A 57,671-nucleotide genomic window follows, 5' to 3' on the forward strand; every position below is an offset into this window, starting at 1 on the left:
ATCATCCCCAGGGGATCACGGGGCGGGGACGCGCGCTCGTGTTCCTTTGTTCAATGCGCGGACGGGCCGCCGTGTTCCCGTTCATCCCGTGCTGACGATTCCGGCTGGTGGAGCGGCCGGCATGCCCGGACGGCACATGGCGGAGTCGGGGCGTGGGCGTAGCTCTGCGTGGTTGGCCGGATCCTTCCCGTGGGCACGACACGAGGGGCGGGCCCCTCGTACGCGGCGGAGGCGTACGACGGTGCCCGCCCCTCGTCGGGCGGTCGCGGGGCTGTCAGGTCACCCGGCCGCCCGGCTCTTCTCCCCCGAACCGGCGACCGGAACCCACTTGTCGACCAGGCCGGGGTTCTCCTTGAGCCAGGCGCGGACGGCGTCCTGCTCCTTGCCCTTACCGGCCTTCTGGATCTGCGCCTCGAGGCCGGTGAGCTGCTTCTCGGTCATCGAGAAGTTCCTGAGCCAGGTGCCGACCTCGGGGTTGTCGGCGGCGAAGCCCTTGCGGGAGAGGGTGTGCACGCCGTCGCCCTTGCCCCAGGCGCCCTCCGGGTCCTTGAGCTTCTTCAGGTCGTACTCGCTGTACGCCCAGTGCGGCGACCACAGGGTGACGACGATCGGCTCCTTCTTGGCGTAGGCGCGCTTGAGCTCGGCGAGCATCGCCGGGGTGGAGCCGTCGACGACCTTGTAGGTGCCGTCGAGGCCGTACTGCTGGAGGACCTTGTCCTTGAGCAGGCCCATCATCCCGGCGCTGGGTTCGATGCCGGTGATCCTCCCGTCGAACTCGGCGGACTTGTTCTTCAGGTCCGCCAGGGAGTTCACGTCCTTCATGTACGAGGGGACGGTGAGCTCCAGGGAGGTGGGGCCGTACCACCGGCCGAGGTCGTCCAGCTGCTTGCCGTACTTCGTCCAGTACTCGGCGTGGGTGGTGGGCAGCCAGGAGTCGGTCTGGAAGTCGACCTGGCCGGTGGCGAGGCCCGTGTAGAGGGGGCCGGCGGCGTACTGGGTGGTCTTCACCTCGAAGCCGCGCTCCTCCAGCAGTTCCTTCCAGAGGTAGGTGGAGGCGATGCCCTCGTCCCAGGGGATGTAGCCGATGGTGATCTCCTTGCCCTTGCCGACGTCCGTGGCGGAGGCCTCGGCGGTACCGGAGGTGGAGCCGAAGACGCCCATGCCGCCGGCGACGAGGGCGAGGACGACCACGCCGACCACGGCGACGGCCGCGCGGGGGCGGTACGTCCACACGGTCGTCCGGGCCTTGGCGGCGGCGCGGCGGCCGAGCGGGGAGATCCGGGTGCCGAGGGCGCCGGTCATCCGGTCCAGGTAGATGGCGAGGACGACGATGCCGAGGCCCGCCTCGAAGCCGAGGCCGATGTCGAGCTGGCCGATGGCCTCGTTGACGGCGCCGCCGAGGCCACCGGTGCCGACCATGCCGGCGATGACGACCATCGACAGGCCCAGCATGATGACCTGGTTGACGCCGGCCATGATCGTCGGCAGGGCGAGCGGCAGCTGGACCCGCAGGAGGGTGTCGCGGGGTGTCGTGCCGAAGGCTTCGGCGGCTTCGACGAGCTCGGCGTCGACCTGGCGGATGCCGAGCTCGGTCATGCGCACGCCGGGTGCGAGGGCGAAGATCAGGGTCGCCACGACGCCGGCGGGCACGCCCATGCCGAAGAACAGGATCGCCGGGATCAGCAGGACCATCGACGGCATCGTCTGGAGCAGGTCCAGCACGGGCCGGACGGCCGCGCTGACCGCCCTGGAGCGGGCGGCCCAGATGCCCAGCGGAACGGAGATCACCAGGGCGATCACCGTGGCGACGAGCACCAGGGACAAGGTGGACATCGCCTCCTCCCACAGGTCGAGGGAGTCGATGAGGGCGAAGCCGGCGAAGCCGAGGACGCCCGCGACCAGGCCGAGCAGCCACCAGGCGAGCAGCGCGAGGATGCCCGCGAGCAACAGGGGCTCGGGGGCGGTGAGGACGGCGTCGATGCCGTCGTACATGCCTTCGACGACCGTTTTGACGGCGTCGAAGAGCCAGGACATGTGGGTGACGAGCCAGTCGACGCCGGAGTCGACCCAGTCGCCGAGGTGGAGCCTAGGCACGGGCGGTCACCTTCCCCTCGTCGCGGGGGTGATCGCACGGGGTGGGCTCTCCCTGCTGGTCGCCGAGGAAGCCGACGAGGCGCTGCCTCGGGACCACGCCGACGAGGCGCGCGCCGTCCAGGACGGCGACCGGATGCGTCAGGCGGGCGCTGAGCGCGCACAGCGCGGTGAACGGGGTGTCGGGGGTCGCGGTCTCACAGCGGCAGTCGGCCTCGTCGCCACGGACGTGGGGGTCCATGACGGCGGAGGCGGTCAGCACGCGGGAGCGGTCGACGTCCTGGATGAAGGAGGCCACGTAGTCGTTCTCGGGGCGGATCAGGATGTCCTCGGCCGTGCCGGTCTGCACGATGCGGCCGTCGCGCATGACGGCGATGCGGTCGCCCAGGCGCATGGCCTCGTTGAGGTCGTGGGTGATGAAGACGATCGTCTTCTTCAGCGTCTGCTGGAGGGTGAGCAGCTGGTCCTGCATGTCGCGGCGGATCAGCGGGTCCAGCGCGCTGAAGGACTCGTCCATCAGCAGCAGGTCGGCGTCGGTGGCGAGGGCGCGGGCGAGCCCCACGCGCTGCTGCATGCCGCCGGACAGCTCGTCCGGCCAGGACTTCTCCCAGCCGGCCAGGCCGCACAGCCGGAGCGCCTCGGCGGCGCGCCGCTCGCGCTCGGCGCGGGGGACGCCCTGGACGGCGAGGCCGTAGGCGGCGTTGTCGAGGACGCTGCGGTGCGGGAAGAGCGCGAAGTGCTGGAAGACCATGCTGATCTTCTTCGCACGGACCTCGCGCAGCTCGCGGTCGCTGAGCGCGGTCAGGTCCTGGCCGTCGAAGAGGACGCGTCCCGCGGTGGGCTCCAGCAGGCCGTTGAGCATGCGCAGCAGCGTGGACTTGCCGGAGCCGGACAGGCCCATGACGACGAAGATCTGGCCCGGGTCCACACGGAAGGAGGCGTCGATCACGGCGGCGGTGGTGCCGTCGGCGCGCAGCTCCTCACGGCCGGCTCCGCCGCGGAGCCGCTCGACTGCCTCGTCCGGTCGTCTGCCGAACACCTTGTAGAGATGTTCGGCCTCAAGCCTGGAGGACACACATACCTTCTCTGGTCGGGGGCAGGGACGGAGAGGTGCTTGGGCCGGAAGGCCCCTGCGGAGAGGCTCGAGGCCCCTTGTCGATCGCGAACAGTTGAAACTGCAACCGGCACCGCTCCGAGGCGGCGCCTGCCCGGGGCGGAACGGGGCAAACGCACACGTGGGCCAGCTCACAGGCCCTTCACAGATGCTACGGGAGTGAATACGGGCAGTGGGGCGGGGTGCCGGTGCGGCATGATGCGTGGCGTGACCGGACGACTGATGCTCCTCGACACCGCCTCGCTCTACTTCCGCGCCTACTTCGGCGTCCCGGACTCCGTGAAGGCGCCGGACGGCACGCCGGTGAACGCCGTGCGCGGGCTGCTCGACTTCATCGACCGCCTGGTGAAGGACCACCGGCCCGACGAGCTGGTCGCGTGCATGGACGCCGACTGGCGGCCGAAGTGGCGGGTCGAGCTGATCCCCTCCTACAAGGCACACCGCGTCGCCGAGGAGCACGAGGCCGGCCCGGACGAGGAGGAGGTGCCGGACACGCTCGCGCCGCAGGTGCCGGTCATCGAGGCGGTCCTGGACGCGCTGGGCATCGCGCGCGTGGGGGTCGCCGGGTACGAGGCGGACGACGTGATCGGCACGTTCACCGCGCGGGCGAAGAGCCCGGTGGACATCGTCACCGGCGACCGCGACCTGTATCAGCTGGTGGACGACGCGCGCGGGGTGCGGGTGCTGTACCCGCTCAAGGGCGTCGGCACGCTCCAGCTCACGGACGAGGCCTGGCTGCGCGAGAAGTATGGGGTCGACGGCCGCGGGTACGCGGATCTCGCGCTGTTGCGCGGCGACCCGAGCGACGGACTGCCGGGCGTGCCCGGCATCGGGGAGAAGACCGCGGCCAAGCTGCTGGCCGAGTTCGGCGACCTGGCCGGGATCATGGCGGCGGTGGACGACCCGGGGGCGAAGCTCACGCCGACGCAGCGCAAGCGGCTCGACGAGGCGCGGCCGTACGTCAGCGTCGCGCCGACGGTGGTCCGGGTCGCCGACGACGTGCCGCTGCCGGAGGTGGACACCACCCTCCCGCGCGCGCCGCGGGACCCGGCGACACTGGAGGGGCTGGCGGAGCGCTGGGGGCTCGGCGGGTCGCTGCAGCGACTGCTGACCACCCTCGCCACGTAAGCATTGTTCTCGCGCAGGGGAATGGCATCGCCGGTGACGGAGAGCCACCCTCTTAAAGAGGGGTAAAAGAACCTCTCATCATGTGGGCACCACAGGGGGCGAGGGTGCTAACTTAGGTAAACCTAACCAAAGTATCTTGGGAGGCCCGTCATGGCAGAAGGTCCGGCACGCAGGCCGCGGAAGCCCCATTCCGCGCAGGTCGTCCGCACCGAACGGCTCACGCCGCACATGCAGCGCGTGGTGCTCGGCGGTGAGGGGCTGGCCGAGTTCACCATCGGCACGTGCACGGACCACTATGTGAAGCTGCTGTTCGGCGCCGAGGGTGTGACCTACCCGGAGCCCTTCGACCTGGAGCACATCCGGGCCGAGTTCCCGCGAGCTCAGTGGCCCGTGACCCGGACGTACACCGTGCGCCACTGGGACGCCGAACACCACGAGCTCACGCTGGACTTCGTGCTCCACGGCGACGAGGGTCTCGCCGGTCCGTGGGCCGCGCGGGTCCAGCCGGGCGAGACCGTCCACTTCATGGGCCCCGGCGGCGCCTACGCCCCCGACCCCGCCGCCGACTGGCACCTGCTGGCCGGCGACGAGAGCGCCCTGCCCGCGATCGCGGCCGCCCTCGAGTCGCTCCCCGCCGGCGCCGTCGCCCACGCCTTCGTCGAGGTGTCCGGCCCCGAGGAGGAGCAGAAGATCGACTCCGATGTGGAGGTCGTCTGGTTGCACCGCGGCGACCGGCCCGTCGGCGAGAAGCTCGTCGAGGCCGTGCGCGCGCTCGCGTTCCCCGAGGGCCGCCTGCACGCCTTCGTGCACGGCGAGGCCGCGGCCGTGAAGGAACTGCGCCGGCTGCTGCGCGTCGAGCACCAGCTCCCGCGCGAGGACCTGTCGATCTCCGGCTACTGGCGGCTCGGCCACAACGAGGACGGCTGGCAGGCCTCCAAGCGGGAGTGGAACGCGCGCGTCGAGGCGGAGCAGGAGGGGGCGGCGCCCGCCGCCTGAGCCCGTCGGAAGCGGCCCGCACTCGTGGCGCGGGCCGCACCCCGAGGCTGCCCGCACCGACCGCCGGCACGACCGGAAGGTGCGGATCGCCCTCCCCGCAGCCGCCGCGAGCGCCGGCAGACCGCCATCCCTCACCAGGACCGCACCCCGCCGGGGCCGCCGGAGAGCGCAGAGCGGCCCGCGACCATCGCCCGGCTCAGAGGCCCGTTCTCCTCAGCCGGCACCCGCAGGACCGGCGCCCTCTTATTCTCCCTGCCCCTGGACCGCTGGCGCGTCCCCGTCGACGCCCCCGCCTTCCGGTGGCTCGCGGCCCCCGCCGGGCCGCAGACGGCAGCCGCCTGACTCAGTCGCCCCGCACGCGCGCGTGCAGATGCATGTCGTGCCAGCCGTCGGGGTGGAGGAGAGCGCTGCGCTTGGTGCCCTCCAGGGCGAAGCCGGTCTTGGTCGCGACGCGGCAGGAGGCGTCGTTGGCGACGGCGTGCAGCAACTCCAGGCGGTGGAAGCCGATCTCGTCGAGGGCCCAGTGGGCGAGGGCGGTGGTGGCGCGGGCGGCGACGCCCCGGCCGCGGGCAGCCGCCGTCGTCCAGTAGGCGACCTCCGCCACGCCGTCGCCGAGCGCGATCTCACGCAGTGCCACCCGCCCCAGCACCACGTCGCTCTCCGCGTCGGCGACGGCCCACTGGGCGTTGCGCTCCTCGCCCCAGGCCGCCCGCCACTCCTCGATCCAGCCGGCGACCTCCTCCTCGGAGTCGGCGGCCCGGATGTGCCACCGGTGCATCAGCGGATCCTGGAAGGCCGCGTGCACGGCAGGCGCGTCCTCGGTGCGCCACGGGCGCAGGACCAGCCCGTCGCCGGCGGGGAGCACGGGCTGAGGAATGCGGGAGAGGGCGTCGGCGGGCAGGACGGGGCGGGTGAGGAAGGGCATGATCGACATCCTGCCCGTCGGGATCGGCGTGTCCAACGGGTTTTCGCGTCCCCGTACGCTGGAGCCGATGAGACGCCGTACCCCTCCCCCGCCCTCGCCCCTCCCGCAGCGTGACGGGGTCGATCCGGTCCGGGTGCGGCTGCCGGGCCAGGGACACTGGGCGACCGTGCGCGAGCACCTGGTGGAGCGGTTCGGCGCGGCGCGGACCGGGATCGTCGACGGCATGTTCGCGACGGGCGGGATCGTCGGGGCCGACGGACGGGCGGTGGCGCCGAACACGGCGTACGCACCGGGGATGTTCGTGTGGTTCCACCGGGACCTGCCCGCCGAGGAGCCGGTGCCGTTCTCACTGGAGATCGTGTACCGCGACGATCACCTCGTCGTCGCCGACAAGCCGCACTTCCTCGCCACCACCCCGCGCGGCAGCCATGTCACCGAGACCGCGCTGGCGCGGCTGCGGCGTGAGCTGGGCCTTCCCACGCTCAGCGCCGCGCACCGTCTCGACCGGCTCACCGCCGGACTGGTGCTGTTCACGGTGCGCCCCGAGGAACGCGGCGCCTACCAGACCCTGTTCCGCGACCGCCGGGTGCACAAGGTGTACGAGGCCGTCGCCCCGTACGACCCCACGCTCGCCCTGCCGACGACCGTGCGCAGCCGGATCCTGAAGGAGCGCGGGACGCTCGCCGCCCGGGAGGTGCCGGGCGAGCCGAACGCCGTCAGCCACGTCGAGCTGATCGAGCACCGGCCGGACGGGCTCGCCCGCTACCTGCTGACCCCGCGGACCGGGCAGACCCATCAGCTCCGCGTGCACATGAACGCGCTCGGGATCCCGATCCTCGGCGATCCCCTCTACCCCGAGGTGACCGCCCCCGTGCCGGCCGGTGACTTCCGGCGCCCGCTGCAACTGCTGGCGCGGGAGCTGGAGTTCACCGATCCGGTCACCGGGGCGGCCCACCGGTTGCGGAGCGGGCGGACGCTGGGCGCCTGGTCGTCGTACGACGACTGGGACGGCGGTCAGTAGCCGCGCCACCAGGCCAGGAAGCGGCGCCAGGCAGGGGGCCTGCGGGTCGGTTCCGGGGCCGGGGCGGGAGCCGGTGCCGGAGCGGGCGCGGCGTCGGGCATGGCCGTCGGCCTAGGCCCGGAGGCGAGCGGCGCGAAGGTGGTCGATCCGGGCGCGGCCGGCGCGGGAGTCGTCCTCGGCGTGGAGTCGAGGTTGATCGGCATGGCCGGCCGCGACGGCGGGACCAGGCCGTGGCTCGGCTTGGAGACGATCTCCTGCTGGGCCTTCGGCGCGAACCGGACCGGCAGCGCCACCAGGTGCCGGGAGGCGATCGACGTCGTCCAGCGCAGGTCCTCCTCGTCGCAGTCGAGCTCGATGTCCGGCAGCCGCATCAGCAGCGCGTCGACGCCGACGTCGGCGATGGCGCGGCCGATGTCCTGGCCGGGGCACTCGTGCGGACCGCCGCCGAAAGCGAGGTGGGAGCGGTTGCCCTGCATGTTGGCGGACAGGTCGGGGCGCACCCGTGGGTCGACGTTGGCCGGCGCGGGTGCGAAGAGAAGGCCGTCGCCCTTGCGGATGCGCTGACCGCCCAGCTCCGTCTCCTGCTTGGCGAAGTAGCCGAGAATCGCGCTGAACGGCGGCTCGTCCCACAGGGACTGCTCGACCGCCTCCGGCACCGTCATCTGCCCGCCGTTGAGCTGGGCGACGAAACGCGGGTCGGTGAGGACCATGCGCAGCGCGTTGGAGAGCAGGTTGACCGTGGCCTCGTAGGCGGCGAAGAGCACGAGGCGCAGGTGTTCGCGCACCTCGTCGTCGGTCAGTCCCGCCGGGTCGTTGATGAGATGGCTGGCGAAGTCCTCGGTGGGCTGGGCACGGCGGCGGGCGGTGAGCCGGGTCAGCGCCTCCACGACGTAGGAGTGGCTGGCGATCGCGGTCTCGGTGCCCTTGAGCGCGTCGCGGGCGGCCTGGACCAGCCGGTCGTCGTACTCCTCGGGCATACCGAGGATGTGGCACATCACGGCCATCGGGAGGTGCTCGGCGAACTGGCCGACCAGCTCGGCCTCGCCCGACTCGCAGAAGCGGTTGACCAGGCGCTGGCTGGATCGGTAGATGTACCGGCGCAGACTGCGGTCGTCGATGGTCGCCATGGCCGCGGTGACCGCGCCGCGCAGCCGCTTGTGCTCGTCGCCCTCGGCGTGCGAGCAGATCGGCTGCCAGGCGATGTGCGGCATCAGCGGGTGGTCGGGCTTGACCGCGCCCTCCAGCAGCGGGGTCCAGACGCGGCTGTCCCGGGTGAAGTGCGAGGGCGTGCGCACCATGCGCAGGTTCTCGGCGTGTCCGAGGACCACCCACATCGGTACGTCGTCGTGGAGGAGCACGGGCGCCACCGGGCCGTGCTCCTCGCGGAGTTGCTCGTAGAGGGCACCCAGGTCTTCCGCGCCGGGGCCGTAGAGCCGGCGCAGTCCGCCGGGGCCGCGGCCGTGCGCGGGGCAGCCGGGGGGCGGATCGAGGGCGAGGTCGTGCGGGCCGGTCGTCGTGGAGTGTTCAGGCGTCACAGGGGGTCGCTCCGAAACTGTGGGGAATCGCGGGTCGGGGGTGGGCGGGGTCAGGTGCGGCTGCGGCTGAGCGCCAGGGCGTGCAGGAAGCGCATCAGGGTCATCAGCACGTCGCGGCTGGAGGCCCGGCGGCGCACGTCGCACTCGACGATCGGGACCTCGGGCTGCAGATCGAGGGCGGCGCGCAGGTCCTCGACGGGGTAACGGGGACCGTCGGGGAAGGTGTTGACGGCGACCACGAAGGGCACGCCGCGCTCCTCCAGCCGTCCCATGACCTCGAAGCTGACCTCGAGACGGCGGGTGTCGACCAGGACGACGGCGCCCAGCGCGCCCTCGAACAGGCCGTTCCACAGGAACCAGAAGCGTTCCTGGCCGGGTGTGCCGAAGAGATAGAGCACAACCTGGTCGGAGATGCGGATGCGGCCGAAGTCCATCGCCACCGTGGTGGCGGTCTTGGACTCGGAGCCGTAGTTGTCGTCGACCCCGATCCCGGCCTGCGTCATGGTCTCCTCGGTGGTCAGCGGTCTGATCTCGCTGACCGAGCCGACCATGGTCGTCTTGCCGACGCCGAAGCCGCCCACGATGACGATCTTGGCTGCCGCCGTGGTGGTGTGCGGCAGATGATCCTCGGACCGGGGCCCGGGGATCGTGTCAGAGCCTTTGAAGTCCATGCATCACCGCTTCGAGGAGGGACCGGTCGGGGATCTTCTGCCGAACGATCGGGGCGCGCGCCTGCACGAGATCGGCCGCCAGCATCTCGGTGAGCAGCACCGTCATCACGCTGAACGGCAGGCTGAGATAGGCCGAGATCTCGGCCACCGACAGCGGGGCCCGGCACATCCGCAGCACCGCGGTCTGCTCCGGCGTCGCGGACGAGGGTGGTTCGGCGCGCGCCACGATCAATGTCACCAGGTCGAGGGGCGCGCGCTCGCCGTCCGCGCCCGAGATGACGTACAGCCGCTCGACGTCCTTGCCGTCCTCTTGCGGGGGCCCCTCGGGCGGCTCCGGCACAGGTTGACGCCGCTGGCGTTGCGGAGGCGTCATACGCTCTGCCCGTTGCGCCGGGGCGGGGTGGTCAGATGGGCGCCGATGCGCACGACGAGATCGCGCATCATGCCGCTCATCCGGCCGGCCTCGCAGCGCACGTCGGCGAGTACCGCGAGGTAGGCGTTGGGGCCGGCGGACATCATGTAGAAGTAGCCGTCGTTCAGCTCGATGACGACCAGCTTCATCTCGCCGTCGCTGGAGTGGAACTCCTGGGCAACGGCGGTGGCCAGGCTCTGCAGGCCCGCGCAGGCGGCGGCCACCCGGTCCGCGGCGTCGGGGTCACCGGCGTAGCGGGCGATGCGCAGTCCGTCGGCCGACAGCACCACGATCATCTCGATGCCCGGAACTCCGTCGTAGAGCTCCTTGAGCAGCCAGTCGAAGTTGGCGCGCTGCTGGATCACTTGAGGTCCCCCTCGTCGTCGGCCTCGTTCTTGGCCTTGTCTTCGATCAGGTGCAGATATGCGGTGGGGTTGCGGAGGAAGTCGGTGGGGTGGACGTCCGGGGGCATGTCCTTCTTGAGGCCCTCCCAGAAGGCCTCGAAGTGCACTCCGGGCTCCGCCCCCTTCCTCTTGGGCTCGGGCTCCGGCCGGGCCTGTGCGAACGGGTCCGGCCTGCCCTCGCGCTCGGCGGCCTCGGCGGCGGCCTGGGCGGCGTACGCCTCGCGATAGATCTGGCTGATGGGGACGGTCGCCTTGCTGCGGCGCTGGGGCAGGCCCTTGTCGGTCCACTCGGTGATCTCGGGCACCTCGTCGTCCAGCGACACGCCGACAGGGATGCGTGGGTTGGTGGGGCGGCGCTTCTTGGGCGGGCGCTTGGGGCCCTCCCCGATGGTCGCGAGGTCGATCTGGGGTACGGCGGTGGCGCCGATGCCGTGGGCGAAGCCGGGGGCCGGCTCGGAGGTGAGCATCTCGCTCGGCACGACGAGCACGGCACGGACGCCGCCGTACGCGGAGGTGCGCAGCGACACCTGCAGGTTGAACGACTTGCACAGGCGGCCGACGACCGCCAGGCCCAGGCGCGGGGTGCCGCCGACGTCCTGGATGTCGACGCCGCGCTTGGCCAGTTCCAGCATGCGCTCGGCCTTGGCGCGGGCCTCCTCGCTGAGGCTGACGCCGGCGTCCTCGATCTCGATCGCGATGCCGGTCTGCACCTCGACGGCGTTGACGTGGACCTTGCTCTGCGGCGGCGAGTAGCGGGTGGCGTTGTCGAGGAGTTCCGCGGCCGCGTGGATGAGCGGCTCGACGGAGAGGCCGTCGATGTTGACCTTGGCGATGGAGTCCAGCTGGATGCGCCGGTACTCGAGGATGCGGGACATGGCGCCGCGCAGCACGCTGTACAGCGGTACCGGCCGGGGCCAGTTGCGGCCGGGCCGGCCGCCACCGAGCACTCCGATGGAGTCGGCGAGACGGCCGATCAGGGCGTTGCCGTGGTCGATGCGCAGGAGGTCGTCGAAGACCTCGGGGTTACGGCCGTGGTCCTCCTCCATCTCCCGGAGCTCGGCGGCCTGTTGGTGGACGATGGCCTGGACGCGCCGGGCGATGCTGACGAACGAGCGCTGGGCGGAGTCGCGCAGGGCCTCCTCGTGGTCGACGATGTCGAGGATCTTCTTGACCACCTTGCGCTGCCCGTCGCCGAGCTCGTTGAAGGCGGGATCGACCTCCGCGAAGTGGATCATCACCTCGCCGGGGGAACCCCCGGCGCGCAGCCACTCCACCGCCTGGGGCACGAAGTACTCGGCGACCTGGACGTTCTGTTCCTCGTGGACGGAGACCTGCCGCTCCAGGTACGCGACGCGCCGGCCCGTCTCCTCGCGCAGTTCCCGCAGTCGCCTGCCGCGGCGCACCGACTCGGTCCCGGCGGCGATCACCAGGAGGGTGGCGACGGCTCCGCTGACGCCGACGGCGAGTCGGGCCGACGGCGCCACGAGGGCGACGGCGGCTCCGGTCGCCGCGGCCATCATTATCGCCGGCAGCAACAGCAAGCGTGCGTATGCCAGTTCACGGCGGCCGGGTGGGGACTGAACACTCACCATATGGGCACCCTCTGTAGGGACGTGTCGGCAGCTTCGGAATATGTGGGAACAAGCGCACGAATTCACCTCAACTCGGTGCGCCGCGGGCGAGCTTAGTCCGACCGGATCATCGCCGTGTCATATTCGGCAACCGCCTGAAACCGGGCCGGTACCTGGAGTAGCCTCGGCCGTTTTGCACGCTCGGAATTCGTTCACACACCGTGTGTAACGACGTATGAGCATACGAAGGACCTCACCCGTACGGGTGAACCGAGCGGCGTGAAGCTGCCGTCAGGCGCCCGCGACACGCAGGGCCGCGCCGACGGCGGACTCACCCTTGGCGAGCGCGCCGCCCGCGGCCGGCGCGGCGACCAACTGCCGGGAGGCATCCTTGAGTTCGGCAGCGCACGGCCTTTTCGTGGCCGTGCGCTGCACCGCGGCGGGCAGCTTTGTCGACAAGGCGCCCGCGGAAGCCGGCGCGGGCCTGGACCCGGTGCGCCGGCTGTGTTCAGGTGCGGCTGTGCCGCGTGGGCGCGGGCCACCACACAGCCCCGCGCCCGCCGACGATCCGTCAGCCCACCGACGAGTAGGCCACAACCCCCCGCAGCAACTGGTCGACCGCCTTCCGCGCGGCCTTCGCCACAGTCGAGCCCTCCGCGGGAGAAGCCGCCGAGATCTGGCCGAGAACGTCGATGACCTGCTTGCACCACCGAACGAAGTCACCAGCCGGCATCTCCGCCTCACGCAGCACCTCGTCGAGGCCCTTGCCGGAAGCCCACATATAGGCAGCCCAGGCGAACCCGAGATCGGGCTCCCGCTGCCCGACCCCCTCCGTCTGGTTGATCCGGAACTCCTCCTCCAGACCGTCCAGCCGCCCCCAGATCCGCACCATCTCCCCCATCGCGGCCTTCGCCTTGCCGGAGGGCATCTTCGGCGCCATCGCGTCGTCGCCGACACGGGCCTCGTACACCAACGCCGAGGCACACGCCGCCAGTTCGGCCGGAGCCAGGCCCTCCCAGACCCCGGCCCGCAGGCATTCGCTCGCCAGGAGGTCCAGCTCGCCGTACAACCGGGCCAGCCGCCTGCCGTGCTCGGTGACCTCGTCGCCACGCAGGTAGTCCAGCTCGGTCAGCAGCGCGACGATCCGGTCGAAGGTCCGGGCGATGGTGTTGGTGCGGCCCTCGATGCGCCGCTCCAGCTGCGAGGTGTCGCGCATCAGGCGGTGGTAGCGCTCGGCCCAGCGGGCGTGGTCCTCGCGCTCGGCACAGCCGTGGCAGGGGTGCGCGCGGAGCGCGGTGCGCAGCCGGGCGATCTCCCGGTCGTCGGCGGCCTGGGACCGCTTCTTGCGGGCCCGCTCCGGCGGGATGTGCCCGGCCTTGCTGCGTAGCGCGGAGGCGAGGTCACGACGGGACTGCGGTGAGCGCGGGTTGAACGTCTTCGGGATCCGCATCCGCTCCAGCGGCTCCACCGGCACCGGGAAGTCCATCGAGGCCAGCCGCTTGACCTGCCGCTCGGCGGTCAGGACGAGCGGGCGGGGCCCGTCGTGGTGGTCGAAGCCGCGGTGGCCGTTGGCCCGCCCGGCGGGCAGACCGGGGTCCAGGACCAGTGCCAGGCCCGCGTACTTGCCGGTGGGCACATGGATGACGTCCCCCGGCTTGAGCTTCTCCAGCGCCACCGCCGCCTCGGCCCGCCGCTGGGCCGCACCCTGCTTGGCCAGCTCGGTCTCGCGGTCCTTGAGCTCGCGGCGCAGCCGCGCGTACTCCTCGAAGTCGCCGAGGTGGCAGGTCATGGAGGCCTTGTAGCCCTCCAGTCCCTCCTCGTTGCGCTGCACCTGCCGGGAGATCCCGACCACCGACCGGTCGGCCTGGAACTGCGCGAAGGACGTCTCCAGCAGCTCCCGCGACCGGTGCCGCCCGAACTGCTCGACGAGGTTGACCGCCATGTTGTACGAGGGCTTGAAGCTGGAGCGCAGCGGGTATGTGCGCGTGCCCGCGAGGCCGGCCACCTGGTCGGGGTTCATACCGCGCTGCCAGAGCACCACGGCATGGCCCTCGACGTCGATGCCCCGTCGGCCCGCACGCCCCGTCAACTGGGTGTACTCGCCGGGGGTGATGTCGGCGTGCTGCTCGCCGTTCCACTTGACGAGCTTCTCCAACACCACCGAGCGGGCGGGCATGTTGATGCCCAGCGCGAGGGTCTCGGTCGCGAAGACGGCCTTGACCAGGCCACGCACGAACAGCTCTTCGACGACCTCCTTGAAGGTCGGCAGCATGCCGGCGTGGTGGGCCGCTATGCCGCGCTCCAGGCCTTCCAGCCACTCGTAGTACCCGAGGACGTGCAGGTCCTCGGCGGGGATGGAGGCCGTGCGCTCCTCGACCAGGGCGCGGACCTGTGCGCGCGCCTCCTCGTCGTTGAGCCGCAGCCCGGCGTACAGGCACTGCTGGACGGCGGCCTCGCAGGCGGCGCGGCTGAAGATGAACGTGATGGCGGGCAGCAGGCCCTCCGCGTCGAGGCGCTCGATCACCTCGGGCCGACCCGGCGTCCACACCCGCGAACGCTGCCGGCGCTCCCGCTCCCGGTCGGCCTCCCGCATCCGCCCGCGCCTGCGGTCCTGGAGCGACGGCCGGCTGGCCTCCATCCGGGCCAGGCGCGCGAGGTCGGGGTTGACGGCCCTGCGGTGGCCCTCGCCCTCCTCGAACAGGTCGTACATCCGCCGTCCGGCGAGCACGTGCTGGAACAGCGGCACGGGCCGGTGCTCGGAGACGATCACCTCGGTGTCGCCGCGGACGGTGTCGAGCCAGTCGCCGAACTCCTCGGCGTTGGACACGGTCGCGGAGAGCGAGACGAGGGTGACCGACTCGGGGAGGTGGATGATCACTTCCTCCCAGACGGCCCCGCGGAAGCGGTCGGAGAGGTAGTGCACCTCGTCCATCACCACGTACCCGAGGCCGAGGAGGGTCTGCGAGCCGGCGTACAGCATGTTCCGCAGGACCTCGGTGGTCATCACGACCACCGGGGCGTCGGAGTTGACGCTGTTGTCGCCGGTGAGCAGGCCGACCTTCCCGGTGCCGTAGCGACGGCACAGGTCGGAGTACTTCTGGTTCGACAGCGCCTTGATGGGGGTCGTGTAGAAGCACTTCTTGCCCTGCTGGAGGGCGAGGTGGACGGCGAACTCGCCCACGATCGTCTTGCCCGAGCCGGTGGGTGCGGCCACCAGAACGCCCTTGCCCGCCTCGAGCGCCTGACAGGCCTCGATCTGGAAGGGGTCGAGACCGAAGTCGTACATCTCGCGGAAGGACGCGAGCGCGGTGGCCTGCTCGACAGCGCGCCTGCGCGCCGCCGCGTACCGCTCGGCCGGTGAGAGGTCCTCTGTCATCGTGCTTTCGAGCGTACCGGGCCCCACTGACAACAGGACGATCATTATCCGGATCGGGGACCGTGAAACCTGTGATCCGCGCAGTTCAGAGCCGTCAGGCGCCTACGATCCGTACCGCCCCGCGCACACAGCGCGCGGTCAGCGGAAGCGGACCCAGCGGTTCCCCGTCCGTGTACCCGGCGATACCGGGCGCCGCGAGCTCCACGGTGGCCGCCCGGTGCACGGTGACCTTGGGATGCTCCACGTGCGTCCCCCGGTACACCCGCGGGAACACCCGCAGCAGCGCCGCCCGCCCGCAGTCCCCGACCACCGTCACGTCGAACAGGCCGTCGCCGAGGTCGGCGCCGGGGCAGATCCGCATGCCGCCGCCGTACGAGGACCCGTTGCCGACGGCGACCAGGGTCGCCTCGACCTCCCGGACGGCTCCGTCGTCGAGCCTGATCCGGTAGGGGAACGGGCGGAAGGCGGCCAGTTCGGCGAGCATCGCCAGGTCGTACTTGGCGCGTCCAGTGGGCCATCGCATGCGGTTGCCGCGGTCGTTGACGCGGGAGTCGAAGCCGGAGGCGAGGACGGTGCCGAACCAGCGGCCGCCGGCCTGTCCGAGATCGATGTCGCGGATCCGGGCGCCCTTGAGGGCGTCGGCGATCAGGCGGCCCGCGGCGGCGGGGTCACGCAGGGGCAGGCCGAGGGCTCGGGCGAAGTCGTTCCCGGTGCCGGCGGCGACCAGGCCGAGCGGGGTGTCGGTGCCGGCCACGGCCTGGAGCGCGAGGTGGACCAGTCCGTCGCCGCCGACGGCGACCAGGGCGCCGGTGCCCTCCGCGACGGCGGCACGCGCGCGTGCGAGGGCGTCCTCCGCGTCCTCGCCGACGATCGTGCGCACCGAGTAGCCGGCCGCCCGCAACGCCGAAGCGGCCGGCAGCGCCGCGTGGGCGCCCCGGCCGCGGCCCGCGGTGGGGTTGACGAAGAGGGTGATCTCGCTGGTCACGCAGGTGACCCTACGAGCCTCGGGGCGATCTTCAGGTCACGTCGTCATAACCGTTGACCCGCTCCGTGCTCGCCTGCTCGGGCAGCGCGCGACTCGCGGTCACCGTCTCGACCTCGCCGATGTCCTCGGGGGTGAGGTCCAGCTCGGAGGCCTCGTCGTCGGCGGGGCCCAGGGCGTCACGACGGCGCCTGCGGCGGTCGTTCAGCAGGGAGAAGGCGACCGCGCCGAAGTACAGGATCCAGATGGGCCCGGCGAGCGCCAGCATCGAGACGGGGTCGGTGCTGGGCGTGGCGACGGCGGCGAAGACCGTGATGCCGATGATCATGGCGCGCCACCAGCCGAGCATGCGCTGACCGGTGATGACGCCGGTCAGGTTGAGCATGATCAGCAGGAGCGGGAGCTCGAAGGAGAGACCGAAGACCACGACCATGCGCGTGACGAGCTGCAGCAGATCGTCCAGCGGCAGGAAGTTGTTGACGCCGCTCGGAGTGAACTCGATCAGCACCTTCGCGGTGGTCGGCAGCACCATGTAGGCGAAGTAGCCGCCACCGAGGAAGAGCGGCACACCGGTGCCGACGAAGGCGTAGGCGTACTTCCGCTCGTGCTGGTGCAGGCCCGGCGCGACGAAGGCCCAGAGCTGGTAGAGCCAGACCGGGGAGGCGAACACTATGCCGGCCATCAGGGAGACCTGGAGGGCCAGCGTGAAGGGGGCGAGGAGACCGTTGATCGTGATCCGGGCGCACTGATTGGTGTCGTCGGCCGACTTCAGGTCGTTCGCGATTTCCTCGAACGTCTTCCCGCAGCCGACCGAGTCGAGGATCGGCTTGGTCAGGAAGTTGATGATGTCGTTGTAGAAGAAGGCGGCGACGACCGTCACGAGGACGATGGCGAGCAGCGCCTTCGCGAGCCGGTTGCGAAGCTCACGGAGGTGTTCCGCGAGGGGCATCCGCCCCTCGGGATCCTTCTCCTTCTTGCGGGCAGGCTTGAGCAACCCACGTTCCCATCTCGTGCGGCGGGCCGGAGGTCACCGGCCCTGCGTCAGCGCTTGGTCGTGTCCGTCGGCTCGCTGACCGGGCGGGAACTGGTCACATCGCCGGGGGCGGCCTGGATGGTGCGCTGAGCGGGGGGCTGCTCGCCGTTGTTCGGCGGGCCGGCCGGGGTGGCCGAGTTGCTGCCCTCTTCCTTCATCGCCTTGGCCTCGCTCTTGAGGATGCGCGCGGACTTGCCGAGCGAGCGGGCCATGTCCGGAAGCTTCTTCGCGCCGAACAGCAGGATGATGACGACGAGGATGAGAATGATCTCGGGGGCGCCAAGCCTTCCGAACATAAGTCTTTACCTTCTCACCGAGGCGGCTGGGTGGGGTGCTGTCCGACCGGTCGGACATGTGTCCGAACGATCGTGTGGCAGCGATCGTAACGCTCAGGGGTAAACGTGAGGCAATCCCCGTGCGTACTCCCGGTCCGCGATCCGGGCCTCGTTCTCCGGACCGCGACCAGCAGCGTACCTGTCCGAACCACTGAGGCGGGAGGGCGAAGTGGCCCAAAACGCGTTCGGCGCAGGACTCACAGGCCCACCACAGCGGGACTCACAGGGTGTCGACAGCCCGGGCCGCGCTCAGGGCGGCCCGCTCCAGTTCCTCGGCCGCCCTGTTGATACGGCTCGCGGAGTCCGCGACCTGCCGTCCCAGACGCTGCGCCTCCAGGAACACCCGGACGGCGAACACCGCGAGGACGGCGAGACCCAGGAAACCCACGGCTACCGCGAACATCGGCCAGAACATGACGCCGAGCCTAGACCGTCCTACGGCGTGTGGAGCCGCAGGGTCCTGACCCCGCTGCCGGTGAGCAGCTCGACGATCCGATCCCCGGCCGGCTTGCGCACGGCGGCGCCGCAGTCGGGGCAGGTGAAGGAGTAGAAGGTGGTGCGGCTCGACGCCCCGAGCACCAGGCGCAGCGCACTCGCGGCGAGCTCGAACCGGCCCCGGCAGTCCGGGCACCCGGCCTTGAACACCACCGGGGCCACACTCCGCATCCCCGCGAACGCGGAGGCCACCGAGACGCCTCGCCCTCCAGACCCCGCCGACTCGCTCAAAGCCCCTGCTCCCGCCCGTCGAACTGCCTGCCGTACCGCACACCGGACGACCTGTCACCGGGCCCGCCGGCCGCCCCGCCGTCCGGTGTGCCGGCCGGCCCGTCGTAGCCCCCGTCCGAGGCCTGCCGCTCCGCGCGCGGTGCGGTGGCCTCCCGTGCCTCCTCCGCCTCGACGCCGTCGTACGCGGCCAGCGCCTCCCGTGCTGCGCGGCGGGCGCTGTCGGCGAGGTCCGGAGGTGAGACGATGCGGCCGTCTCGGCCCAGGCGCAGGGCCAGGCGGCGCAGGGAGGCCGGATCCGGTGTGCGCAGAGTGATACGCAGACCGCCGTCGGGAAGTTCATCGGCGCTGTCGTGGGGGTAGTACTCGGCGACCCAGCGGCCGCCGGGGCCGACCTCGACGACGACCTCCGGGTCCTCGGCGGCGGGCTGCACCAGCCCCTCCGACAGGTCCCGCAGTTCGACCTCGGGCGGCGCGGCGGGCTCGTCGAGGATGCGGATCTCGGCGACCCGGTCGAGGCGGAAGGTGCGGCGCGCCTCCGAGCGGCGGCACCAGGCCTCCACGTACGTGTGCCCGACGCTGACCAGGCGGATGGGGTCGATCTCGCGCTCGGTGACCTCGTCACGGGCGGGCGAGTAGTAGCGGATCCACAGGCGGCGCCGCTCGGAGATCGCCCGGTCGACGTCGGCGAAGACCCCGCCCTCGGACTCGAAGGTCACCGACAGGCGTGAGCTGGCCCCGGCCGCCTCGCCGGCCGCGGCCTCCACCTTGGCGGTGGCGCGCAGCAGCGCCTGGCGGTCGCCCTCGCGCAGGCCGGGCAGGGTCGCCACGGCCCGCGCGGCGACCAGCAGGGCCGTCGCCTCGTCGGCGGCCAGCCGCAGCGGCTCGGCGGCCTCCGCGCCGAGGGCGGCCGGATTGTGCCACCAGATGCGCTCGCCGTCGGTGTCGATGTCGAGGAGATCGCCGCCCCGGAAGCTGGTGCCGCACATGGGCAGCACGTCGAGGTCGGAGACCAGCTCGTCCTCGGTGATGCCGAAGGCGCGCGCCACGTCCTCGATGCGCGCCCCGGGCCGCTCCCGGAGATACGTCACCAGGGAGAGCATCCGCCGGGTCTGGTCGATCGCGTTCGCCGGCCTGACCGGTTTGCCTGCCACTGTGTTGCTCGCTCCCCCTCAGCCCTTGGCCACCGCACGCAGCCGGTCCACCACGTCGGCCCGCAGCTCGGCGGGCTCCAGGACCACTACGTCCGGCCCGAACTCCACCAGCCAGGCGTCCAGCCCGTGCCCGTACGGAATCTCCAACTCGTCCCAGCCGTCGCCGAGTTCCCGCACCGCCGTCGCCTTCGCCCGCAAGGGGTACCCGGCGCCCGTGCGCAGCCGGATCAGCGCGCTGCGGTCGGCGGTCTCCCCCGCCCAGCTCGCGACGGTCTCGCGGACGGTGACGACATCGGGGACCGGCGCGGTGAAGCGGCCGCCGCGCGAGCGCACCTTGCCGGTGATCCGGGACAGCCGGAACACGCGTTCGGCGCCCCGGTCGCGGTCCCAGCCCGCCAGGTACCAGTGGCCGCGCCAGCACTCCAGCGCCCAGGGCTCGACATGCCGGGGCTCCGGGTGCGCGGCGGTGGCCTTGCGGTAGTCGAAGACGACCGGGCGGCGGTCGCGGCAGGCCAGCATCAGCGGCTCGAACGCGGCCTCGTGCACGGGGATACGGGGCTCCAGGGCGCCGTGGGCCTCGTAGGGGTCGACGTCCTCCGGCAGTCCGGCCGCGCGCAGCTTCTGCAGGGCACCGCTGGCCGCGCCCGCGAGCCGGGCCTGCTGCCACACCTTGGCTGCCAGCCCCAGCGCGGCGGCCTCCTCGGCGTCGAGAGTGATGGGCGGCAGACGGTTGCTGTCGCGGCGGGCGTGGTAGCCGATCTCGCCGTCGAGGCTCTCGACGGTCTCGATGACGAGCCCCAGCTCCCGCAGGTCGTCCTTGTCCCGCTCGAACATCCGGTTGAAGGAGTCGTCGGAGCCGGCCGAGCCGTTGCCCGGCCCGAAGGCCTCGACGTATGCCTCGATGGAATCGCGCAGCTCACGCTTGCTGAGCGGCCGCCGCGTCCCGAGCAGACACAGCGCCAGGTTCATCAGCCGCTCGGCCTTGGCAATGGCCATCGACGCCCTTCGCCTTCCTTATGGTGCTTCTGACGGATGACCGTACCGCTCCACCGTGTCCCGGCAAAAGCCGAGGGCCCATGCCCGCACAGGCATGGGCCCCAGGTGGTCGGGACTGGTCACGGGACGATCAGCCAGGACCTGTCGTACGGCGATCAGACCCCGAGCAGGTCCACCACGAAGATCAGCGTCTCGCCGGGCTTGATCGCCGGGGTCGGGCTCTGGTTGCCGTAGGCGAGGTGGGCCGGGATGGTCAGCTGGCGGCGCCCGCCGACCTTCATGCCCTGCACGCCCTGGTCCCAGCCCTTGATGACACGGCCGGCGCCGAGCGGGAAGCGGAACGGAGTGCCGCGGTTCCAGCTGGCGTCGAACTCCTCACCCGTGCTGAAGGCGACACCGACGTAGTGGACGGTGACGGTCTGGCCCGCCTGCGCCACCGCGCCGTCGCCCTCCCAGATGTCCTTGATCTCGAGGTCCGCCGGGGGCTCGCCGCCCGGGAAGTCGATCTCGGGCTTGTCGATGCTCACGTCTTACGCTCCTGCTTGTCTCGAAAAGGCAACGTGCACAGTCTTACACCTCGGGCGGCGTCACACCGTCGCGAGGATGTCCACCGAGAAGACCATCGTGGAGTCCTTCTCGATGCCGCTGCCGGCCGGCGGCTGGTCGCCGTACCCCAGCTCCGGCGGGACGACGATGACGACGCGGCTGCCGACCTTCTTGCCGGTCAGGCCCTGCGACCAGCCCTTGACGACCTGCTGGAGCGAGAACGCCGTGGGCGCGCTGCGGGTGTAGGTGGAGTCGAACTCCTTGCCGGTGTCCCAGACGACGCCCTTGTACTGCACGACGACGCTGCCGTCGGCCGCGACCTCCTCGCCGTCGCCCTCGATGACGTAGTTCGCCACGAGCTTCTTCGGCGGGTCGGCCTTGGGGATCTCGATGGAGGGCGCCTTGCCGTCGGTGTTGGTGCCGACCTTCGGCAGCGCGGCGTCGTCCTGCGGGACGTCCTTGCCCTCGGCGGAGCTCTTGCCGTTGAACGTGCCCTGTACGTCCACCACGAACACCAGGGTGTCGGTGCCCTTGATGCCGGCCTGCGGCTGGCCCTCCTTGCCGTAACCCCAGGTCGGCGGGACCGAGAGCTCCACGCGGCTGCCGACCTTCTTGCCGGCCAGGGCGTAGCGCCAGCCGTCGATGATGCCGCCCTGGGCAAGCTGGATGAACAGCGGCGTCTTGCGGTCGTAGGAGTTGTCGAAGACCTTGCCGGTGTCCCAGATCTGGCCGAGGTAGTGGGCCCAGATGTAGTCGTTCTCCGCGACGGTCCGGCCGTTGCCCGCGATGACCGTCTTCACCGCGAGCTGGTCGGAGGGGGCGCCGCTGCCCTTGGCGACCGTCGGCTTCTCACCGAACTCGGTACCCGCCGTGATGGCCGGCAGCGGACCGTCGACGATCTTGGGCGCCGGCGCGGCGGAGGGGTCCGAGGCTGAGGGCGACGCGTTGCCGTCGGCCGCGCTCGACGAGTCGGACTTGTCGTCGCCGCATCCGGCGAGCGTGACCAGTCCGGCGGGTACGGCGGCAAGAATGAGTGAGCGTCGGCGCACGGTGGGGGCCTCGTAATCGGTCGATCTTGTGGATGGCGTGCGCGCAACTCTACGACGTGAGACGGGCGCCGTACGGGAAACGTACGGCGCCCGTGTTGCGTTCCGGCGCCTCACCGGAAGCGCATTTCTCACATTCCGGCGATCAGCTTCTCCACCCTGTCGTCCACCGATCGGAACGGGTCCTTGCACAACACGGTGCGCTGCGCCTGGTCGTTGAGCTTGAGGTGGACCCAGTCGACGGTGAAGTCCCGGCGCTGCTCCTGGGCCCGGCGGATGAAGTCGCCGCGCAGCCTCGCCCGAGTTGTCTGCGGGGGAACGGACTTGCCCTCGAAGATCTTCAAGTCGTTGCAGATCCGGGTGGCTTGACCCTTCTTCTCCAGCAGGTAGTACAGGCCACGACGCCGGTGGATGTCGTGGTAGGCGAGGTCTATCTGCGCCACGCGCGGGTGCGACATCGTCATGTTGTGCTTGGCCCGGTACCGCTCGATGAGCTTGTACTTCATCACCCAGTCGATCTCGGTGCCGATGCGGTCGAGGTCCTCGGACTCGATCGCGTCCAGCGTGCGGCCCCACAGCTCCAGGACCTGCTCGACGGTGCCGGTGCGGATCCCGCGGCGCTCGCAGAAGTCCACGGCCTTCTCGTAGTACTCGCGCTGCACCTCCAGCGCGGAGGCCTCGCGGCCGCTGGCCAGGCGCACCTTGCGCCGGCCGGTGATGTCGTGGCTGACCTCGCGGATCGCCCGGATCGGGTTCTCCAGGGTGAGGTCGCGCATGACCGTGCCCGCCTCGATCATGCGGAGCACCAGGTCGGTGGCGCCGACCTTGAGCAGCATGGTCGTCTCGGACATGTTCGAGTCGCCCACGATGACGTGCAGCCGGCGGTAGCGCTCGGCGTCGGCGTGCGGTTCGTCGCGGGTGTTGATGATGGGCCGGGAGCGGGTCGTCGCCGAGGAGACGCCTTCCCAGATGTGTTCGGCCCGCTGGCTGACGCAGTAGACGGCCCCGCGGGGCGTCTGCAGCACCTTGCCCGCGCCGCAGAGCAGCTGCCGGGTCACCAGGAAGGGGATGAGGATGTCCGCGAGCCGGGAGAACTCCCCGTGCCGGGCCACCAGGTAGTTCTCGTGGCAACCGTAGGAGTTGCCCGCCGAGTCGGTGTTGTTCTTGAAGAGGTAGACGTCGCCCGCGATTCCCTCCTCGTGCAGGCGTCGTTCCGCGTCCACCAGGAGTCCTTCGAGAATGCGCTCGCCGGCCTTGTCGTGGGTGACCAGTTCGATCACGTTGTCACATTCGGGTGTCGCGTATTCCGGATGCGATCCCACGTCGAGATAGAGGCGGGCGCCGTTCCGCAGAAAGACATTGCTGCTTCGGCCCCATGACACGACACGGCGGAAGAGGTACCGCGCCACCTCGTCAGGCGACAGGCGGCGCTGTCCCCTGAACGTGCACGTGACGCCGTACTCGTTCTCCAGCCCGAAAATGCGGCGGTCCATGAGTGAACATTACGCCCGATCCCCTGAACTGAAACGAGGTTCGGCAGCACGGTTTGGATCATTTTCCGATGAAGCCGCAACCACCGCACCCGCAGCGGGAGCTGCGAGTACCCGCCCCGTGGACAGCAGAACCAGCAACGACACGGCGCCCGCGGCACCCGGCACGGCGAAACCCCACAGGGCACCACCCGCCTCCACAACCGGCCCCGCCACGCCCGTTCCGAGCGAGTGACCGACCGTGAACGTGGTCACCAGCCAGGAGAACGCCTCCGTGACCGTACCCCGCGGCGCATGCCGGTCGACGATGACGAAGGCACAGGCAATGGCAGGCGCGAGGAACACACCGGCGAGCACCGTGAGTGCCACCATGGCGACAGCTCCCGGCATCAGCATCAACGGCAGATAACACACCGCCAGGAACGCCACCAGCACCCGCAGTCGCCGCTCGGGCACACCCGCCCACTGCCGGGCCCCGTACACCACGCCACCCACCAGCGCACCCAGTCCCAGGGCGGCCATCAGCCACCCGTACACCGTGTCGCCGCCGTGGTCGTCCGCGTACGGCACCGAGGCGACCGTGATCGAGCCGAGAGCGATCCCGACGAACAGAAAGGCGGCAAGCAGCACGAGCAGCCCGGGCGAGCGCAGCGCGCCGAGCCAGTGCGCCTCACGCGGGGCGGAACGCCACGCGCGCGCGGGCGGCGAGACGACCACCGACAGCGCCCCGAGCACTCCGACCACGTTCAGGACGAGCAACGCGGCCTGCGCCGACCACAGCGACACGCACAAGGTCACCAGCAGCGGACCGACCGTGAACATCACCTCCTGCGCCACCGCGTCCATCGCGTACGCCGTGTGCACCTGGTCCTCCCGGCGCAGCACCGACGGCCACAGCGCCCGCAGACCGCCCTCCAGCGGCGGGGTGAACAGCCCGGCGGCCGCCACGGCGGCGTACGCGAGCGGGAGCGGATCGGTACCGGCGAAGGCGAAGACCGCCATCGCGAGGGCCGAGGCGAGCGCGGCGGGAAGCTGGACGCGTGGCTGGCCGCGCAGGTCGACGAGGCGCCCGAGCAGGGGCTGACCGACGGCGTTGGCGACGCCGTAGACGGCTGCCAGGGCGCCCGCGAGGCTGTAGCCGCCGCCCTCGGCGCGCACGAACAGCACGATCGCGATGGCGGCCGTGGCGTTGGGCAGCCGGCCCACGAGCGTGCCCGCCAGCAGCCGCGCCGCGTGCCTCGCCCTGAGGATCTCCAGGTACCCCGCGGCCAATGTCCCGCCTCCGTCGGCTCGCCCGAGGCGGTGCCTCACCCTCGGGTTTTACGTATAACGTCTCTTGTCATACGTACCATGTGCGCTGTTCACCCGTCCAGAGTGCACGCGCCAGACGAAAGAGCAGGCCCACGGTGGCACGAGGTAGTACGCGCCCGACCAGCCGTGACGTCGCCCAGGCCGCGGGGGTCTCGCAGGCCGCGGTCTCCCTGGTGCTCGGCGACAAGTGGCGCGGCCGGGTCTCCGAGGCCACGGCCGAGCGCGTACGGGAGGCCGCCCGGGAACTGGGCTACCGGCCCAACCTCGCCGCCCGCAATCTGCGCCTGGGCCGCACCCGCACGGTTCTGCTCGTCGTCCCGGCGCTGACCACCGAGTTCTTCGCCGGCGTGTACACGGGCGCGGCCCGGGTCGCCGCCGACCACGGCTTCGGCGTGGTGCTCTATCCCTCCCCCGAGGGTGTCGGCCCGGCCCGCGACCCCTTCGCCTCCGCCCAGGCCGCCCTGGACGGCGTGATCGCCTCCTCCATGGCCGCCGACGCCCTCACCGCCATCCACGGCGACCAGCTGCCCCTGGTGATGCTCGACAGCGATCCGCGGGGCAGCCTCGGCGCGGCCACGGTCAACCTGGACATCACCGACGGCGCCCGCCGGATCGCCGACCACCTGCTGGGTCTGGGACACCGGCACTTCCTCCACCTGGCGGCGGACGTGCCGTCCTGGACCTTCGAGGTACGCGCGCGTGAGCTGGCCGCACGGGTCGGCGCGGTGCCGGGGACGTCGGTGCGGACGGCCCGCACCCCGATGTCCATCGAGGGGGCGTTGGCGGCCTCCGAGGCCGCCCTGAGCGCCCCGGGCCCGCGCCCCACCGCCGTGGTGTGTGACGACGACAAACTGGCCGCCGGCGTCTACAAGGCCGCACGGCGGCTGGGCCTGCGCATCCCGGACGACATCTCCGTCACCGGCGTCGACGACATCGCCCTGGCCGCCGCCCTCGACCCCGAGCTGACGACCGTACGGCTGGACGCCGAACTGTTCGGGGAACGGGGCATGCGGGCCCTCCTGGCGGTCCTGGAGGGCCGTACACCCGAGGGCGGGGACATCCCGGTGGAACTGGTCGTCCGAGGCTCCACGGCGGCGCCAGGCGCCGTCTGAGCGCCTCCGGAAACGGGCGGTGCCCCGACCGAGGACCGGCCGGGGCACCCACAGGGCGAGGAGGGGCTCACTCCTCTTCGGAGTCGCTGTCGTCCTTCGAGAGGTCCGCGCCACCGCCCGCCAGCAGCCGGGACAGCTGCGGGCCGACGATCCGCCTGAACTTCCGCGACTGCGGCCGCGTACGGTCCAGCACCGCGACCTCCAGGCGCTCGGCGGGGATCTCCCGCTGCGTGCCGTTCGTGTCGCGGGACAGGGCCTGGACGGCCAGCTTGAGGGCCTCGGCGAGGGTCATGCCGTCCTGGTGGCGCTGGTCCAGGTAGCTGCTGATCTGCTCGGCGTTGCCGCCGACCGCGACCGAGCCGTGCTCGTCGACGATCGACCCGTCGTGCGGCAGCCGGTAGATCTGGTCGCCGTCCGGCGTCTCGCCCACCTCCGCCACGACCAGCTCCACCTCGTACGGCTTCTCCCCCGCCGAGGAGAAGATCGTGCCGAGCGTCTGGGCGTAGACGTTGGCGAGACCGCGGGCGGTCACGTCGTCCCGGTCATAGGTGTAACCGCGCAGGTCGGCGTAGCGCACACCGCCGATCCGCAGGTTCTCGTACTCGTTGTACTTGCCGGCGGCCGCGAAGCCGATCCGGTCGTAGATCTCGCTGAACTTGTGCAGCGCGCGGGACGGGTTCTCGCCGACGAAGACGATGCCGTCGGAGTACTGCAGCACGACCAGACTGCGACCACGGGCGATGCCCTTGCGCGCGTACTCCGCGCGGTCGGCCATCGCCTGCTGGGGTGAGACATAGAACGGCGTCGACACCGGTTATCCGTCCCTTTCTGTGGAAGTCACTCGATCACCTTGCCAACAGGGGCGGCCGGCTACAGCAGCGCGGCCCGCGGGCCGTCCGGCTGCTCCAGACGGCGCTCCAGCACCGAGCGGGCGATGTCGGACGACTCGTCCTCGGTGATCCGGCGGAAGCCGTCCTCGGTGATCACGGTGACGATGGGGTAGATCCGGCGGGCGACATCGGGACCACCGGTCGCCGAGTCGTCGTCTGCCGCGTCGTACAGGGCCTGTACCACGAGCATCGTGGCCTGGTCCTCGGTCAGGTCCTCACGGAAGAGCTTCTTCATGGCGCCCCGCGCGAAGATCGAGCCGGAGCCGGTGGCGGCGTAGTTGTGCTCCTCGGAACGGCCGCCGGTGACGTCGTAGGAGAAGATCCGGCCCTTGCCGCGGTCCACGTCGTACCCGGCGAAGAGCGGCACCACGGCCAGGCCCTGCATGGCCATGCCGAGGTTGGAGCGGATCATCGTGGACAGCCGGTTCGCCTTGCCCTCGAGCGAGAGCTGCGCGCCCTCGACCTTCTCGAAGTGCTCCAGCTCCAGCTGGAACAGCTTGACCATCTCGACGGCCAGACCGGCGGTGCCGGCGATGCCGACGGCCGAGTACTCGTCCGCCGGGAACACCTTCTCGATGTCCCGCTGCGCGATGACGTTGCCCATGGTGGCCCGCCGGTCACCGGCCAGCACCACGCCGCCGGGGAAGGTCACGGCCACGATCGTGGTGCCGTGCGGCGCCTCGATCACACCCTGAGTGGGGGGCAGTTGCCGGTTGCCGGGCAGCAGCTCAGGCTGGTGCGCGGACAGGAAGTCCATGAACGAAGAGGATCCAGGCGTCAGGAAGGCTGCTGGTAGACGCCCGATGCCACGAGAGTTGGCTTCCACGAGATTCCTTCCGGATAGGCCGAATTTCATAGGTGAAGCATCGGTATGGCAGGGACCTTACCCGGCTCGCGGCGGTGATCCACATGTCCGGCCGAAGCCTTCCCGCGGATCACGTTTCACCCCGTCCGGAGTACGAGGACCGGTGAACCCATGACGGATCGCGGGCTCACCGGTCGCTCACACCCCCGCACCCTCGAACCGTCGATTCGAAGGCAAAGACGGTTTTACTGGCCGCCCTTTTGCACGAAGGAGCGGACGAAGTCCTCGGCGTTCTCCTCGAGGACGTCGTCGATCTCGTCCAGCACGGAGTCCACATCGTCACTCAGCTTCTCGTGGCGCTCCTTGAGGTCCTCCGAAGCCTGCGCCTCTGCCGCCTGCTCCTCGACCTCCTCCGTGGAGCGCGTCGCCTTCTGCTGGCCGCCGCCGGTGTCCTTGGTCGCCATAACCCTCACCCCGCTCAGTTCGCCCGACATGGTCGACAGGTCGGCATCCTGCCGATCGGTGATGATCAGACCCTACAAGCCGGGTCCGACATCGGCCCCGCAGTTCCTACAACGTACGGGGCCCACCTCGATGATTCCCGGACGCCGGGGTTTCCACCCTGGCCGCCCGGGTCCGGCCGAGTACCCGCTCAGCCGCCCGACAAGACCCTGACCAGGTCTTCCGCCGTGCGGCAACGATCCAGGAGCTCCTTGACGTGATTTCGCGTTCCGCGAAGCGGCTCCAGGGTTGGAACGCGCTGCAGGCTGTCGCGGCCGGGCAGGTCGAAGATGACCGAGTCCCAGGAGGCCGCCGCGACGTCGTCGGCGTACTGCTCCAGGCAGCGGCCACGGAAGTACGCGCGCGTGTCCTCCGGGGGCTTGGACATGGCCCGCTCGACGTCGCCCTCGTCCAGCAGCCGCTTCATCCGCCCGCGGGCCACGAGACGGTTGTAGAGCCCCTTCTCGGGCCGTACGTCGGCGTACTGGAGGTCGACGAGGTGCAGGCGGGCCGCGTCCCAGTCGAGGCTGTCACGGCGCCGGTAACCCTCCATGAGCTCGCGCTTGGCGATCCAGTCCAGCTCGCCGGCGAGGCTCATCGGGTCGTTCTCCAGGCGCGTGAGGGTGTCCTCCCAGCGTGCCAGGACGTCCTTGGTCTGTTCGTCGGCGTCGGCGCCGAAGCGCTCCTCCACGTACTTGCGCGACAGCTCGTAGTACTCCATCTGCAACTGGACCGCGGTGAGTGTGCGGCCGCTGCGCAGCGTGACCAGACGCTTCAGAGTCGGGTCGTGGGAGACCTGGTGGAGGGTGCGGACGGGCTGGTCGACGGCCAGGTCCACGGCGATGAAGCCGTCCTCGATCATGGACAGGACCAGGGCGGTCGTGCCCAGCTTGAGGTAGGTCGAGATCTCGGAGAGGTTCGCGTCGCCGATGATCACATGGAGGCGGCGGTACTTCTCGGCGTCGGCGTGCGGCTCGTCGCGGGTGTTGATGATCGGGCGCTTGAGGGTGGTCTCCAGACCGACCTCGACCTCGAAGTAGTCCGCGCGCTGACTGAGCTGGAAGCCGTGCTCGTGCCCGTCCTGACCGATGCCGACGCGGCCCGCTCCGGCGAAGACCTGGCGGGAGACGAAGAAGGGCGTGAGGTGGCGCACGATGTCCGAGAAGGCGGTCTCCCGCTTCATCAGGTAGTTCTCGTGCGTGCCGTAGGAGGCGCCCTTGTTGTCGGTGTTGTTCTTGTAGAGGTGGATGGGCTGGGCGCCGGGGAGCGCGGCGGCGCGCTCGGCTGCCTCCGCCATGATCCGCTCGCCGGCCTTGTCCCAGAGGACGGCGTCCCGCGGGTTGGTGACCTCGGGCGCGCTGTACTCCGGGTGAGCGTGGTCGACGTAGAGCCGCGCGCCGTTGGTGAGGATCACGTTGGCGAGGCCGATGTCCTCGTCGGTGAGCTGGCTGGCGTCGGCGGCCTCGCGGGCGAGGTCGAAGCCTCGCGCGTCCCGCAGCGGGTTCTCCTCCTCGAAGTCCCAGCGAGCCCGGCGGGCCCGGTGCATCGCCGCCGCGTACGCGTTGACGATCTGGGACGAGGTGAGCATGGCATTGGCGTTCGGGTGGCCGGGGACGGAGATCCCGTACTCCGTCTCGATGCCCATTACTCGCCGTACGGTCATGCGGCCCTCCTTGCCCGGCGGCGCCCTCGGTCATGGGCGCCACTCCAGTACCGCGGGTGCTCCGGTGCGTGTGCGGTGCCCGTCCCCGCACTGCGCCCGGCGGTACGGAAGAGCCTAGAACGCCTCTGCGCTGGTGGGGAGATCATTTGCGTCATTGCCTGCTCCAGCCGTGGCCCGAAAAACAGTCGGCTGCGGGTACCCGGTGAAGGGCACCCGCAGCCGCCCTGGTTTTACAGGTACTGTCCGGTGTTCGCCACCGTGTCGATGGAGCGTCCGGTGTCCGCGCCCTGCTTTCCGGTGATGAGGGTGCGGATGTAGACGATCCGCTCGCCCTTCTTTCCGGAGATCCTGGCCCAGTCGTCCGGGTTGGTGGTGTTCGGCAGGTCCTCGTTCTCCTTGAACTCGTCCACGCAGGCCTGGAGGAGGTGGGAGACGCGAAGGCCCTTCTGGTTCTTCTCGAGGAAGTCCTTGATCGCCATTTTCTTGGCGCGGCCCACGATGTTCTCGATCATGGCGCCGGAGTTGAAGTCCTTGAAGTAGAGGACTTCCTTGTCGCCATTGGCGTAGGTGACTTCCAGGAAGCGGTTTTCCTCGGATTCAGCGTACATGTGTTCCACAGCCGTCTGGATCATGCTCTGGACGGTGGTGGTCTTGTCGCCGCCGTGCTCGCCGAGGTCGTCCGAGTGGAGCGGGAGACGCTCGGTGAGGTACTTGCCGAAGATGTCCTTGGCCGCCTCGGCGTCCGGACGCTCGATCTTGATCTTCACATCCAGCCGGCCGGGGCGCAGGATGGCCGGGTCGATCATGTCCTCGCGGTTGGAGGCGCCGATCACGACCACGTTCTGCAGGCCCTCCACACCGTCGATCTCGGCGAGCAGCTGCGGGACGATGGTGTTCTCCACGTCCGAGCTGACACCGGAGCCACGGGTGCGGAAGAGGGACTCCATCTCGTCGAAGAAGACGATCACGGGGGTGCCCTCGCTGGCCTTCTCACGAGCACGCTGGAAGACGAGGCGGATCTGCCGCTCGGTCTCACCGACGTACTTGTTCAGCAGCTCGGGGCCCTTGATGTTGAGGAAGAAGCTCTTGCCGGCGGCCTGGCCGGTGACCTCGGCGACCTTCTTGGCCAGCGAGTTGGCGACGGCCTTGGCGATCAGTGTCTTACCGCATCCAGGGGGACCGTAGAGCAGGACGCCCTTGGGCGGCCGCAGTTCGTGCTCCTTGAACAGGTCGGGGTAGAGGTACGGAAGCTCGACCGCGTCGCGGATGGCCTCGATCTGGTTGCCGAGGCCGCCGATCTGCTCGTAGCCGATGTCGGGGACCTCTTCGAGGACGAGTTCCTCGACCTCGCTCTTGGGAACGACCTCGTAGACGTAGCCGGAGCGGGGTTCGAGCAGCAGGGCGTCGCCGGGGCGGATGGTGACGTCCAGCAGCGGCTCGGCGAGCCGTACCACCCGTTCCTCGTCGGTGTGCCCGAGCACCAGGGCGCGCTCGCCGTCCTCGAGGATCTCCTTGAGGGTGACGATGTCCCCGACGCGCTCGAACTCCATGGCCTCGACCACGTTGAGCGCTTCGTTGAGCATCAGTTCCTGGCCGCGCCGGAGCTCCTCGAGCTCGACGCTGGGGCTGACGTTCACCCGGAGCTTGCGGCCCCCGGTGAAGATGTCGGCGGTGCCGTCCTCGTTCGCCTGCAGGAAGACACCGAAGCCGGCCGGGGGCTGTGCGAGCCGGTCGACTTCTTCCTTGAGGGCCACGATCTGGTCTCGGGCCTCGCGGAGCGTGTTGGCGAGTCGCTCGTTCTGGGCGGATACGCCGGCCAGGTTGGTCTGCAGCTCGACGATCCGCTCTTCGAGAATCCTCGTGTGTCGCGGAGAGTCGGCGAGCTTGCGTCGCAGGACGGCGATCTCCTGCTCAAGGTAAGCGATCTGCCCGGCCGGGTCGTCGGACCCTCGTCCCGGGCGGATGCCGCGGTTCATGTCGTCGTCGTGGGCTGCCACGGTCCTCACCTCCTCCAAGGGGAGCTGGACGCTTCCAGACCCTACCTGGGTGGGTGTCGATTGAAACCCCTAGATCACAAAGACTGTCGGGGTGTGTCCGATCTTCACCCTTGCGCTCTCCCTCACGCCAGGGGAATACCCACCGAACATGATTGGAAAGCGGCCGGAGGTAGGGTCGAAGTGTTCAACACCCGCCAGAGCCTGCATCGTTCCCGTGCGGCTCTGCACTAAACGGCAGGAGATATGAGCGTGCAGCAGGAGGCCGGTGTCGGCGGCGAGGCACTGGAGGTCTGGATCGATCAGGACCTCTGTACCGGCGACGGCATCTGTGCCCAGTACGCGCCGGAGGTGTTCGAGCTGGACATCGACGGCCTGGCGTACGTCAAGAGCCCTGACGAGGAACTTCTGCAGGCCAAGGGGGCCACGACACCGGTTCCGTTGGCGCTGCTGACGGATGTCGTGGACTCGGCGCGGGAGTGTCCCGGCGAGTGCATCCATGTGCGAAGGGTTTCGGACAGGGTCGAGGTCCACGGCCCGGACGCCGAGTGAGCAGGCGCGCACGCCCTGTTACTTCTGTCTGATTTCTCACATGCGCCGGTGGATTGGCTCAGACGCTGTGGACGCCGGCCGGTGTCGAGCGGATGAACCTCTTGTCCTTCCATTGCCACTTGGCGCTGTCCTTCACGTCGGGGCAGCAACTGGGCACGTCCGCCGAGGAGTAGCCGAGGTACGTGGCGAGGACGGCGCCGTCCTCGACGGAAATGCCGGTGACCGTGAGGCGGTCCCTGGGCTCGACGAGCGTGGCCACCACACGTGCGGTGGTGGCGCCGGCGCCCTGGGTGAGGACGTAGACAGCGTCGGGCGGGGTGCCCATCGCGGAGTCGCAGTGGACCACGGCGACCGTTTCCGGCCTGCCGTCACCGTCCAGGTCCCCCGAGGCCTTCTTCTGCACGAGGGCCTTGACCGGTCCGCACTCGAGCGGGAAGTCGACGCCGGTGGTCGCGGGAGCCGCGGTGGTCACGGGGGCGGACTTGGTGTCCGGGCCGGTCGGCTGGGCAGCCGTCGCCGGGTTGGGCTGGAGGACCGAGGAGAGCGCGACGACTCCGGCCAGGGCGGTGGCGGTCGCGAGCCAGTGGATCGGTCGGGTGTGGGTGTGTGCCAGTTCCGGGACGGCGGATTGCACTAGGAGCGTCTCCTGTGAGGGCTGTGCCGGTGGGGGTGGCCAGCATCGTGCCACACGTCACAGTGCGGGGGAACGGCGGGGTGCGGGATCTCGGACAGCGGGCCTCGCTGTTCGGGGCGGCCGGGCTCAACAGAACGGCGCCCTGGGCGAGTTCCGGTGGTGTTCCGGGAACTCGCCCACGGCGCCGGTTCGTTGACTGCGGCAGGGACCTGCCGCCTCAGCCGCCCAGGCCTCCGTCGGCGTTGGGACCGGAGTAGTCCTCGCCGTAGGCGCCCTTGGCGGGGCGGCGGCGGCGCATGGGGGGCTCGACGCCGTCGGCGAGGCGGCGGGCGGTGAGCAGGAAGCCGGTGTGGCCGATCATGCGGTGGTCGGGGCGCACGGCCAGGCCCTCGATGTGCCAGTTGCGGATCATCGTCTCCCAGGCGGTCGGCTCGTTGAAGCAGCCGATCTCGCGGATGGACTCGACGGTCCGGGCGAGCTGGGTGGTGGTCGCGACGTAGCAGCACAGGATGCCGCCGGGGACGAGCGCCTTGGAGACGGCCTCCAGGCACTCCCAGGGGGCGAGCATGTCGAGGATGACGCGGTCGACGTCCGTGTCGGACAGGTTGTCCTGGAGGTCGCCGACGGTGAGCTGCCAGGCGGGGTGCGGGCCGCCGAAGTAGCGCTCCACGTTCTGCTGCGCGATCTCGGCGAAGTCCTCGCGGCGCTCGTAGCTGTGCAGCATGCCCTGGTCGCCGATGGCGCGCAGCAGGAAGCTGCTGAGCGAGCCGGAGCCGACGCCCGCCTCCACGACGCGTGCGCCGGGGAAGATGTCGGCGAAGGCGAGGATCTGCCCCGCGTCCTTCGGGTAGACGACGGCTGCCCCGCGGGGCATGGACAGGACGTAGTCGGGGAGCAGGGGGCGCAGCGCGAGGTAGGCGACGTTCCCGGTGGTGCGGACAACGCTGCCCTCGGGAGCGCCGATCAGTTCGTCGTGCGGGAAGGAACCCTTGTGGGTGTGGAAGTTCTTCCCGGCTTCGAGCGTGAACGTGTAGTGGCGGCCCTTGGGGTCGGTCAGCTGAACCTGGTCCCCGACCTTGAAGGGCCCGCGCCTGCGGGCGGCACCGGTCGGTTCGGACATGTGAACAGCCTACCGGCCTTTGCCGGGGCCGCCGACCACGGGGAAGCGGGGAGCAACACCGGAGGCGAGCGGCGCTCAGCTCGGCCTGGCCATCGCCTTCACGAAGGCGCGCTCGACGTCGGCCGCGGACAGGACGCCGTAGATCTCGCCGGTCTCCTCCACGACCAGGTACTCGGTGGCGGGGGTGGCGCGCAGGGCGTCCAGGAGGTCCTCGCCGGCGAGCTCGGCGGAGACGCGCATACCGTCGGTGAGCTCCTGGGCGAGGCCGCTGACGGCGACCCAGGGGCGGCGGTGTTCGGGTACGCCGACGATGGCGGCCTCGCGGACGAGCGAGAGGGGTTCGCCGTGGGCGTCGACGACGACCAGGGCGCGGGCGCCGGCGTCGTTGGCGCGGCGCAGGGCCTCGGAGAGCGGGGTGTCGGACTCGACGGGGACCGCGCGGCGGGTGAGGTTGCGGGCGCGCAGCTCGGGGAGGTGCTCGCGCAGACGGGCCATGCGCAGGCTGTTGCCGGCGCCGGTCCAGATGATCGCGGCGAGGATGGCGGCGAGCAGGGCGTCCATGACGGTGTCCATGCCGACGCTGTCCTCGGCGGCGTCTCCGAGCACCCCGGACTGGGTCAGCAGGGGCAGCCCGACGAGGACGGAGACGGCGAGGGCGCGGCCGACCCAGGCGGCGGCGACGGTGCCGCTCATGGGCCTGCCGGTGATCTTCCAGACGACGGCGCGCAGCATGCGGCCGCCGTCGAGGGGGAGGCCGGGCAGGAGGTTGAAGACCGCCACGATGAGGTTGGAGATCATCAGGCCGGCCAGCAGGACCCCGGGGACCGTGCCGGGCTCGACGGGCTGCAGGGCGAGGTAGAAGAGGCCGGCGAGGACGAGTGAGAGGAGCGGGCCGACGAAGGCCAGCCAGAACTCCCGGCCCGGGGTCTCGGCCTCCTTCTCGATCTCGGAGACGCCGCCGAAGAACTGCAGCTGGATGCGGCGGACCGGGAGCTTGAAGCGGAGGGCGGCGACCGTGTGGGCGAGCTCGTGGATCAGGACGGACGCGTAGAAGGCGACCGCGAAGAAGAGGGAGACGAGGTAGCGGGCGGCGCCGAGTTCGGGCAGCACGCGCTCGAGCTGGCCGCCGAACACCCAGGTGATCAGCGCGGCGACGAGGAACCAGCTGGGGGCCACGTAGACGGGCACACCGAAGGGGCGGCCCATCAGCAGGCCGCCGCGGGGCTCCGGGGGACGCGGCGGGCGGCCCTTGGCGGCGGGGGGAGCTTCGCCCAGGGCGGGGCCGTGAGGCGGCTCGGCGGGGGTGTGGGCTCGGGGGAGCTCGGGGTGGAGGTCGGCGCGGGAGTCCGGTGCGGAGGGGCCGGCCACGGGCGGGCCGGCGGGGGGCCGGCCGCTCGGTGCGGGGGTGGCGGTGCCGGAGGTGTCAGGAGCCTGTCCCGCTCCGTCCGTCGGCTGTTCCGTCACGGACCGGTCTTCTTCCGTCGCGGACCGGTCTTCTTCCGTCGCGGGCGTCTTCTCGGGTTCCCTTGCCGACCTGTCCTCGTCCACCGCGGACGTCTCGGGCTCCGTGGCGGACGTCTCCGGCTCCGTGGCAGACGTCTCGGGCTCCCTCGATGACGTCTCGGGCTCCGTCGTGGACGTCTCCTCGGGTGTGGCCGGCGGGGGCGCAGGTGTTGCGTGGCGCTCGACCGACTCTTCGCTGTCCGGCCGCGGCCGCCCGCTCCCGCCGCTTTCCACCACGGTGTCCCCTCGTATCGAAGCAACTCCCGCTCCTGCCGGGCGGAAGGGTCTCGTGACCGATGGTATGCGTCCGTCGGGACGCGTTCCGCCTCGGCACCCCCTGTGTTTTCCCGGCCGTCGTCGGCGTCCGGGCCGCGGCTGGGTGACTGTCAGTGGCGGGCCGTAAGGTCTGGGGTCATGGAGAGCAGCAGCGAGGGCGTCGCCGAGGCGGGCGACGGTGGTGTCGTGGAGGTCCGGCCGCAGGTGGGGGCGGAGGAGGCGGTGGCGGGCGCCGTCGAGAAGGCCGTCGTCGCCATACCACCGGCCTCGCTGTCGCCCTCCCGGGCCGGCGACTTCATGCAGTGCCCGCTGCTGTACCGGTTCCGGGTGATCGACCGGCTGCCGGAGAAGCCGAGCGCGGCAGCCACCAAGGGGACGCTGGTGCACGCGGTGCTGGAGCGGCTCTTCGACGCCCCGGCGGCCGAGCGGACCGCGCCGCGGGCCAAGTCGCTGATCCCCGGCCAGTGGGACCGGCTGCGCGAGTCCCGGCCGGAGCTCGTGGAGCTGTTCGCCGACGATCCGGAGGGTGAGCGGCTGGCGGGCTGGCTGACCGAGGCGGAGCAGCTGGTCGAGCGGTGGTTCACGCTGGAGGACCCGACGCGGCTGGAGCCGGCCGAGCGGGAGCTGTTCGTCGAGGCCGAGCTGGAGTCGGGGCTGAGGCTGCGCGGGATCATCGACCGGGTGGACGTGGCGCCGACCGGCGAGGTGCGGATCGTCGACTACAAGACGGGCAAGGCGCCGAGGCCGGAGTACGCCGAGGGCGCGCTGTTCCAGATGAAGTTCTACGCCCTCGTCGTCTGGCGGCTGAAGCAGGTGATCCCCCGGCGGCTGCAGCTGGTGTACCTGGGCAGCGGGGACGTGCTGACGTACGACCCGGTCCTCGCCGACCTGGAGCGGGTGGAGCGCAAGCTGCTCGCGTTGTGGGAGGCGATCCGGCTGGCGACGGAGACGGGCGACTGGCGGCCGCGGCCGACGAAGCTGTGCGGCTGGTGCGATCACCAGGCGCACTGCCCGGAGTTCGGCGGTACTCCCCCGCCCTATCCGCTGCCGGTGAGGGCGGCGGAGTCCGGCAGCACCTCGCAGGGCAGAATGGGGCCGGACTAGCGAAGGAGATTTACGTGGCCATCCGCGTCCTACTGGTCGACGACCAACCGCTGCTGCGCACCGGCTTCCGGATGATTCTGGAGGCGGAGCAGGACATCGCGGTGGTCGGCGAGGCCGGAGACGGTCTTCAGGCCCTCGACCAGGTGCGGGCCCTGCAGCCCGACGTGGTTCTGATGGACATCCGCATGCCCCGCATGGACGGCGTCGAGGCGACGCGGCAGATCACCGGGCCCGGGCGGGACGGCCCGGCGAAGGTACTGGTGCTGACGACCTTCGACCTCGACGAGTACGTGGTGGAGGCGCTGCGCGCCGGTGCCAGCGGCTTCCTGCTCAAGGACGCCCCGGCCAACGAGCTGGTGCAGGCGATCCGCGTGGTCGCCGCCGGCGAGGCGATGCTCGCGCCGAGCATCACGCGCCGGCTGCTCGACAAGTACGCCACGCATCTGCCGTCGGGCGACGAGCCGGTGCCGGACACGCTGCACACGCTCACCGACCGTGAGGTGGAGGTGCTGAAGCTGGTGGCGCGGGGGCTGTCGAACGCCGAGATCGCCGCCGACCTGTTCGTCAGCGAGACCACCGTCAAGACGCATGTCGGGCATGTGCTGACCAAGCTGGGGCTGCGCGACCGGGTCCAGGCCGCGGTGTACGCGTACGAGAGCGGGCTGGTGCGCCCCGGCGCGCAGTAGAACGCCCCCCTACGGCACAGAGGGCGCCCCTTCCTGACAAGGGGCGCCCTCCGCGTTCGTACCGGCTCTCAGCCCTTGTTGAGCTCCCAGAAGCGGAAGACCGTGGAGGCGTCGAGGCAGTTCTCCAGGCCGTAGACGTCCTCGTGGACGACGGCGTACTGCTTGGCCTGCCAGACCGGGAGGACGGGCAGCTGCTCGGCGACGATGTCCTGGAGCTGTCCGTAGTCCTTGTCGGTGGTGGAACGGTTGCTCGCGGCGGCGGTGCGCGGGATCAGGGTGTCGGTGATCGTGCCGTTGGCGTAGTTGTTGCCCAGCACGTTGCCCTCGCCGAAGAAGGGCGCGGTGAAGTTGTCGGCGTCCGGGTAGTCCGGCACCCAGCCCTTGACGTACACGCCGTACTTGCCGGCCTCGATGTCCTTCTCGTACTGGTCGTAGGCGACGGACTTGACGTCGGCGTCGAACAGGCCGCTGGCGTTGAGCTGTTCGGCGATGGCCTTCAACTCGGCGTCGGTGGCGGGGCCGTAGCGGGAGGGGGTGGACCACAGGGTGAGCTTCACCTTGCCGGTGATGCCCTCCTCCTTCTGGAGCGCGGCGGCGGCCTTGGCCTTCGAGGGGCGGGCGCCGTAGCGGTCGAAGAAGGCCGTGTTGTGGCCGCCGATGCCGGCCGGGATGATCGAGTACAGCGGGTCGGCGGTGCCCTGGTAGACGTCCTCGATGAGGGCCTCGCGGTCGAGCAGATAGGCGATGGCCTGGCGGACGCCGAGCTTTCCGGCGACGGGGTCGTCCATGTTGAAGACGAGGTGCTGGACCTCGGCGCTGCTGCCCTCGACGGCCTCGACGCCCGAGCTGTCGTTGCTCTGCTCTAGGTCGGATATGTCGGCGGCGGTCAGGCCTCGGTAGGCGATGTCGATCTCATCGGCGAGGAGGGCCTTCTTCAGGCCGCTCTGGTCGCCGTGGAAGAACTTCAGGGTGACGCCGGTGTTCTGGGTCTCGGCGGTGCCCTTGTAGTTCTCGTTGACGGAGAAGACGGCCTCGTCCTCGCCGAAGGAGTCCAGCTTGTAGGGGCCGGAGCCGACGGCCTTGCCGTCCTCGCGCAGGCCGTCGGCGTCGTACTGACGGTGGTTGACGATGGAGCCGGCGCCCGAGGCGATCTTGCTGGGGAAGGTGGCGTCGGCGACCTTCAGCTTGAAGACGACGGTCTTGTCGTCCGGCGTCTCGACCTTGTCGAGCATGGGGAACATGATCGCGGGACCCGCGTCGTCGTTGATCTTCAGCATGCGTTCGAAGGAGAACTTGACGTCCTCCGACGTGAGCGATTCACCGTTGCTGAACTTCAGGCCGTCCTTCAGCGTGCACTCGTAGACCTTGGTCTGCGAGTCGGTGAAGGAGCACTCCTCGGCGGCGTCGGGCTCGGGTTCCGTGCCGCCCTTCGGGAAGCTCAGCAGCGACTGGAAGACGTTGTTGAACAACAGCCAGGAGCCGGGGTCGTAGCCGGACGCGGGGTCCGTGGCCAGGACGTCGTCGGACATCCCCATCACCACCGAGGAGCCGTCTCCCCCGGAGTCCCCGCCCTGCGAGCCGCATCCGGTCAACAGGCCGGAGGCCAGCCCCGCCACGATCGGCAGTACCGGCCACTGGTTGCGCATGTTCACGTAGGTGTGCCTTGTCGTCGTTCTCGTACCCCGGGGCCGCCGTCCCGGCCCCGGGTCATGGGGAGGTTCGTCAGCCGCTCACGCCGCGGGAGAGCTCCCACAGCTGAAGGGTCGCGGCGGAGTTGAGCACGTAGGCCGTGCCCGTGATGTCGTCGCTGGAGGCGACGTACTGCTTGCCCTGCCACAGCGGCAGGATCGGAACGTCCTCGGCGACGATGTCCTGAATCTCCGTCAGGCTCTTGGCCGCGGAGAGGCGGTCGGCCTCGCGGCGGGACTCGGGGATGAGGTCGTTGATGATCTCGCCGTTGGCGTACGGGGACTTGAGGAAGTTGTCCTTGTCGAGGAACGGCGCGACGAAGTTGTCGGCGTCCGCGAAGTCGGGGAACCAACCCATGCCGTAGACCGCGTACTCACCCTTGCGCTCGGCGGGGACGAAACTCTCCCACGGCGTGCCCTGGATGGAGACGTCGAAGAGGCCGCTGTCGTTCAGCTGCTTCTGCAGCTGCTCGAACTCCTTCTTCGTGGCCGGTCCGTAGTGGTCGGTCGTGTAGTTCAGCGTCAGCTTCACCGGGGTGCTGACGTCGGCCTTCTCCAGGATCGTTCTGGCCTTGGCGACGTCCGGGTCGCCGTAGACATTGAAGAACGAGTTGGAGTGGCCGGTGACGGAGGCCGGGACCAGCGAGTACAGCGGTTCGGCCTGGGAGCCGTAGACCTTGGAGACGAGTTCGCTGCGGTCGATGACCTGGGCCATCGCCTGGCGGACGGCCTTGCTCTTCACCACGGGGGCGGTGGTGTTGAAGGCGAGGTACCGGATCTCCAGGCCGGCCAGTTCGACGAGGTCCTCGTTCTTCTCGTTGGCGGCGTCGGAGAGCTTGTTGATCTGCTCCGGCGACATGGTGCGGGTCATCAGGTCGATGTCGCCCTTGTCGAGGGCGGTGCCCATCTCGTCGGCGTCCGCGTAGGAGATCATCTCGACCTTGTCGTTCTTCACGTCCAAGGTCCCCTTGTAGTCGGGGTTCTTGGTGAAGACGGCCTTGGTCATCTCGTCGCCGTCGGTCTCGGCCTTGAGGGTGTACGGGCCGGAGCCGTCGACCGAGAAGCCGTCGCGCAGCTTGCCCTTGTCGTAGTCGTCGGGGTTGACGATGCCGGCGACCGGGGTCGAGAGCTTGAACGGGAACGTGGCGTCGGCGGTCTTGAGGTGGAAGATGACTTCGTTGTCGCCCTGCGTCTCGACCGTGTCGATGGTGGACAGCAGCGCGAACACGCCGGAGTCGGCCTTGATGGCGCGGGCGCGGTCGATGGAGAACTTCACGTCCTCGGCGGTGATGGCGTCGCCGTTGGAGAACTTCAGGCCGTCGCGCAGTTTGCAGGCGTAGCGCTCGTTGCCGCTGTCGGTGAAACCGCAGCTCTCGGCGGCCTCGGGAACGGGGTCGCCCTCGCCCTTGGGCTGGATCATCAGGGTCTGCACGGTCTGGCGCAGGATGTTCCAGGTGCCGACGTCGTAGGAGTACGCCGGGTCGAGCGGCGCCGGGGCGTCCTTGGTGGCGGTGAACTGGTCGGTGGTGCCCACGACGATGGCGTCGCCGCCGCCGCTACCACTGTCGGATCCACCACAGGCAGCGAGCACGGGCGCCAGCAGACCCACTACGGTCGGCAGCACCAAAGTCTTGCGGTTCATGCTCGTGTTTCTCCAGAGCTGTCAAGTCCGTGTACCCGGCATGCAGGGGTGTCGCGGCCGATCACGGGGGTAAGGGCGATGTTCTCGCGATGAGATTAGTCCGCACCAGCATGAGGGTTCGCCGCCACCGGAGTTGAAAGCCCATCACGCAGCGAAACCGGGTGTGGACGCACTGAAAACCCGACAGCGGAATGATTCGTGCAGCGTTCCATGAATCAGGACACAAGGGCGCGTCGACACCCCTCGAACGAGGGGGAAAAGCACACCGGTACTCCCCTGTCGACCCCCGATCGCGTGGGGAACGTCACACGCCCAAGGGGGTGCGCAGAGAGCGGAATTCAGCCGTCGACAGCGATCCGAATTCCCCGCGCGGGCACGCGCCGAATTCCTTGTTATCGCCAGTGCACGCTGGGTGAACGCTCTCTCGCATTTCCGTCATCGGGAGATCACCAATGATCGTCTCGGCGATCATCGGAGCGGCATCAGACCACGTAGAAATGTCAGGTCGACCTGTTCCAGCGAGGGCACGACGGTGCGCCGGGCGGCCGGGGCGATCGGGGCGACGGAGGGCACCGCGACGACATGGCAGCCCGCCGCCTCGGCAGCGGCGACCCCGGTGGCGGTGTCCTCGACGACGGCGCATCTGGCCGGATCCGCACCGAGTCCGGCGGCGGCGAACAGGTAGGGGTCGGGGTGCGGCTTGGTGCGCGCGACCTCGTCGCCGGCCACGGTCAGGGCGAAGTGCTGGGGGCCCAGGGTGGTGAGGACGCGGTCGATGATGCGCCGGTGCGAGGCGGAGACGAGGGCCGTGGGGACCTCGTGCTCGGCCAGTTCGGCCAGCAGCCGGGCGGCTCCCGGCATCAGCGGCAGGGCGCGGGTGATGCGGTCCTCGAACCCCTCGTTCAGCAGGACGGTGAGTTCGGCGAGGGTGATGTCGGCCCCGGTCGCCTCGATCAGGAACCCGGCGCTGCGGGCCATGGGTCCGCCGACCACGACATGGCGCCAGGAGTCGTCGAGGGTGTGGCCGAGGCCGGCGAAGACCTCGACCTCGACATCCCACCAGAAGCCCTCGGTGTCCACCAGGGTGCCGTCCATGTCGAGGAGCACCGCCTGAAGGGCCGAGCCCTCGGCCGTGCGGGTTCCGAGCGCGGTAACCGTGCTGGTCATCCACGTACCTCCGTGAAGGGACGAGCAGGCCGGTTCCCATCAGGGGAACCGGCCTGGAGTGGACCGACCAGTGTACGACTTATCCGATCAGTGTGCTCTGTGAGACACACTTCGCCGTGCGCTTCACCGTGCGCGTCACCGAGCGTTGAAGTACTTCGCCTCCGGGTGGTGGATCACGATGGCGTCCGTGGACTGCTCGGGGTGGAGCTGGAACTCCTCCGAGAGGTGGACGCCGATCCGCTCGGGCTGGAGCAGCTCGGCGATCTTGGCGCGGTCCTCGAGGTCGGGGCAGGCGCCGTAGCCCAGGGAGAAGCGGGCACCGCGGTACTTCAGGGCGAACATGTCCTCCATGCCGGCCGGGTCCTCGCCCGCGAAGCCGAGTTCCGAGCGCACGCGCGCGTGCCAGTACTCGGCCAGCGCCTCCGCCAACTGCACGGACAGGCCGTGCAGTTCGAGGTAGTCGCGGTAGGAGTTCGACTCGAAGAGCTTGGCGGTCTCCTCGCCGATGCGGGAGCCGACGGTGACGACCTGGAGGCCGACGACGTCGGTCTCGCCCGACTCCTGCGGGCGGAAGAAGTCCGCGAGGCACAGCCGGCGGCCGCGGCGCTGGCGCGGGAAGGTGAAGCGGGTGCGTTCGTTGCCGTGCTCGTCCAGGAGGATCAGGTCGTCGTCCTTGGACACGCAGGGGAAGTAGCCGTAGACCACGGCGGCTTCGAGGAGGTTCTCGGTCTGGAGCCTGTCCAGCAGGCCCCGCAGTCGCGGCCGGCCCTCGGTCTCGACGAGTTCCTCGTACGTCGGCCCGTCGCCCGTGCGGGCCTGCTTGAGGCCCCACTGGCCCTTGAAGAGGGCGCCCTCGTCCAGCCAGGAGGCGTACTCCTTGAGCTGGATGCCCTTGACGACCCGGGTGCCCCAGAACGGCGGCTCGGGGACGCGGTTGTCGGTGGCGACGTCGGAGCGGACGTGGCCCTCCTCGGGGCGCTCCTCGACCTCGACGGCGGCGGTGGAGCGGACCCGGCGCTGCTTCAGCTCGGGCAGCCTGGCGCCGGGCACGCCCCGCTTGACGCCGATGAGGGCGTCCATGAGGCGCAGCCCCTCGAAGGCGTCGCGGGCGTAGCGGACCTCGCCCTCGTAGATCTCGTGCAGGTCCTGTTCGACGTAGGCACGGGTCAGGGCGGCGCCGCCGAGAATGACGGGGAAATTGGCGGCGAGGCCCCGGGCGTTGAGCTCCTCCAGGTTCTCCTTCATGATCACCGTGGACTTGACCAGGAGCCCGGACATGCCGATGACGTCGGCGCGGTGCTCCTCGGCCGCCTCCAGGATCGCGGAGACCGGCTGCTTGATGCCGAGGTTGACGACGTTGTAGCCGTTGTTGGACAGGATGATGTCGACGAGGTTCTTGCCGATGTCGTGGACGTCGCCGCGGACGGTGGCCAGCACGATCGTGCCCTTGCCCTCCGCGTCCGACTTCTCCATGTGCGGTTCGAGGTAGGCGACGGCGGCCTTCATGACCTCGGCGGACTGGAGCACGAACGGCAGCTGCATCTGACCGGAGCCGAACAGCTCGCCGACGACCTTCATGCCGTCCAGGAGCGTCTCGTTGACGATGTCGAGTGCCGGGCGGCTCTGGAGGGCCTCGTCGAGGTCGGCCTCCAGGCCGTTGCGCTCGCCGTCGATGATGCGGCGCTTGAGGCGCTCCTCCAGCGGCAGGGCGGCCAGTTCCTCGGCCTTGCCGGCCTTGAGGGACTTGGCGGTGGCGCCCTCGAAGAGCTGCATGAGCTTCTGGAGGGGGTCGTAGCCCTCGGCGCGGCGGTCGTGGATGAGGTCGAGAGCGGTCTGGACCTCTTCCTCGCTGAAGCGGGCGATCGGGAGGATCTTCGAGGCGTGGACGATCGCGGAGTCCAGGCCCGCCTTGACGCACTCGTCGAGGAAGACGGAGTTGAGCAGGATGCGGGCGGCCGGGTTGAGGCCGAAGGAGATGTTCGACAGGCCCAGGGTGGTCTGGACGTCGGGGTGGCGGCGCTTGAGCTCGCGGATCGCCTCGATGGTGGCGATGCCGTCCTTGCGGGACTCCTCCTGACCGGTGCAGATCGTGAAGGTCAGGGTGTCGATGAGGATGTCCTCCTCGCGGATGCCCCAGTTGCCGGTCAGGTCGTCGATCAGCCGTTCGGCGATCTCGACCTTCTTCTCCGGAGTGCGGGCCTGGCCCTCCTCGTCGATGGTCAGGGCGATCAGCGCGGCGCCGTGCTCCTGGGCGAGCTTCGTCACCTTGGCGAAGCGGGACTCGGGGCCGTCGCCGTCCTCGTAGTTGACGGAGTTGATCACCGCGCGGCCGCCGAGCTTCTCCAGGCCGGCGCGGATGACGTCGACCTCGGTGGAGTCCAGCACGATCGGCAGAGTGGAGGCGGTGGCGAAGCGGCCGGCCAGTTCCTCCATGTCGGCGACGCCGTCGCGGCCGACGTAGTCCACGCACAGGTCGAGCATGTGCGCGCCCTCGCGGATCTGTTCGCGGGCCATCTCCACACAGTCGTCCCAGCGGCCCTCCAGCATGGCCTCACGGAACTTCTTGGAACCGTTGGCGTTGGTGCGCTCACCGATGGCCAGGTACGAGGTGTCCTGGCGGAACGGGACCGTCTGGTAGAGCGAGGCGGCGCCGGGCTCGGGCTGGGGGTCGCGCTCGACGGGAGTGGCCCCCTGGACCCGTTCCACGAGCTGCCGCAGGTGCTCGGGCGTCGTGCCGCAGCAGCCGCCGATCAGGTTCAGCCCGTAGTCGCGTACGAAGGTCTCCTGGGCGTCGGCCAGGCCTTCGGGGTCCAGCGGGAAGTGGGCGCCGTCCTTGGTGAGGATCGGCAGGCCGGCGTTGGGCATGCACAGCAGCGGGGTGCGGGAGTGCCGGGCCAGGTAGCGCAGGTGTTCGCTCATCTCGGCCGGGCCCGTCGAGCAGTTCAGGCCGATCATGTCGATACCGAGGGGCTCCAGCGCGGTCAGCGCGGCGCCGATCTCCGAGCCGAGCAGCATGGTGCCGGTCGTCTCGAACGCCATCGAGACCAGCAGCGGCACGTCGACGCCGGTCGCCTCCATCGCGCGCCGCGCGCCCAGGATCGACGACTTCGTCTGGAGCAGGTCCTGCGTGGTCTCGACGATCAGGGCGTCCGCGCCGCCGGCGAGCAGGCCCTCGGCGTTCGCCTGGAAGCCGTCGCGCAGCGTGCCGTAGCCGATGTGGCCGAGGGTGGGCAGCTTCGTGCCGGGTCCGATCGAACCCAGCACCCAGCGCTGGCGGCCGTCGCGCGCGCCGTACTCGTCGGCCGTCTCACGGGCGATGCGGGCGCCCGCCTCGGACAGCTCGTACACGCGGTCGGCGATGTCGTACTCGGCCATGGCCGAGTGGTTCGCGCCGAAGGTGTTCGTCTCGACGCAGTCCACGCCGGCGCCGAAGTACGCCTCGTGGACGGAGCGGACGATGTCCGGCCGGGTGATGTTGAGGATCTCGTTGCAGCCCTCGAGGTCCTGGAAGTCCTCGAGGGTGGGCTCCTGGGCTTGGAGCATGGTGCCCATGGCCCCGTCGGCCACCACCACACGGGTGGCGAGGGCCTCACGGAGCGCGGACACACGGGTCCGGCTGTCGGCGGAAGGGGTCGGCGGCACAGAGGCCATGAAAGGGCTCCCTCGGATGCGACGGCTGTCGGCTTTGCGGCGCCCGCGGTCGCTCCCCGAGCCGCCCCCGCGGGTCGGCACACGGAGCTTCCCGTGGAGGGCGCTCGCCGCCAGGGTAGCCGGGTCCGGGGGCTTATGGTCAGGGCGTCCACGGGACGGACGAGGATGGCGGCCGCGTCACCGCCGAGAAACGAGTGACGTAACACGAATCGACCGACCATTAGCGGGAGGTCGGCATGGACCGGTAGTGTTCGGCATTGCCGAACTGCGGTGGCACATGCCGCGCGTGGACGGTCGAAGGGGACGGAGGCAGGACGGCGATGGCACGGAACATCCAGTCGCTCGAACGGGCGGCCGCGATGCTGCGGCTCCTCGCGGGCGGCGAGCGGCGGCTCGGCCTGTCGGACATCGCCTCGTCCCTGGGCCTGGCCAAGGGTACGGCCCACGGCATCCTGCGCACCCTCCAGCAGGAGGGCTTCGTCGAACAGGACGACGCCTCCGGGCGCTATCAGCTGGGCGCGGAGCTGCTGCGCCTGGGCACCACCTACCTCGATGTGCACGAGCTGCGGGCGCGCGCCCTGGTGTGGACGGACGACCTGGCCCGCTCCAGCGGCGAGAGCGTCCACCTGGGCGTGCTGCACCAGCAGGGCGTGCTGATCGTGCACCACGTCTTCCGGCCCGACGACAGCCGGCAGGTCCTGGAGATCGGGGCCATGCAGCCGCTGCACTCCACGGCCCTCGGCAAGGTCCTGTCGGCCTACGACCCGGTCGCGCACAGCGAGGCGCTGGAGGCCGACCGCAAGCCCTTCACGGACCGCACGGTGTGCGAGCCGGCGGACTTCGAGCAGCTCCTCGACATCACGCGCGCGCGTGGCTACGCGGCCGACGTCGAGGAGACCTGGGAGGGCGTCGCCTCCATCGCCGCACCCATCCACGACCGGCGGAGGATGCCGGTGGGGGCGGTCGGGATCACCGGCGCTGTGGAGCGCCTGCGCCGGGACGGCGAGCTGCGCCCGGAGCTGATCGCGGCGGTACGGGACTGCGCCCGCGCGGTGTCGCGGGACCTGGGCGCCGCGCGGTTCTGAGGGGCCGGCGGGGCCGAGAAGGACGCCGGCGGAGCGCGAGAAGAGCGCCCGCCCGAGAAGTGCACAGAAGCAGGCCGGGACGTCGGACGACGTTCCGGCCTTCACCCTGCCCCCGAAAGGTGCATATCGGGCAAGCGCTTCCTGCGCCGGCTCGCACGCCCACCCGTAGATCAATAACTCGAGGCGATCAATAACGATCGCGTTTTCGATTACAGAACTCTTGACGCACGCATGAGCCCAGAGCAAGACTCCCGTCCATCGGTCGGCATTGTCGAACACCTACCGGCAATACGCGCTAGAGTGTGACAACGCCAAGGGCCGGCATCGCTCTCACCCCCGAGGGCAGCTCGAACCTCCGGAGGGACCCGGGGTTCGGTCCCCTGGACGAAGGACAAAGGAGTCGCGGGTGTCCAGCTCCGACATCTTCATCGGCGAGACCATCGGTACCGCCATACTCATCCTGCTCGGCGGTGGCGTCTGCGCCGCTGTCACCCTGAAGGCCTCCAAGGCCCGTAACGCCGGCTGGCTCGCCATCACCTTCGGGTGGGGTTTCGCCGTACTGACGGCCGTCTACACCTCGGCGCCGCTCTCCGGCGCCCATCTGAACCCGGCCGTGACGGTCGCGCTCGCCATCAAGGACAGCGACTGGAGCAACGTTCCGACGTACTTCGCCGGTCAGCTGCTCGGCGCCATGATCGGCGCGGCCCTGGTCTGGGTCGCCTACTACGGCCAGTTCCACGCGCACCTCACCGACAAGGAGATCGTCGGCGGTCCGGGCGCGCAGGCCACGTCGGCCAAGGCCGTGGAGGCCCAGGAGGTGGGCGCCGGCCCGGTGCTCGGCATCTTCTCCACCGGCCCGGAGATCCGGAACGCCGTGCAGAACCTCGCCACGGAGATCATCGGCACCGTGGTGCTGGTGCTCGCCGTCCTCACGCAGGGCCTCAACGACGAGGGCAACGGCCTCGGCACCCTGGGTGCCCTGGTCACCGCGCTCGTGGTCGTCTCGATCGGTCTCTCCCTCGGCGGCCCGACCGGCTACGCGATCAACCCGGCCCGTGACCTCGGTCCGCGCATCGTGCACGCCCTTCTGCCCCTGCCCAACAAGGGCGGCTCCGACTGGGGCTACGCCTGGATCCCGGTGGTCGGTCCCCTCATCGGCGGGGCGATCGCTGCAGGCATCTACAACGTCGCATTTGCTTAGAGACACCCGGCTTCAGCCGCACGACAGGCACATGCCGCACGTAATGCCCCCTCACCACGGACCTTTCAGGAGCACACAGTGACCGACGCCCACACCGCCGGCCCCTTCATCGCCGCGATCGACCAGGGCACGACCTCTTCCCGCTGCATCGTCTTCGACCGGGACGGCCGGATCGTCTCCGTCGACCAGAAGGAGCACGAGCAGATCTTCCCGAAGCCGGGCTGGGTCGAGCACGACGCCAACGAGATCTGGACCAACGTCCAGGAGGTCGTCGCCGGGGCCATCGCGAAGGCCGGCATCACCCGCGACGACATCAAGGCCATCGGCATCACCAACCAGCGCGAGACCACGCTGCTGTGGGACAAGAACACCGGTGAGCCCGTCCACAACGCCATCGTCTGGCAGGACACCCGCACCGACGCCCTCTGCAAGGAGCTCGGCCGCAACGTCGGCCAGGACCGCTTCCGCCGTGAGACCGGCCTCCCGCTGGCCTCCTACTTCGCCGGTCCGAAGGCCCGCTGGCTGCTGGACAACGTCGAGGGCCTGCGCGAGCGCGCCGAAGCCGGCGACATCCTCTTCGGCACCATGGACACCTGGGTCATCTGGAACCTGACGGGCGGTGTCAACGGCGGCAAGCACTACACCGACGTCACCAACGCCTCCCGCACCATGCTGATGAACCTGCACACACTGGAGTGGGACGAGAAGATCGCCGAGTCCATCGGCGTTCCGCTCGCGATGCTTCCGGAGATCCGCTCCTCGGCCGAGGTCTACGGCGAGGTCACCGGCGGCAAGCTGGGCGACCTCCTCGGCGGCATCCCGGTCGCCTCCGCGCTCGGCGACCAGCAGGCGGCCCTGTTCGGCCAGACCTGCTTCTCCGAGGGCGAGGCCAAGTCGACGTACGGCACCGGCACCTTCATGCTGATGAACACCGGCGAGAAGATCATCAACTCGTACTCCGGCCTGCTGACCACCGTCGGCTACCGCATCGGTGACGAGACGCCGGTCTACGCCCTCGAGGGCTCGATCGCCGTCACCGGTTCGCTGGTGCAGTGGATGCGCGACCAGATGGGCCTGATCTCCACCGCCGCCGAGATCGAGACGCTGGCGCTCTCGGTCGAGGACAACGGCGGCGCCTACTTCGTGCCGGCCTTCTCCGGTCTGTTCGCCCCGTACTGGCGCTCCGACGCCCGCGGTGTGATCGCCGGCCTGACCCGGTACGTCACCAAGGCGCACCTCGCGCGCGCCGTCCTGGAGGCCACGGCCTGGCAGACCCGTGAGATCACCGACGCCATGACGAAGGACTCCGGCGTCGAGCTCTCCGCGCTCAAGGTCGACGGCGGCATGACCTCCAACAACCTGCTGATGCAGACCCTCTCGGACTTCCTGGACGCCCCCGTGGTGCGTCCGATGGTCGCCGAGACCACCTGCCTCGGCGCCGCCTACGCCGCCGGTCTCGCCGTCGGCTTCTGGACCAGCACCGACGACCTGCGCGCCAACTGGCGGCGGGCCGCCGAGTGGACCCCCCGCATGGACGCGGAGACCCGCGACCGTGAGTACAAGAGCTGGCTCAAGGCCGTCGAGCGGACCATGGGCTGGCTCGAGGACGAGAGCTGACGAGAGCCGGCTCCCCGCTTCGAAGCCGGCTGCGGCCGGAGCTCTGATGAGGAGTAAGAACCCGATATGACCAGTCAGTCCACCCTGCAGTCCGTGCCTGCCCTCGGGACGCGCCCGGCCTCCGGCTCCAACCCGAGCCGCGCCGAGACCCGGGAGCAGCTCGCCAAGGCGTCGTACGACCTTCTCGTGATCGGCGGCGGCATCCTGGGCATCTCCACCGCCTGGCACGCCGCGCAGTCCGGGCTCAGGGTGGCGCTGGTCGACGCCGGCGACTTCGCCGGCGCCACCTCCTCCGCCTCCTCCAAGCTGCTCCACGGCGGTCTGCGCTACCTGCAGACCGGCGCGGTGAAGCTGGTGGCGGAGAACCACTTCGAGCGCCGTGCGGTCTCCCGCCAGGTGGCCCCCCACCTGGCGAACCCGCTCACGTTCTACCTCCCCGTGTACAAGGGCGGGCCGCACGGCGCGGCGAAGCTCGGGGCGGGTGTCTTCGCCTACTCCGCACTGTCGGCGTTCGGCGACGGCGTGGGGCACCTGCTCTCGCCGTCGAAGGCCGCGCAGGACGTGCCCGAGCTGCGCACCGAGAACCTCAAGGCCGTGGCCGTGTACGGCGACGACCAGATGAACGACTCCCGGATGGCGCTGATGACGGTCCGCGCGGCCGTCGAGGCGGGCGCGGTCGTCCTGAACCACGCCGAGGTCACCGGCCTGCGCTTCACCCGGGGCCGGGTGACCGGTGCCGAGCTGCGCGACCGGCTGTCCGGCGACGAGTTCGGCGTGAACGCCCGGCTGGTGCTGAACGCGACCGGTCCGTGGGTGGACCACCTGCGCACGATGGAGGACCCGAATGCCGCGCCGTCGATCCGTCTGTCGAAGGGCGCGCATCTGGTCCTGAAGCGCACCTCCCCCTGGAAGGCCGCGCTCGCCACCCCGATCGACAAGTACCGCATCACCTTCGCCCTCCCGTGGGAGGACATGCTCCTGCTCGGCACCACCGACGAGGAGTTCGAGGGCGACCCCGCCGAGGTCGCGGTCAACGACAAGGACATAGCCCAGATCCTGGACGAGGCCGCGTTCTCCATCCGGGACCAGCAGCTCGACCGGGACCTGATCACCTACGCCTTCGCGGGCCTGCGCGTGCTGCCGGGCGGCCCCGGTGACACGGCGAAGGCCAAGCGCGAGACCGTGGTGACCGAGGGCAAGGGTGGCATGCTGTCCGTCGCGGGCGGCAAGTGGACGACCTTCCGGCACATCGGCCGTACGGTGATGCAGAAGCTGGAGTCCCTGCCGGGCCACCCGCTCGGTGACGACTTCGAGCCGATCTCCTCGCTGCCGAAGAAGCTGCCGCTGCCGGGTGTCGCCAACCCGCGCGCGGTCGCCCACCGGCTGCTCGTCGACCACCCGGCGCCCGGCCCGCGCATGGCCGCCGACACCGCCCGGCACCTGGCCACGCACTACGGCTCGCTGGCCTTCGACATCGCCCGCCTGGCGAACGAGAACCCGGAGCTGGGCGAGCGCGTCCACCCCGACGCCCCCGAGATCTGGGCGCAGGTCGTCTACGCCCGGGACAACGAGTGGGCCGAGACCGCGGACGACGTGCTGCGCCGCCGGACGACGCTGACGATCCGGGGCCTGGCCACGGACGAGGTGCGGGCGAAGGTGCAGGACCTGCTCGACAAGAAGTAGGCGCACCGGAAGAAGCCTCTGTGTCGGCCCACTCCCTGACCGGGGCCGGCACCGGGGGGCGGCCCCTCCGCACCGGGGCCGGAACGACGGAAGGGGCGGCCGCCGCCGACGCAGCCGCCCCTTCCGCACGCCCGCTTCTCCGGCGTACGGGCTCGTGGGGCCGGCCGAGCTGCCCTCCGACCGGCACGACGACGGGGCGGCCCGGGACCTGGGCAAGCCGTTCCCGCTCACGGAGCAGTGGGGTGGGAGGAGGACGACGGGCCGTACGAGCCTCGACGATCAAGCGGTGATCGCAGTTTGGGAGGCACTTCTGTGATCAGCCCCCATAATGAACACCTAGACATCCGATGTCTGGGCGATGAATGACAGGAGGCCGGTCATGGCAGTCACCGATGAGGCGATCGAGAAGATCAAGGGCATGATCGTCTCCGGTGCGCTGCGCCCCGGGGACCGGCTGCCCAAGGAGAGCGAGCTCGCCGCCGAGCTGGGCCTGTCCCGCAACTCCCTGCGGGAGGCGGTGCGCGCCCTGTCGCTGATCCGGATCCTGGACGTGCGGCAGGGCGACGGCACCTATGTGACCAGCCTGGATCCGCAACTGCTCCTGGAGGCGCTGAGTTTCGTCGTCGACTTCCACCGTGACGACACGGTCCTGGAGTTCCTCGCCGTGCGCCGCATCCTGGAGCCGGCCGCGACGGCGATGGCCGCCCTGCGCATCAGTGAGCAGCAACTGGACGCCCTGGACGCCCGGTTGGACAAGCTGGGTGACGAGCCCTCGGTGGAGGAGCTCGTCGCCTCGGACCTGGAGTTCCACCGGGGCATCGTGCAGAGCGCCGGCAACTCGGTGCTGTGCTCGCTCCTCGACGGTCTGTCCGGGCCCACCACCCGGGCCCGGATCTGGCGCGGACTGACCCAGGAGGACGCCGTCGCCGGCACCCTGCGCGAGCACCGGGCGATCCTCGCCGCACTGCGCGACCGGGACGCGGAGGCGGCGCGGTCATGGGCGACCGTGCACATCGCGAGCGTCGAGCAGTGGCTGCGGTCCAGCCTGTGAGCGGCTCCGGAACGAGGGTGTTCGGGCGTGGCGAACGGGGCAGTGATCCGTTCACTCCCCCGTGCAAGGGGGCTGCGGGCGCCCCCGCGGGACGCCGTAAGGTTGGGTGGTCAGGCGAGGGCACGTCGGAAGGAGGCGCTGGGTGATCGAGCTCGAGGGGGTACCCGAGCTGATCGACCCGGTCATGGTGGCCGCGTTCGAGGGCTGGAACGATGCCGGCGACGCCGCCTCCACCGCGGTCGCGCATCTGGAGCGGGAGTGGAAGGGCGAGGTGTTCGCGGCGCTGGACGCCGAGGACTACTACGACTTCCAGGTGAACCGCCCCACTGTGTTCATGGACGGCGGCGTACGCAAGATCACCTGGCCGACGACAAGACTGTCGGTGGTGCGGGTCGGCGGCGAGAAGCCGCGCGACCTGGTGCTCGTCCGCGGTATCGAACCGTCCATGCGCTGGCGCTCGTTCTGCAACGAGCTGCTCGGCTTCGCGCACGAGCTGGGCGTGGAGCTGGTGGTCATCCTGGGCGCCCTGCTCGGCGACACCCCGCACACGCGTCCCGTACCGATCAGCGGGACGACGTCCGACGCGGACCTGGCCCGCCGCATGGACCTGGAGGAGACCAAGTACGAGGGCCCCACGGGCATCGTCGGCGTCCTCCAGGAGGCGTGCACGCACGCGGGCGTGCCGGCGGTCAGCCTCTGGGCGGCCGTACCGCACTACGTGTCGCAGCCGCCCAACCCGAAGGCGACGCTGGCGCTGCTCAACCGCCTGGAGGACCTGATCGACGTGCGCATTCCGCTGGGCGAGCTGCCCGAGGACGCGCGGGCCTGGCAGGTGGGCGTGGACCAACTGGCCGCGGAGGACAGCGAGGTCGCCGAGTACGTCCAGACGCTGGAGGAGGCCCGGGACACCGCGGAGCTTCCGGAGGCCTCGGGCGAGGCGATCGCCCGCGAGTTCGAGCGGTACCTGCGGCGCCGGGACGGCGGCCCGTCCGGCCCGGCCACCGGCCACGCCACCGCGGACGGCGGCGACGGCCCGCCCTTCCTCCGCGAGAACCCCGGGGAGCGGACCCGACCGCCGAAGCCGCCGAAGCCGCAGACCGGCAGTGCGGAGAGCACGGACAGCACGGACGGCACCGACGACGGGAACACCTCGGACGACGGGGATTCGTCGGAGGAGTGAGGGGGCGGTGCGCTCAGGCGCACCGCCCCTCGCTTCAGGCCTCGCCTCACACCTTCTTGACGGCCACCACGTCGTACTCGGTGTCGGGAGCCGGCTGCTCCACGTCGAAGCGCGCGTTCGGCAGGTAGAGGCGGTCGCCCCAGGCCGCGACCGTCGTCGGGATGCGGAAGCGCGGGTCGGTGATCCGGGCGATCGCCGTGCCGCGGGTGCCGGCCGCGTCGAGCCGGAACACGTCGATCGCGTTCTGCCACTGCTGGACGGCGTACAGGGTCCTGCCGAGCAGCAGCAGGCCGTCCCCGTTGGGGAGCCGGGACGTGCCGAGGTCGACCGTGCGGGCCGTTCCGGTGCGCGGGTCGACGCGCATGAGGCTGCCGCCGTTCGCGAAGGCGTTGACCACGAGCAGGGCACTGCCGTCGGGCGTGCGCTCGATGCCGTTGGCGGTGAAGCCGTCGCCCTGGACCCAGTCGCCGCTCAGCGGCACGGTCTCCACGCCCTGCGGGGCGCCCTGCCGGCCGAGGACCACCTTGTACAGCTGCGGCTTGAAGGAGTCGGTGAACCAGGCGGCGCCCGGGGTGAGGATCACGTCGTTCACGAACGCGCCGCCGGTGGCGTACACCTGCTCGGTCTCGCCCGTGCGGGCGTCGGCGGTGCGGATCTCGCCGCTGTCGCCGCCCGCGAGGAAGAGCCGGTCGTGCCGGTCGGTCCTCAGGCCGACGGTGGGGTGCCCGGCGCCGAGGCCCCGGACGACGACGGAACCGCGGCCGGTGGCGAGGCTCGCCCGGTACACGTCACCGTTGGCGAGGGAGCCGAAGTAGGCGGAGGGGCGGGTGCCGATGGCTATGCCCTCGGGCTGGAAGCCGTCGGGCAGCGGGAATCCGGTCGGCCACGCCGTGCCGCGCGTCTCGGCGGCGTGGGCGGTGGCGCCGGTAGCCCCGATCAGGGCCGCGCCGGACACGGCGGCGGCCGTGGTGAGAAGAGTTCTGCGGGACAAGGACCGTTCTGTGGGTGCCACTGTGCGTCCTTCCGCAAGGGAGCCGGCCGGGGCCGGCGAAGCGGTCAGCAATCGCTCACACCCCATCACATGACAGGCGTCTCCCGCAGCCCTGACGGCGGATCACCGGGCAAGTGAGAAAAGCGCTTCCTCCCCGCGGGAGAAAGCGCCCCTCTCACAGGTCCGACGGACTACAGCGCCACACCCAGCAGCGCGTCCACCGCCCGCGACACCACACCGGGCGCGCCGGTGTCCGTGCCGCCCTGCTCCTGCTGGAGCGCGGCCCAGCGGTCGACGGCGGCCAGCGCGGCCGGGGCGTCGAGGTCGTTCACGAGGGCCTCGCGGATCTCCTCGACGAGCGCCTCCGCGGGCGGGCCGTCGGGCCGGGAGACGGCGGCGCGCCAGCGCCCGAGCCGGTCCACGGCGTCCTGGAGCACCTGGTCGGTCCACTCCCAGTCGGCCCGGTAGTGGTGGGCGAGGAGGGTGAGCCGGATCGCGGCGGGGTCGACGCCGTCGCGCCGCAGCCGGGAGACGAAGACGAGGTTGCCCTTGGACTTGGACATCTTCTCGCCGTCCAGGGCGACCATGCCGGCGTGGACGTACGCCTTGGCCATGGGGAACTCGCCGGTGAGGGCCTGGGCGTGGGAGGCGCCCATCTCGTGGTGCGGGAAGGCGAGGTCGGAGCCGCCGCCCTGGACGTCGAAGCCCATGCCGAGGTGGTCCAGGGCGATGGCGACGCACTCGATGTGCCAGCCGGGCCGGCCGCGTCCGAGCGATCCGCCGTCCCAGCTCGGCTCGCCGTCGCGGGCCGCCATCCACAGCATCGGGTCGAGGGGGTTCTTCTTGCCGGGCCGCTCGGGGTCGCCACCCCGCTCGGCGGAGAGCAGCCGCATCGCGGCGGCGTCCAGGTGGGACACCTTGCCGAAGTGGGGGTCGGACTCGACGGAGAAGTAGATGTCCCCTTCGAGTTCGTAGGCGGCGCCGGCCTCGCGCAGGCGCTCGACGAGCGGCACGATGCCGGGTATCGCCTCGACGGCGCCTATGTAGTGGCGGGGCGGGAGCATCCGCAGGGCGGTCATGTCCTCGCGGAAGAGGGCCGTCTCCTTCTCGGCGAGGGCGACCCAGTCGACGCCGTCCCGCTCGGCCCGCTCCAGGAGGGGATCGTCGACGTCGGTGACGTTCTGGACGTAGTGAACCTGCCGCTTGGTGTCGAGCCACACGCGCTGAACCAGGTCGAACGCGTTGTAGGTCGCCGCGTGCCCCATGTGGGTCGCGTCGTACGGCGTGATGCCGCAGACGTAGATACGGGCGACGGGACCGGGGTCGAGGGTGACCAGACCGCCGGTCGCGGTGTCGTGGATCCTCAGGTCGCGGCCCTGACCAGGCAGGGCGGGGACCTCGGAAGCGGGCCAGGCATGCATGTCATGAGCCTAACCGGACGGAAGTTCCGTATACGAACCGGAGCTGGCCAAGTGGCCGGGAAGGCGCTCTTGCACCATTCCGGTCCGCGTGCTGCGAAGGCTCCGGCGGGTCTCCGTCGGCCAGGGCCTGTCCGGCGGATCAGGTCGCGGGAGAGTGACGGTGCCTCGCGAGCCGGGGTGTGCGGGGGCGCGGGGAGTCCCCCAGCGCGAGGTTGTGCGAGCCGAGAGCGGGAGGGCGTGCCGGGCCCCGCGTCTGCGGCGGGATCCGCCGGACAGGCCTAGACGGGCGGCCAGGGGATCGCCGGCCACTCGCCGCTGGGTTCCGGATGCCGGCCGGAGTCCAGCAGCGCGTCGACACGCGCGCGCGTGGCGTCGAGTTCGGCGGAGGTGACGAGGGCGGTCAGGGTGGCGGCCAGCTCGCCGCCCGGCTCCAGGGTGCCCTTGAGGCCCTTGAGGACCTCGACGGCCTCTCCGGTGAGGGGCTCCCCCGCCCAGCCCCACAGGAGGGTGCGCAGCTTGTTGTCGACGTTGAAGGTGACGCCGTGGTCGATGCCGTACAGCTGTCCGGCGACGGTCGTCAGGAGGTGGCCGCCCTTGCGGTCGGCGTTGTTGATGACCGCGTCGAGGACGGCGAGCCGCCGCAGCCGCTCGTCGTCGGCGTGCACGAGGAGAGCCGTCTGTCCCTCGCCGACCTCGGCGAAGCCGATCGCCTTCCAGCCGGGCTCGGGCTCCTCCCCGTCGACGAGGGCGAGCAGCCCGTCCTCCGGGGACGCCTCGATCCACAGCTGGCACATGCCCTCGCCGTACGGCCCGTCCCGCAGCACGGTGGGCGGTACGAGCCCCCAGCCGGTCGCCTCGGAGACGGCGTACGCGGCGACCTCGCGCTGGGCGAGGGTGCCGTCGGGGAAGTCCCACAGGGGTCTCTCCCCGGCGACGGGCTTGTAGACGCAGGTGGCCTCGCGGCCCTCGTGGGCGACGGTGCAGTACAGGGCCGCGTTGGAGGCGTCACGAATGCGCCCGCGCACGGTCAGCTCGCCCCGCGCGAGCAGTTCGGCGGAGGCCGGGTCGGCGGTCGTCACGCCCCGCGGCGGTATCCGTTCTGGCGCGGACATACGTGTCCTTCCGGGTCGAGCGGCAGACTGCACAGCGGGCAGGGCGGCCGGCCGGCGTTGACGACGTCGAGGGCTCTCTTGGCGAAGGCTCTCGCCTGGGCGCCGGTGAGCCGGACCCGCAGCATCGGGGGCCCGTTCTCCTCGTCCTGGAGCAGCCGCTCCTCGGCCTCGGCGAGGTCCTCCTCGGAGTCGGCGTCGAGCTCGACGAGGGCCTGTGCCTCGACGATCATGCGCTGCTCCTCGCCGTCCCAGGCGAGGGCCATGGTGCCGACCCGGAACTCCTCCTCGATCGGGGTCTCGAGGGGGGCGGTGTCGGCGATCTCGCTGGGTGCCATGGCCGGCACGGCGGCGTTTCCGCCGCTACGGCGTACGACCTCGTCCAGCAGCTCGTCCATGCGCTCGGCGAGCGCGGCGACCTGGGTCTTCTCCAGGGCCACACTGGTCACTCGGGAGCCGGCGGTGGCCTGGAGGAAGAAGGTACG

Annotated in this window: 50 protein-coding genes (1 of these 50 cut by a window edge); 13 read left to right on the top strand and 37 right to left on the bottom strand. The window is 70.5% G+C overall.

Features of this window, described 5'->3' with window-relative positions:
* Positions 1–279: 279 nt before the first annotated feature.
* Both IE263_RS15905 and IE263_RS15910 read right to left on the bottom strand, forming a co-directional pair.
* Positions 280–2,094: an ABC transporter permease/substrate binding protein gene (locus IE263_RS15905; protein ID WP_189936786.1), complete on the bottom strand. Its 1,815-nt coding sequence runs from the start codon at positions 2,092–2,094 to the stop codon at positions 280–282.
* Positions 2,087–3,166 (bottom strand): quaternary amine ABC transporter ATP-binding protein, encoded by a 1,080-nt coding sequence (locus IE263_RS15910; protein WP_189936788.1) that lies wholly within the window; start codon positions 3,164–3,166, stop codon positions 2,087–2,089. The genes IE263_RS15905 and IE263_RS15910 overlap by 8 nt, the downstream gene beginning before the upstream one ends.
* Before the next feature lie 237 nt (positions 3,167–3,403).
* Here IE263_RS15910 and IE263_RS15915 point away from each other — a divergent pair, with 237 nt between their 5' ends.
* Both IE263_RS15915 and IE263_RS15920 read left to right on the top strand, forming a co-directional pair.
* Entirely contained in the window at positions 3,404–4,333 is a 930-nt protein-coding gene (locus IE263_RS15915) for a 5'-3' exonuclease (RefSeq protein WP_229911011.1), read from the top strand.
* A gap of 150 nt (positions 4,334–4,483) precedes the next feature.
* A complete protein-coding gene (locus IE263_RS15920; protein WP_189936792.1) occupies positions 4,484–5,329 on the top strand; it encodes a siderophore-interacting protein in 846 nt (281 codons plus the stop codon).
* 343 nt (positions 5,330–5,672) lie between these two features.
* Here the strand turns inward: IE263_RS15920 and IE263_RS15925 are convergent, their stop codons facing one another.
* Positions 5,673–6,254 carry a GNAT family N-acetyltransferase gene (locus IE263_RS15925; RefSeq protein WP_189936794.1) on the bottom strand — a complete coding sequence of 194 codons (582 nt, stop codon included), beginning with the start codon at positions 6,252–6,254 and terminating at the stop codon, positions 5,673–5,675.
* A gap of 67 nt (positions 6,255–6,321) precedes the next feature.
* Here IE263_RS15925 and IE263_RS15930 point away from each other — a divergent pair, with 67 nt between their 5' ends.
* A complete protein-coding gene (locus IE263_RS15930; RefSeq protein WP_189936796.1) occupies positions 6,322–7,275 on the top strand; it encodes an RluA family pseudouridine synthase in 954 nt (317 codons plus the stop codon).
* Here the strand turns inward: IE263_RS15930 and IE263_RS15935 are convergent.
* The 18 genes from IE263_RS15935 to IE263_RS16020 form a co-directional block, all read right to left on the bottom strand.
* Positions 7,269–8,810 carry a cytochrome P450 gene (locus tag IE263_RS15935; RefSeq protein WP_189936798.1) on the bottom strand — a complete coding sequence of 514 codons (1,542 nt, stop codon included), beginning with the start codon at positions 8,808–8,810 and terminating at the stop codon, positions 7,269–7,271. The two genes, IE263_RS15930 and IE263_RS15935, sit on opposite strands and share 7 nt — an antisense overlap.
* 50 nt (positions 8,811–8,860) lie before the next feature.
* Positions 8,861–9,481 carry a GTP-binding protein gene (locus IE263_RS15940; RefSeq protein ID WP_189936800.1) on the bottom strand — a complete coding sequence of 207 codons (621 nt, stop codon included), beginning with the start codon at positions 9,479–9,481 and terminating at the stop codon, positions 8,861–8,863.
* Entirely contained in the window at positions 9,462–9,854 is a 393-nt protein-coding gene (locus IE263_RS15945) for a DUF742 domain-containing protein (protein ID WP_189936802.1), read from the bottom strand. Before IE263_RS15945 ends, IE263_RS15940 begins: the two co-directional genes overlap by 20 nt.
* Positions 9,851–10,258 (bottom strand): roadblock/LC7 domain-containing protein, encoded by a 408-nt coding sequence (locus IE263_RS15950; protein WP_189936803.1) that lies wholly within the window; start codon positions 10,256–10,258, stop codon positions 9,851–9,853. Before IE263_RS15950 ends, IE263_RS15945 begins: the two co-directional genes overlap by 4 nt.
* Complete coding sequence (locus IE263_RS15955; protein WP_189936805.1) at positions 10,255–11,889, bottom strand: sensor histidine kinase; 1,635 nt, start codon at positions 11,887–11,889, stop codon at positions 10,255–10,257. Before IE263_RS15955 ends, IE263_RS15950 begins: the two co-directional genes overlap by 4 nt.
* Positions 11,890–12,159: 270 nt before the next feature.
* Positions 12,160–12,327, bottom strand: coding sequence for a hypothetical protein (locus IE263_RS15960; protein ID WP_189936807.1), 168 nt, complete (start codon positions 12,325–12,327; stop codon positions 12,160–12,162).
* A gap of 112 nt (positions 12,328–12,439) precedes the next feature.
* On the bottom strand, positions 12,440–15,289 hold the full coding sequence (locus IE263_RS15965) for a DEAD/DEAH box helicase (protein WP_189936809.1): 2,850 nt from the start codon (positions 15,287–15,289) through the stop codon (positions 12,440–12,442).
* A 49-nt stretch (positions 15,290–15,338) separates the two neighbouring features.
* Entirely contained in the window at positions 15,339–16,229 is an 891-nt protein-coding gene (locus IE263_RS15970; protein WP_189936811.1) for a diacylglycerol kinase, read from the bottom strand.
* Positions 16,230–16,260: 31 nt separating this feature from the next.
* Positions 16,261–17,220 carry a twin-arginine translocase subunit TatC gene (tatC, locus tag IE263_RS15975; RefSeq protein ID WP_189936813.1) on the bottom strand — a complete coding sequence of 320 codons (960 nt, stop codon included), beginning with the start codon at positions 17,218–17,220 and terminating at the stop codon, positions 16,261–16,263.
* Positions 17,221–17,267: 47 nt separating this feature from the next.
* Positions 17,268–17,555 carry a Sec-independent protein translocase subunit TatA gene (gene tatA / locus IE263_RS15980; RefSeq protein ID WP_189936815.1) on the bottom strand — a complete coding sequence of 96 codons (288 nt, stop codon included), beginning with the start codon at positions 17,553–17,555 and terminating at the stop codon, positions 17,268–17,270.
* A gap of 259 nt (positions 17,556–17,814) precedes the next feature.
* Positions 17,815–18,009: a hypothetical protein gene (locus IE263_RS15985; RefSeq protein WP_189936817.1), complete on the bottom strand. Its 195-nt coding sequence runs from the start codon at positions 18,007–18,009 to the stop codon at positions 17,815–17,817.
* Positions 18,010–18,029: 20 nt separating this feature from the next.
* On the bottom strand, positions 18,030–18,320 hold the full coding sequence (locus IE263_RS15990) for a hypothetical protein (protein ID WP_189936819.1): 291 nt from the start codon (positions 18,318–18,320) through the stop codon (positions 18,030–18,032).
* Complete coding sequence (locus IE263_RS15995) at positions 18,317–19,471, bottom strand: helix-turn-helix transcriptional regulator (RefSeq protein ID WP_189936821.1); 1,155 nt, start codon at positions 19,469–19,471, stop codon at positions 18,317–18,319. The genes IE263_RS15990 and IE263_RS15995 overlap by 4 nt, the downstream gene beginning before the upstream one ends.
* Positions 19,472–19,489: 18 nt before the next feature.
* Positions 19,490–20,467: a helix-turn-helix transcriptional regulator gene (locus IE263_RS16000; RefSeq protein WP_189936823.1), complete on the bottom strand. Its 978-nt coding sequence runs from the start codon at positions 20,465–20,467 to the stop codon at positions 19,490–19,492.
* A 155-nt stretch (positions 20,468–20,622) separates the two neighbouring features.
* The gene (locus IE263_RS16005) at positions 20,623–20,994 is read right to left on the bottom strand and encodes an FKBP-type peptidyl-prolyl cis-trans isomerase (RefSeq protein ID WP_031486671.1); all 372 of its coding nucleotides are present in this window, start codon (positions 20,992–20,994) and stop codon (positions 20,623–20,625) included.
* Between the two features lie 60 nt (positions 20,995–21,054).
* Positions 21,055–22,062: an FKBP-type peptidyl-prolyl cis-trans isomerase gene (locus IE263_RS16010; protein ID WP_189936825.1), complete on the bottom strand. Its 1,008-nt coding sequence runs from the start codon at positions 22,060–22,062 to the stop codon at positions 21,055–21,057.
* Positions 22,063–22,190: 128 nt separating this feature from the next.
* On the bottom strand, positions 22,191–23,552 hold the full coding sequence (gene pafA, locus IE263_RS16015; protein WP_059125684.1) for a Pup--protein ligase: 1,362 nt from the start codon (positions 23,550–23,552) through the stop codon (positions 22,191–22,193).
* A 9-nt stretch (positions 23,553–23,561) separates the two neighbouring features.
* Positions 23,562–24,821 (bottom strand): MFS transporter, encoded by a 1,260-nt coding sequence (locus IE263_RS16020; protein ID WP_189936827.1) that lies wholly within the window; start codon positions 24,819–24,821, stop codon positions 23,562–23,564.
* 134 nt (positions 24,822–24,955) lie between these two features.
* Between IE263_RS16020 and IE263_RS16025 the strand changes: the two genes are divergently transcribed.
* The gene (locus IE263_RS16025) at positions 24,956–25,972 is read left to right on the top strand and encodes a LacI family DNA-binding transcriptional regulator (protein ID WP_189936829.1); all 1,017 of its coding nucleotides are present in this window, start codon (positions 24,956–24,958) and stop codon (positions 25,970–25,972) included.
* Between the two features lie 67 nt (positions 25,973–26,039).
* Here the strand turns inward: IE263_RS16025 and prcA are convergent, their stop codons facing one another.
* The 5 genes from prcA to arc form a co-directional block, all read right to left on the bottom strand.
* On the bottom strand, positions 26,040–26,783 hold the full coding sequence (prcA, locus tag IE263_RS16030) for a proteasome subunit alpha (protein WP_189936831.1): 744 nt from the start codon (positions 26,781–26,783) through the stop codon (positions 26,040–26,042).
* Positions 26,784–26,842: 59 nt separating this feature from the next.
* A complete protein-coding gene (prcB, locus tag IE263_RS16035; protein WP_189936833.1) occupies positions 26,843–27,688 on the bottom strand; it encodes a proteasome subunit beta in 846 nt (281 codons plus the stop codon).
* A gap of 224 nt (positions 27,689–27,912) precedes the next feature.
* Positions 27,913–28,131 (bottom strand): ubiquitin-like protein Pup, encoded by a 219-nt coding sequence (locus IE263_RS16040; protein WP_062154959.1) that lies wholly within the window; start codon positions 28,129–28,131, stop codon positions 27,913–27,915.
* Positions 28,132–28,319: 188 nt separating this feature from the next.
* Positions 28,320–29,831, bottom strand: coding sequence for a depupylase/deamidase Dop (gene dop / locus IE263_RS16045; protein WP_373311990.1), 1,512 nt, complete (start codon positions 29,829–29,831; stop codon positions 28,320–28,322).
* A 230-nt stretch (positions 29,832–30,061) separates the two neighbouring features.
* Positions 30,062–31,828 carry a proteasome ATPase gene (gene arc / locus IE263_RS16050; protein ID WP_189936835.1) on the bottom strand — a complete coding sequence of 589 codons (1,767 nt, stop codon included), beginning with the start codon at positions 31,826–31,828 and terminating at the stop codon, positions 30,062–30,064.
* Between the two features lie 243 nt (positions 31,829–32,071).
* Here arc and IE263_RS16055 point away from each other — a divergent pair, with 243 nt between their 5' ends.
* Positions 32,072–32,377 carry a ferredoxin gene (locus IE263_RS16055; protein ID WP_189936837.1) on the top strand — a complete coding sequence of 102 codons (306 nt, stop codon included), beginning with the start codon at positions 32,072–32,074 and terminating at the stop codon, positions 32,375–32,377.
* A 58-nt stretch (positions 32,378–32,435) separates the two neighbouring features.
* Here IE263_RS16055 and IE263_RS16060 read toward each other — a convergent pair whose 3' ends face one another.
* From IE263_RS16060 to IE263_RS16070, 3 genes are all read right to left on the bottom strand, one after another.
* A complete protein-coding gene (locus IE263_RS16060) occupies positions 32,436–33,011 on the bottom strand; it encodes a hypothetical protein (RefSeq protein WP_229911004.1) in 576 nt (191 codons plus the stop codon).
* A 217-nt stretch (positions 33,012–33,228) separates the two neighbouring features.
* Positions 33,229–34,131: a tRNA (adenine-N1)-methyltransferase gene (locus tag IE263_RS16065; RefSeq protein WP_189936841.1), complete on the bottom strand. Its 903-nt coding sequence runs from the start codon at positions 34,129–34,131 to the stop codon at positions 33,229–33,231.
* 75 nt (positions 34,132–34,206) lie between these two features.
* A complete protein-coding gene (locus IE263_RS16070) occupies positions 34,207–35,871 on the bottom strand; it encodes a site-2 protease family protein (RefSeq protein WP_189936843.1) in 1,665 nt (554 codons plus the stop codon).
* A gap of 177 nt (positions 35,872–36,048) precedes the next feature.
* Between IE263_RS16070 and IE263_RS16075 the strand changes: the two genes are divergently transcribed.
* Complete coding sequence (locus tag IE263_RS16075) at positions 36,049–37,014, top strand: RecB family exonuclease (RefSeq protein ID WP_189936845.1); 966 nt, start codon at positions 36,049–36,051, stop codon at positions 37,012–37,014.
* A gap of 14 nt (positions 37,015–37,028) precedes the next feature.
* The gene (locus IE263_RS16080) at positions 37,029–37,700 is read left to right on the top strand and encodes a response regulator (RefSeq protein WP_020141342.1); all 672 of its coding nucleotides are present in this window, start codon (positions 37,029–37,031) and stop codon (positions 37,698–37,700) included.
* Between the two features lie 68 nt (positions 37,701–37,768).
* On the opposite strand, the gene IE263_RS16085 is transcribed toward IE263_RS16080, so the two are convergent.
* The 4 genes from IE263_RS16085 to metH form a co-directional block, all read right to left on the bottom strand.
* Positions 37,769–39,352, bottom strand: coding sequence for an ABC transporter substrate-binding protein (locus tag IE263_RS16085; protein WP_189936847.1), 1,584 nt, complete (start codon positions 39,350–39,352; stop codon positions 37,769–37,771).
* A 70-nt stretch (positions 39,353–39,422) separates the two neighbouring features.
* Positions 39,423–41,030: an ABC transporter substrate-binding protein gene (locus tag IE263_RS16090; RefSeq protein ID WP_189936850.1), complete on the bottom strand. Its 1,608-nt coding sequence runs from the start codon at positions 41,028–41,030 to the stop codon at positions 39,423–39,425.
* A 468-nt stretch (positions 41,031–41,498) separates the two neighbouring features.
* Positions 41,499–42,197, bottom strand: coding sequence for an HAD family hydrolase (locus IE263_RS16095; protein WP_189936852.1), 699 nt, complete (start codon positions 42,195–42,197; stop codon positions 41,499–41,501).
* A gap of 135 nt (positions 42,198–42,332) precedes the next feature.
* A complete protein-coding gene (metH, locus tag IE263_RS16100; protein ID WP_189936854.1) occupies positions 42,333–45,848 on the bottom strand; it encodes a methionine synthase in 3,516 nt (1,171 codons plus the stop codon).
* A 320-nt stretch (positions 45,849–46,168) separates the two neighbouring features.
* On the opposite strand from metH, the gene IE263_RS16105 reads away from it, so the two are divergent.
* The 6 genes from IE263_RS16105 (at position 46,169) to IE263_RS16130 (ending at position 53,665) form a co-directional block, all read left to right on the top strand.
* Entirely contained in the window at positions 46,169–46,933 is a 765-nt protein-coding gene (locus tag IE263_RS16105; protein WP_189936855.1) for an IclR family transcriptional regulator, read from the top strand.
* 406 nt (positions 46,934–47,339) lie between these two features.
* The gene (locus tag IE263_RS16110; RefSeq protein ID WP_189936857.1) at positions 47,340–48,134 is read left to right on the top strand and encodes an MIP/aquaporin family protein; all 795 of its coding nucleotides are present in this window, start codon (positions 47,340–47,342) and stop codon (positions 48,132–48,134) included.
* Between the two features lie 78 nt (positions 48,135–48,212).
* Positions 48,213–49,751, top strand: coding sequence for a glycerol kinase GlpK (glpK, locus tag IE263_RS16115; protein WP_189936859.1), 1,539 nt, complete (start codon positions 48,213–48,215; stop codon positions 49,749–49,751).
* Between the two features lie 66 nt (positions 49,752–49,817).
* Entirely contained in the window at positions 49,818–51,434 is a 1,617-nt protein-coding gene (locus IE263_RS16120; protein WP_189936861.1) for a glycerol-3-phosphate dehydrogenase/oxidase, read from the top strand.
* 379 nt (positions 51,435–51,813) lie between these two features.
* Complete coding sequence (locus tag IE263_RS16125; protein ID WP_189936863.1) at positions 51,814–52,485, top strand: FadR/GntR family transcriptional regulator; 672 nt, start codon at positions 51,814–51,816, stop codon at positions 52,483–52,485.
* Between the two features lie 142 nt (positions 52,486–52,627).
* The gene (locus tag IE263_RS16130; RefSeq protein ID WP_189936865.1) at positions 52,628–53,665 is read left to right on the top strand and encodes a PAC2 family protein; all 1,038 of its coding nucleotides are present in this window, start codon (positions 52,628–52,630) and stop codon (positions 53,663–53,665) included.
* A 46-nt stretch (positions 53,666–53,711) separates the two neighbouring features.
* Here IE263_RS16130 and IE263_RS16135 read toward each other — a convergent pair whose 3' ends face one another.
* The 4 genes from IE263_RS16135 to IE263_RS16150 form a co-directional block, all read right to left on the bottom strand.
* Entirely contained in the window at positions 53,712–54,677 is a 966-nt protein-coding gene (locus tag IE263_RS16135; RefSeq protein ID WP_189936866.1) for an SMP-30/gluconolactonase/LRE family protein, read from the bottom strand.
* Positions 54,678–54,847: 170 nt separating this feature from the next.
* Entirely contained in the window at positions 54,848–56,077 is a 1,230-nt protein-coding gene (gene mshC / locus IE263_RS16140) for a cysteine--1-D-myo-inosityl 2-amino-2-deoxy-alpha-D-glucopyranoside ligase (protein WP_189936869.1), read from the bottom strand.
* Positions 56,078–56,355: 278 nt separating this feature from the next.
* Positions 56,356–57,189: an SCO1664 family protein gene (locus IE263_RS16145; RefSeq protein ID WP_189936871.1), complete on the bottom strand. Its 834-nt coding sequence runs from the start codon at positions 57,187–57,189 to the stop codon at positions 56,356–56,358.
* A protein-coding gene (locus IE263_RS16150) for a DUF3090 domain-containing protein (RefSeq protein ID WP_189936873.1) crosses the window boundary here: on the bottom strand, positions 57,153–57,671 show its 3' portion. It continues 72 nt past the right edge of the window; the window shows 519 of its 591 coding nt (coding positions 73–591); its start codon lies beyond the right edge, outside the window — the gene reads right to left on this strand; its stop codon occupies positions 57,153–57,155. Before IE263_RS16150 ends, IE263_RS16145 begins: the two co-directional genes overlap by 37 nt.

The organism is Streptomyces aurantiogriseus, from assembly GCF_014649375.1.
Lineage (GTDB): Bacteria > Actinomycetota > Actinomycetes > Streptomycetales > Streptomycetaceae > Streptomyces > Streptomyces aurantiogriseus.

Bases quoted from the DNA above. Each gene is read 5' to 3' on its own strand.
- IE263_RS15915 (WP_229911011.1), top strand. From the start codon at position 3,404: ATGCGTGGCGTGACCGGACGACTGATGCTCCTCGACACCGCCTCGCTC.
- IE263_RS15920 (WP_189936792.1), top strand. From the start codon at position 4,484: ATGGCAGAAGGTCCGGCACGCAGGCCGCGGAAGCCCCATTCCGCGCAG.
- IE263_RS15925 (WP_189936794.1), bottom strand. From the start codon at position 6,254: ATGCCCTTCCTCACCCGCCCCGTCCTGCCCGCCGACGCCCTCTCCCGC.
- IE263_RS15930 (WP_189936796.1), top strand. From the start codon at position 6,322: ATGAGACGCCGTACCCCTCCCCCGCCCTCGCCCCTCCCGCAGCGTGAC.
- IE263_RS15940 (WP_189936800.1), bottom strand. From the start codon at position 9,481: ATGGACTTCAAAGGCTCTGACACGATCCCCGGGCCCCGGTCCGAGGAT.
- IE263_RS15945 (WP_189936802.1), bottom strand. From the start codon at position 9,854: ATGACGCCTCCGCAACGCCAGCGGCGTCAACCTGTGCCGGAGCCGCCC.
- IE263_RS15955 (WP_189936805.1), bottom strand. From the start codon at position 11,889: ATGGTGAGTGTTCAGTCCCCACCCGGCCGCCGTGAACTGGCATACGCA.
- IE263_RS15965 (WP_189936809.1), bottom strand. From the start codon at position 15,289: ATGATCGTCCTGTTGTCAGTGGGGCCCGGTACGCTCGAAAGCACGATG.
- tatA (WP_189936815.1), bottom strand. From the start codon at position 17,555: ATGTTCGGAAGGCTTGGCGCCCCCGAGATCATTCTCATCCTCGTCGTC.
- IE263_RS15985 (WP_189936817.1), bottom strand. From the start codon at position 18,009: ATGTTCTGGCCGATGTTCGCGGTAGCCGTGGGTTTCCTGGGTCTCGCC.
- IE263_RS16000 (WP_189936823.1), bottom strand. From the start codon at position 20,467: ATGGCCATTGCCAAGGCCGAGCGGCTGATGAACCTGGCGCTGTGTCTG.
- pafA (WP_059125684.1), bottom strand. From the start codon at position 23,552: ATGGACCGCCGCATTTTCGGGCTGGAGAACGAGTACGGCGTCACGTGC.
- IE263_RS16040 (WP_062154959.1), bottom strand. From the start codon at position 28,131: ATGGCGACCAAGGACACCGGCGGCGGCCAGCAGAAGGCGACGCGCTCC.
- dop (WP_373311990.1), bottom strand. From the start codon at position 29,831: ATGACCGTACGGCGAGTAATGGGCATCGAGACGGAGTACGGGATCTCC.
- IE263_RS16055 (WP_189936837.1), top strand. From the start codon at position 32,072: ATGAGCGTGCAGCAGGAGGCCGGTGTCGGCGGCGAGGCACTGGAGGTC.
- IE263_RS16065 (WP_189936841.1), bottom strand. From the start codon at position 34,131: ATGTCCGAACCGACCGGTGCCGCCCGCAGGCGCGGGCCCTTCAAGGTC.
- IE263_RS16075 (WP_189936845.1), top strand. From the start codon at position 36,049: ATGGAGAGCAGCAGCGAGGGCGTCGCCGAGGCGGGCGACGGTGGTGTC.
- IE263_RS16090 (WP_189936850.1), bottom strand. From the start codon at position 41,030: ATGAACCGCAAGACTTTGGTGCTGCCGACCGTAGTGGGTCTGCTGGCG.
- IE263_RS16095 (WP_189936852.1), bottom strand. From the start codon at position 42,197: ATGACCAGCACGGTTACCGCGCTCGGAACCCGCACGGCCGAGGGCTCG.
- metH (WP_189936854.1), bottom strand. From the start codon at position 45,848: ATGGCCTCTGTGCCGCCGACCCCTTCCGCCGACAGCCGGACCCGTGTG.
- IE263_RS16105 (WP_189936855.1), top strand. From the start codon at position 46,169: ATGGCACGGAACATCCAGTCGCTCGAACGGGCGGCCGCGATGCTGCGG.
- IE263_RS16120 (WP_189936861.1), top strand. From the start codon at position 49,818: ATGACCAGTCAGTCCACCCTGCAGTCCGTGCCTGCCCTCGGGACGCGC.
- IE263_RS16125 (WP_189936863.1), top strand. From the start codon at position 51,814: ATGGCAGTCACCGATGAGGCGATCGAGAAGATCAAGGGCATGATCGTC.
- mshC (WP_189936869.1), bottom strand. From the start codon at position 56,077: ATGCATGCCTGGCCCGCTTCCGAGGTCCCCGCCCTGCCTGGTCAGGGC.
- IE263_RS16145 (WP_189936871.1), bottom strand. From the start codon at position 57,189: ATGTCCGCGCCAGAACGGATACCGCCGCGGGGCGTGACGACCGCCGAC.